Origin of the sequence: Pseudomonas kielensis (assembly GCF_030505375.1) — a bacterium.
Classification (GTDB): Bacteria; Pseudomonadota; Gammaproteobacteria; order Pseudomonadales; family Pseudomonadaceae; genus Aquipseudomonas; species Aquipseudomonas kielensis.
In genome coordinates this window covers 5802263-5857139 of sequence record NZ_CP130043.1, presented here as the reverse complement: position 1 = coordinate 5857139, position 54877 = coordinate 5802263, and the positions used below count along the sequence as shown (strand labels likewise).

The 54877-nt window shown below is 60.5% G+C and carries 50 protein-coding genes and 3 pseudogenes (1 of these 53 only partly in view); 36 read left to right on the top strand and 17 right to left on the bottom strand.

Translation table 11 applies throughout. From position 1 onward, the window contains the following. Nucleotides 1-22 precede the first annotated feature (22 nt). The 4 genes from Q1W70_RS27120 (at nucleotide 23) to Q1W70_RS27105 (ending at nucleotide 3694) form a co-directional block, all read left to right on the top strand. Complete coding sequence (locus Q1W70_RS27120; protein WP_166591847.1) at nucleotides 23-1096, top strand: NAD(P)-dependent alcohol dehydrogenase; 1074 nt, start codon at nucleotides 23-25, stop codon at nucleotides 1094-1096. Nucleotides 1097-1136: 40 nt separating this feature from the next. Then, on the top strand, nucleotides 1137-1382 hold the full coding sequence (locus Q1W70_RS27115) for a hypothetical protein (protein ID WP_166591846.1): 246 nt from the start codon (nucleotides 1137-1139) through the stop codon (nucleotides 1380-1382). Between the two features lie 45 nt (nucleotides 1383-1427). Then, nucleotides 1428-2666 carry an MgtC/SapB family protein gene (locus tag Q1W70_RS27110; RefSeq protein WP_166591845.1) on the top strand — a complete coding sequence of 413 codons (1239 nt, stop codon included), beginning with the start codon at nucleotides 1428-1430 and terminating at the stop codon, nucleotides 2664-2666. A 104-nt stretch (nucleotides 2667-2770) separates the two neighbouring features. Next, nucleotides 2771-3694, top strand: coding sequence for a universal stress protein (locus tag Q1W70_RS27105; RefSeq protein ID WP_166591844.1), 924 nt, complete (start codon nucleotides 2771-2773; stop codon nucleotides 3692-3694). Nucleotides 3695-3747: 53 nt separating this feature from the next. Here Q1W70_RS27105 and Q1W70_RS27100 read toward each other — a convergent pair whose 3' ends face one another. Further along, nucleotides 3748-4311: a GNAT family N-acetyltransferase gene (locus tag Q1W70_RS27100; RefSeq protein WP_166591843.1), complete on the bottom strand. Its 564-nt coding sequence runs from the start codon at nucleotides 4309-4311 to the stop codon at nucleotides 3748-3750. A gap of 225 nt (nucleotides 4312-4536) precedes the next feature. Between Q1W70_RS27100 and Q1W70_RS27095 the strand changes: the two are divergent. Then, nucleotides 4537-5443 (top strand): annotated as a pseudogene (locus tag Q1W70_RS27095) (universal stress protein). Nucleotides 5444-5496: 53 nt separating this feature from the next. Then, complete coding sequence (locus Q1W70_RS27090; RefSeq protein ID WP_166591841.1) at nucleotides 5497-6381, top strand: universal stress protein; 885 nt, start codon at nucleotides 5497-5499, stop codon at nucleotides 6379-6381. A gap of 52 nt (nucleotides 6382-6433) precedes the next feature. On the opposite strand, the gene Q1W70_RS27085 is transcribed toward Q1W70_RS27090, so the two are convergent. After that, nucleotides 6434-6859 (bottom strand): potassium channel family protein, encoded by a 426-nt coding sequence (locus Q1W70_RS27085; protein ID WP_166591840.1) that lies wholly within the window; start codon nucleotides 6857-6859, stop codon nucleotides 6434-6436. 245 nt (nucleotides 6860-7104) lie between these two features. Here Q1W70_RS27085 and Q1W70_RS27080 point away from each other — a divergent pair, with 245 nt between their 5' ends. The 4 genes from Q1W70_RS27080 to Q1W70_RS27065 all read left to right on the top strand — a co-directional run bounded on the left by Q1W70_RS27080 (nucleotide 7105) and on the right by Q1W70_RS27065 (nucleotide 11041). Then, on the top strand, nucleotides 7105-8025 hold the full coding sequence (locus Q1W70_RS27080; RefSeq protein WP_166591839.1) for a universal stress protein: 921 nt from the start codon (nucleotides 7105-7107) through the stop codon (nucleotides 8023-8025). Between the two features lie 98 nt (nucleotides 8026-8123). Continuing rightward, the gene (locus Q1W70_RS27075) at nucleotides 8124-9527 is read left to right on the top strand and encodes an MBL fold metallo-hydrolase RNA specificity domain-containing protein (RefSeq protein ID WP_166591838.1); all 1404 of its coding nucleotides are present in this window, start codon (nucleotides 8124-8126) and stop codon (nucleotides 9525-9527) included. Between the two features lie 29 nt (nucleotides 9528-9556). Beyond that, nucleotides 9557-10015 carry a hypothetical protein gene (locus Q1W70_RS27070; RefSeq protein ID WP_166591837.1) on the top strand — a complete coding sequence of 153 codons (459 nt, stop codon included), beginning with the start codon at nucleotides 9557-9559 and terminating at the stop codon, nucleotides 10013-10015. 96 nt (nucleotides 10016-10111) lie between these two features. Continuing rightward, entirely contained in the window at nucleotides 10112-11041 is a 930-nt protein-coding gene (locus tag Q1W70_RS27065; RefSeq protein WP_166591836.1) for a universal stress protein, read from the top strand. Here the strand turns inward: Q1W70_RS27065 and Q1W70_RS27060 are convergent. Continuing rightward, the gene (locus Q1W70_RS27060) at nucleotides 11019-11516 is read right to left on the bottom strand and encodes a BCAM0308 family protein (protein ID WP_166591835.1); all 498 of its coding nucleotides are present in this window, start codon (nucleotides 11514-11516) and stop codon (nucleotides 11019-11021) included. The genes Q1W70_RS27065 and Q1W70_RS27060 overlap by 23 nt on opposite strands. A 321-nt stretch (nucleotides 11517-11837) precedes the next feature. Between Q1W70_RS27060 and groL the strand changes: the two genes are divergently transcribed. Then, the gene (gene groL / locus Q1W70_RS27055) at nucleotides 11838-13454 is read left to right on the top strand and encodes a chaperonin GroEL (RefSeq protein ID WP_166591869.1); all 1617 of its coding nucleotides are present in this window, start codon (nucleotides 11838-11840) and stop codon (nucleotides 13452-13454) included. Nucleotides 13455-13475: 21 nt separating this feature from the next. Here the strand turns inward: groL and Q1W70_RS27050 are convergent, their stop codons facing one another. Next, complete coding sequence (locus Q1W70_RS27050; RefSeq protein ID WP_302098436.1) at nucleotides 13476-14528, bottom strand: phosphotransferase; 1053 nt, start codon at nucleotides 14526-14528, stop codon at nucleotides 13476-13478. Between the two features lie 257 nt (nucleotides 14529-14785). On the opposite strand from Q1W70_RS27050, the gene Q1W70_RS27045 reads away from it, so the two are divergent. From Q1W70_RS27045 to Q1W70_RS27020, 6 genes are read left to right on the top strand one after another with little or no spacing between them, the layout of a single operon-like run. Continuing rightward, complete coding sequence (locus Q1W70_RS27045) at nucleotides 14786-15673, top strand: universal stress protein (RefSeq protein WP_166591833.1); 888 nt, start codon at nucleotides 14786-14788, stop codon at nucleotides 15671-15673. Nucleotides 15674-15682: 9 nt separating this feature from the next. Next, nucleotides 15683-17542, top strand: coding sequence for an acetate--CoA ligase (gene acsA, locus Q1W70_RS27040; RefSeq protein WP_302098435.1), 1860 nt, complete (start codon nucleotides 15683-15685; stop codon nucleotides 17540-17542). Continuing rightward, nucleotides 17539-18522 (top strand): pyruvate dehydrogenase (acetyl-transferring) E1 component subunit alpha, encoded by a 984-nt coding sequence (gene pdhA / locus Q1W70_RS27035; RefSeq protein WP_185818355.1) that lies wholly within the window; start codon nucleotides 17539-17541, stop codon nucleotides 18520-18522. Before acsA ends, pdhA begins: the two co-directional genes overlap by 4 nt. Beyond that, complete coding sequence (locus tag Q1W70_RS27030) at nucleotides 18519-19505, top strand: alpha-ketoacid dehydrogenase subunit beta (RefSeq protein WP_166591831.1); 987 nt, start codon at nucleotides 18519-18521, stop codon at nucleotides 19503-19505. Before pdhA ends, Q1W70_RS27030 begins: the two co-directional genes overlap by 4 nt. A 46-nt stretch (nucleotides 19506-19551) precedes the next feature. Then, nucleotides 19552-20673 (top strand): dihydrolipoamide acetyltransferase family protein, encoded by a 1122-nt coding sequence (locus Q1W70_RS27025; RefSeq protein WP_302098434.1) that lies wholly within the window; start codon nucleotides 19552-19554, stop codon nucleotides 20671-20673. 11 nt (nucleotides 20674-20684) lie between these two features. After that, complete coding sequence (locus tag Q1W70_RS27020) at nucleotides 20685-20963, top strand: acyl carrier protein (protein WP_166591829.1); 279 nt, start codon at nucleotides 20685-20687, stop codon at nucleotides 20961-20963. Nucleotides 20964-20985: 22 nt separating this feature from the next. Here Q1W70_RS27020 and Q1W70_RS27015 read toward each other — a convergent pair whose 3' ends face one another. Beyond that, nucleotides 20986-21951, bottom strand: a complete 966-nt coding sequence (locus Q1W70_RS27015) for a ribose-phosphate diphosphokinase (protein ID WP_166591828.1) — start codon at nucleotides 21949-21951, stop codon at nucleotides 20986-20988. Nucleotides 21952-21982: 31 nt separating this feature from the next. Further along, the gene (locus tag Q1W70_RS27010) at nucleotides 21983-22549 is read right to left on the bottom strand and encodes a phosphoribosyltransferase family protein (RefSeq protein WP_166591827.1); all 567 of its coding nucleotides are present in this window, start codon (nucleotides 22547-22549) and stop codon (nucleotides 21983-21985) included. 296 nt (nucleotides 22550-22845) lie between these two features. Between Q1W70_RS27010 and Q1W70_RS27005 the strand changes: the two genes are divergently transcribed. The 3 genes from Q1W70_RS27005 to Q1W70_RS26995 are packed head-to-tail and all read left to right on the top strand — an operon-like array spanning nucleotide 22846 to nucleotide 25142. Then, entirely contained in the window at nucleotides 22846-23736 is an 891-nt protein-coding gene (locus Q1W70_RS27005) for a universal stress protein (RefSeq protein WP_166591826.1), read from the top strand. Nucleotides 23737-23791: 55 nt separating this feature from the next. Next, nucleotides 23792-24490, top strand: a complete 699-nt coding sequence (locus tag Q1W70_RS27000; protein WP_302098433.1) for a phosphoribosyltransferase — start codon at nucleotides 23792-23794, stop codon at nucleotides 24488-24490. Further along, the gene (locus tag Q1W70_RS26995; protein ID WP_182344247.1) at nucleotides 24483-25142 is read left to right on the top strand and encodes a dienelactone hydrolase family protein; all 660 of its coding nucleotides are present in this window, start codon (nucleotides 24483-24485) and stop codon (nucleotides 25140-25142) included. The genes Q1W70_RS27000 and Q1W70_RS26995 overlap by 8 nt, the downstream gene beginning before the upstream one ends. A gap of 22 nt (nucleotides 25143-25164) precedes the next feature. On the opposite strand, the gene Q1W70_RS26990 is transcribed toward Q1W70_RS26995, so the two are convergent. The 3 genes from Q1W70_RS26990 to Q1W70_RS26980 form a co-directional block, all read right to left on the bottom strand. Next, nucleotides 25165-26532: an erythromycin esterase family protein gene (locus Q1W70_RS26990; RefSeq protein WP_185818360.1), complete on the bottom strand. Its 1368-nt coding sequence runs from the start codon at nucleotides 26530-26532 to the stop codon at nucleotides 25165-25167. 306 nt (nucleotides 26533-26838) lie between these two features. Then, on the bottom strand, nucleotides 26839-27822 hold the full coding sequence (locus tag Q1W70_RS26985; protein ID WP_185818366.1) for a zinc-dependent alcohol dehydrogenase family protein: 984 nt from the start codon (nucleotides 27820-27822) through the stop codon (nucleotides 26839-26841). 22 nt (nucleotides 27823-27844) lie between these two features. Then, a complete protein-coding gene (locus Q1W70_RS26980) occupies nucleotides 27845-28591 on the bottom strand; it encodes a cyclic nucleotide-binding domain-containing protein (protein WP_166592889.1) in 747 nt (248 codons plus the stop codon). 225 nt (nucleotides 28592-28816) lie between these two features. On the opposite strand from Q1W70_RS26980, the gene Q1W70_RS26975 reads away from it, so the two are divergent. From Q1W70_RS26975 to Q1W70_RS26945, 7 genes are all read left to right on the top strand, one after another. Next, on the top strand, nucleotides 28817-31189 hold the full coding sequence (locus Q1W70_RS26975; protein WP_302098432.1) for a phosphoketolase family protein: 2373 nt from the start codon (nucleotides 28817-28819) through the stop codon (nucleotides 31187-31189). A gap of 211 nt (nucleotides 31190-31400) precedes the next feature. Then, complete coding sequence (kdpF, locus tag Q1W70_RS26970) at nucleotides 31401-31493, top strand: K(+)-transporting ATPase subunit F (RefSeq protein ID WP_166592885.1); 93 nt, start codon at nucleotides 31401-31403, stop codon at nucleotides 31491-31493. Beyond that, nucleotides 31490-33262: a potassium-transporting ATPase subunit KdpA gene (gene kdpA, locus Q1W70_RS26965; protein ID WP_166592884.1), complete on the top strand. Its 1773-nt coding sequence runs from the start codon at nucleotides 31490-31492 to the stop codon at nucleotides 33260-33262. The genes kdpF and kdpA overlap by 4 nt, the downstream gene beginning before the upstream one ends. 10 nt (nucleotides 33263-33272) lie before the next feature. Continuing rightward, nucleotides 33273-35351 carry a potassium-transporting ATPase subunit KdpB gene (kdpB, locus tag Q1W70_RS26960; RefSeq protein WP_166592883.1) on the top strand — a complete coding sequence of 693 codons (2079 nt, stop codon included), beginning with the start codon at nucleotides 33273-33275 and terminating at the stop codon, nucleotides 35349-35351. A gap of 12 nt (nucleotides 35352-35363) precedes the next feature. Next, entirely contained in the window at nucleotides 35364-35936 is a 573-nt protein-coding gene (gene kdpC, locus Q1W70_RS26955; RefSeq protein ID WP_166592882.1) for a potassium-transporting ATPase subunit KdpC, read from the top strand. A 25-nt stretch (nucleotides 35937-35961) separates the two neighbouring features. After that, a complete protein-coding gene (gene kdpD / locus Q1W70_RS26950; protein WP_166592881.1) occupies nucleotides 35962-38661 on the top strand; it encodes a two-component system sensor histidine kinase KdpD in 2700 nt (899 codons plus the stop codon). Further along, on the top strand, nucleotides 38658-39347 hold the full coding sequence (locus Q1W70_RS26945) for a response regulator (RefSeq protein WP_166592880.1): 690 nt from the start codon (nucleotides 38658-38660) through the stop codon (nucleotides 39345-39347). Before kdpD ends, Q1W70_RS26945 begins: the two co-directional genes overlap by 4 nt. A gap of 114 nt (nucleotides 39348-39461) precedes the next feature. On the opposite strand, the gene ftsH is transcribed toward Q1W70_RS26945, so the two are convergent. Next, entirely contained in the window at nucleotides 39462-41303 is a 1842-nt protein-coding gene (gene ftsH, locus Q1W70_RS26940) for an ATP-dependent zinc metalloprotease FtsH (protein ID WP_166592879.1), read from the bottom strand. A gap of 86 nt (nucleotides 41304-41389) precedes the next feature. Further along, the gene (locus tag Q1W70_RS26935; RefSeq protein ID WP_166592878.1) at nucleotides 41390-42037 is read right to left on the bottom strand and encodes a BON domain-containing protein; all 648 of its coding nucleotides are present in this window, start codon (nucleotides 42035-42037) and stop codon (nucleotides 41390-41392) included. A 217-nt stretch (nucleotides 42038-42254) separates the two neighbouring features. Here Q1W70_RS26935 and Q1W70_RS26930 point away from each other — a divergent pair, with 217 nt between their 5' ends. After that, nucleotides 42255-42491, top strand: coding sequence for an Lpp/OprI family alanine-zipper lipoprotein (locus Q1W70_RS26930; protein ID WP_166592877.1), 237 nt, complete (start codon nucleotides 42255-42257; stop codon nucleotides 42489-42491). A 192-nt stretch (nucleotides 42492-42683) separates the two neighbouring features. On the opposite strand, the gene Q1W70_RS26925 is transcribed toward Q1W70_RS26930, so the two are convergent. Beyond that, nucleotides 42684-43205, bottom strand: coding sequence for an Hsp20/alpha crystallin family protein (locus tag Q1W70_RS26925; RefSeq protein WP_302098430.1), 522 nt, complete (start codon nucleotides 43203-43205; stop codon nucleotides 42684-42686). Nucleotides 43206-43217: 12 nt separating this feature from the next. Beyond that, nucleotides 43218-43439, bottom strand: coding sequence for a hypothetical protein (locus Q1W70_RS26920; RefSeq protein ID WP_256669976.1), 222 nt, complete (start codon nucleotides 43437-43439; stop codon nucleotides 43218-43220). Here Q1W70_RS26920 and Q1W70_RS26915 point away from each other — a divergent pair. Further along, nucleotides 43362-44513: an ISL3 family transposase gene (locus Q1W70_RS26915; RefSeq protein WP_302098917.1), complete on the top strand. Its 1152-nt coding sequence runs from the start codon at nucleotides 43362-43364 to the stop codon at nucleotides 44511-44513. The genes Q1W70_RS26920 and Q1W70_RS26915 overlap by 78 nt on opposite strands. Before the next feature lie 453 nt (nucleotides 44514-44966). Then, on the top strand, nucleotides 44967-47249 hold the full coding sequence (locus Q1W70_RS26910) for a heavy metal translocating P-type ATPase (RefSeq protein WP_302098429.1): 2283 nt from the start codon (nucleotides 44967-44969) through the stop codon (nucleotides 47247-47249). 105 nt (nucleotides 47250-47354) lie between these two features. Here Q1W70_RS26910 and Q1W70_RS26905 read toward each other — a convergent pair whose 3' ends face one another. Further along, on the bottom strand, nucleotides 47355-48551 hold the full coding sequence (locus tag Q1W70_RS26905; protein WP_302098428.1) for an MFS transporter: 1197 nt from the start codon (nucleotides 48549-48551) through the stop codon (nucleotides 47355-47357). 155 nt (nucleotides 48552-48706) lie between these two features. Between Q1W70_RS26905 and Q1W70_RS26900 the strand changes: the two genes are divergently transcribed. The 5 genes from Q1W70_RS26900 (at nucleotide 48707) to Q1W70_RS26880 (ending at nucleotide 52826) form a co-directional block, all read left to right on the top strand. Then, nucleotides 48707-49636 carry a LysR family transcriptional regulator gene (locus tag Q1W70_RS26900; protein ID WP_166592873.1) on the top strand — a complete coding sequence of 310 codons (930 nt, stop codon included), beginning with the start codon at nucleotides 48707-48709 and terminating at the stop codon, nucleotides 49634-49636. Between the two features lie 515 nt (nucleotides 49637-50151). Further along, complete coding sequence (locus Q1W70_RS26895) at nucleotides 50152-51570, top strand: PAAR domain-containing protein (RefSeq protein ID WP_166593176.1); 1419 nt, start codon at nucleotides 50152-50154, stop codon at nucleotides 51568-51570. Continuing rightward, nucleotides 51567-51956, top strand: a complete 390-nt coding sequence (locus Q1W70_RS26890) for a hypothetical protein (protein ID WP_166593177.1) — start codon at nucleotides 51567-51569, stop codon at nucleotides 51954-51956. The genes Q1W70_RS26895 and Q1W70_RS26890 overlap by 4 nt, the downstream gene beginning before the upstream one ends. Before the next feature lie 4 nt (nucleotides 51957-51960). Beyond that, a complete protein-coding gene (locus Q1W70_RS26885) occupies nucleotides 51961-52440 on the top strand; it encodes a hypothetical protein (RefSeq protein WP_265537530.1) in 480 nt (159 codons plus the stop codon). Continuing rightward, a complete protein-coding gene (locus tag Q1W70_RS26880) occupies nucleotides 52437-52826 on the top strand; it encodes a hypothetical protein (RefSeq protein ID WP_265537531.1) in 390 nt (129 codons plus the stop codon). Before Q1W70_RS26885 ends, Q1W70_RS26880 begins: the two co-directional genes overlap by 4 nt. 233 nt (nucleotides 52827-53059) lie before the next feature. Here Q1W70_RS26880 and Q1W70_RS26870 read toward each other — a convergent pair. Next, nucleotides 53060-53305: pseudogene (locus tag Q1W70_RS26870) on the bottom strand (LysE family translocator); the annotation flags it as partial. A gap of 34 nt (nucleotides 53306-53339) precedes the next feature. Beyond that, entirely contained in the window at nucleotides 53340-53975 is a 636-nt protein-coding gene (locus Q1W70_RS26865) for a TetR/AcrR family transcriptional regulator (protein WP_265537532.1), read from the bottom strand. Nucleotides 53976-54059: 84 nt separating this feature from the next. Between Q1W70_RS26865 and Q1W70_RS26860 the strand changes: the two are divergent. Further along, nucleotides 54060-54708, top strand: a pseudogene (locus tag Q1W70_RS26860) (NAD(P)H-dependent oxidoreductase). On the opposite strand, the gene Q1W70_RS26855 reads toward Q1W70_RS26860, so the two are convergent. Next, a protein-coding gene (locus tag Q1W70_RS26855; RefSeq protein WP_265537533.1) for an amino acid ABC transporter substrate-binding protein crosses the window boundary here: on the bottom strand, nucleotides 54686-54877 show its 3' end. It continues 714 nt past the right edge of the window; only the last 192 of its 906 coding nucleotides appear in the window; the start codon falls outside the window, past its right edge; its stop codon occupies nucleotides 54686-54688. The pseudogene Q1W70_RS26860 and the gene Q1W70_RS26855 overlap by 23 nt on opposite strands.

The following is a 54877-nucleotide window of genomic DNA, read 5'->3' as shown; positions in this document are numbered from 1 at the left end:
CATACGTTAAGGAGGCATCCCCGTGGCAACCATGAGAGCGGCGGTTTTCGTTGAAAAGAACCGGATCGTGCTGGAAGACAAGCCCGTCCCTGAGGTCGGTCCGCTGGACGCATTGGTGCGTATCACCACCACGACCATTTGCGGCACCGATGTGCACATCCTGCGTGGCGAGTACCCGGTGGCCAAAGGGTTGACCGTGGGCCATGAACCGGTTGGCGTCATCGAGCGGCTGGGCTCACAGGTGCGCGGGTTTGTCGAAGGGCAACGGGTGATCGCCGGCGCCATCACGCCCAGCGGCCAAAGTTACGCCTGCCTGTGTGGCTGCGGTTCCCAGGACGGGCCGGACACCCGCCATGGCTTTCGGGCTATCGGCGGCTGGAAGTTCGGCAACACCATCGACGGCTGCCAGGCCGAGTACGTGCTGGTCCCGGACGCACTTGCCAATTTATGCCCCATTCCCGACGGGCTCAGTGACGAGCAGGTGCTGATGTGCCCGGACATCATGTCCACCGGATTTTCCGGGGCTGAGCGGGGTGAGGTGAACATTGGCGATACCGTTGCGGTGTTTGCCCTGGGCCCCATCGGACTGTGCGCGGTCGCCGGTGCACGGCTCAAAGGCGCGACGACGATCATCGGCGTAGATGCCGTGGCCGAGCGCATGAGCGTTGCACGACAATTGGGTGCGACCCATGTCGTCAATTTCAAGGACGGCAACGTGGTCGAGCAGATCATGGCCCTGACCGATGGCCGGGGTGTCGATGTTGCCATCGAGGCCCTGGGTACCCAGGGCACGTTCGAATCGGCGTTGCGGGTGCTGCGTCCGGGGGGACGGCTCTCGAGCCTGGGCGTCTACTCCAGCGATCTGCGTATTCCCTTGGACGCCTTTGCTGCCGGGTTGGGCGATTACAGCATTGTCACGACCCTGTGCCCGGGCGGGAAGGAGCGCATGCGCCGCTTGATGGCGGTGGTGCAGAGCGGTGGTGTGGACCTGTCGCCGCTGGTGACCCACCGCTTCAAACTCGATGATATTGAAGCGGCCTATGAATTGTTTGCTCACCAACGGGACGGTGTGATGAAGGTCGCGATTACGCCGTGAGGCTATGCGCGCTGATTCTCGACGTAATACGGAGGTCGCTATGATCATTGATATCGAGGAGCAACGGGCAAGCCATTGCTGGGTCGTGTGCATGGATGACTTTAAAGTGAACTTCAACAGCCGGGGGGAAGCACAGGCATTTGTTGGCCTGCTCAAGGCCCGCATCGCGGCGCCCCATGTCTGGCCAAGTAGCGCGGGCCTGGCACATGACACACCACGCAAGCCCGGCCGGCAAACGGCTTACGTCACCAAGGGCAAGCGCGTTTGTGCCGACCCCGTGGAGTAACGATGTGGTCCAGTGCCGGGCGCCGCTCAGCCAGATGACAACCCAATGAACGGGGCCGTTGGGCTGACCGGTGCAGCTGCTGCGCTGGGGATTGGCATGCTCATCGGTCTTGAACGCGAACGGCACAAGGGGCAGGGCGAGACCCGCGCCTGTGCGGGGTTGCGGACATTCGCCATTACGGCGTTGCTGGGGTATGGGGCGATGCAAGTCGGGGGCGGCTTGCTGGTAGGCATCGTGGCCATCACCCTGGGACTACTCGTCACAGTGGCTTACTGGCGAAGCCTGAGCGACGACCCCGGCGTGACCAGCGAAGTGGCGTTGTTGACGGTGCTGGTGCTGGGAGCGTTGTGCGGCAGGAGCCCGGAGCTGGCGATCGCTATCGGCGTGGTGCTGGCCGGACTGCTGACGTATCGAGAGAAGCTTCACCACTTTGCCCGCAGCCAATTGACGGATGCGGAGCTGGGCGACGGCCTCATCCTCCTGACGGCTGCATTGGTTGTGCTGCCGTTGGCGCCTGACCGTTTCATCGGTCCCTATGCTGCGATCAATCTGCGCACTATTTGCAGCCTGACTGTATTGCTCATGGCGGTGGGAGCGGTTGGGCACATCGCCGTTCGAACCCTGGGAACCCGTTATGGCTATGCAATCAGCGCCATTGCCTCCGGATTTGCCTCCAGCATCGTGACGATCGCCGCCATGGGCCATCTTGTCGCCCGGCAACCGGAAAACATGAAGGTTCTGAGCGCCGCCGCGATCCTGTCCAATATCGCCACCGTCACTCAGGTCGGCCTGATTCTGGGGGCGGTCGACCCCGGCCTGCTGCGCCATATGTGGGGTCCCCTGACCGGCGGTGCTGGCGCAACAGTCCTGTATGGCTTGTGCCTGATCTTCCCCAAGCCGGCGTCCGGTGCCAGCCAGCCGATCAAGGTCGGGGGGGCGTTCAATCTCAAACTGGCCCTGATTGTCACCTTGACCATGACCGGCATCGCCTTTGTGTCCTCCATGATGCTCAGCTATTTCGGCCAGGTAGGCGTGATGCTGACCGCCACCTTCAGCGGTTTTGCCGATGCGCATGCCTCCACGGCCTCGATCGCCACGCTGGCCAAGTCCGGCCAGTTATCCTTCGATGCCGTTGCCGTTCCCGTGCTGATTGCGATCAGCAGCAACTCCATCAGCAAATGCGTGGTGGCGTGGGTCAGCGGCGGGCGAGGCTTCGCCGCTCATGTGATACCGGGCCAAGTGTTGCTGACACTGGCGATGTGGGCAGGCTTGTGGATTTCCTGACGGACATCGCGCACGTCACTGACAAAAATCAAATGCCCAACGCTGGCAGCGATCAATCTGTAACTCTATTACTGGATTGAAATGGCCGCGTGCCGAGGTGCCCCATGTCGCAGACTCAACGTTTACTCTTGATCGCCCCTCCAGCCATGACGCGCACCCCGGCCTTCGACCGGGCCGCGGCGTTGGCGCTGGCGATGCAAATGCCCGTGCACATCGTGGCGTTCGACTATTCACAGGCCCTGGCGGTGTCGGGATTGTTCGCCCCAGAGCAATTCGCCCTGGCGCGGGATGGCTACCTGCAAACCCATCGCCAATGGCTCGCCGATCAGGCCGCATTAATGAGCAAGCATGGCGTGGAGGCGACCAGCGAGGTGGTGTGGGTTCAGCATCCCTACGAGGAAATCCTCAACTTCATCAATGAAATGCCGCTGGCACTGATCATCAAGGATGCCCAGGAAGAGTCGGCGTTCAAGCGGGTATTTTTCACACCGCTGGATTGGCAGTTGCTGCGTGACTGTCCTGTGCCGGTGCACCTGGTGACTACGCCATTGAATGCCCGGCCGCGCAACGTAGTGGCCATCATTGATGTGCTGCGCGACGAGGAGCAGGACACGGTGTTCAACGACCAGATTATCGATGCAGCCGCCAAACTGGCCGCCATCTGTGAAGCCAATCTCGAACTGCTGCATGTCTATGACTGGACGGCTGTGTACGCCCAGGACATGGGCTTTGGTGCATTGCCGTTGGCCACCGGGCTCTATGAAATGCTGGGAAAGGCCCAGCATGAAGCGTTTTCGGCCATTGCTGAACGCCACGGCGTGCCACCGCAGTGCAGGCACTTCGTAGAGGGAGCCCCCGTGCCGAGCATTTGTGCATTTGTCGGTGAGCACGACACCGATGTCATTGTCATGGGCACGGTGCAGCACAAGGGCTTGAGCAAACTACTGGGCACCACGGCCGAGCAACTTCTGCATCGGGCGCCGTGCAGTGTGCTCGCGATCAAACCGGGAAAAATGCTGCAATCCTGAGGGATGGATCACCCCGCGATGAACCGTTGGCCGGAACATCGCGGGGCGATTTTTTACAGGTAAAGCCGGTGAATGACCTGACGGCTGTCGTCAGGGTCATTGTGCGTCTCGAAACCCAGCGCCTTGGCCAGGTCGCGCATTGGCGCATTGCTGGAGGCGTCCACCGAGTACATCTGGTGAAAGCCATTCTTGCGGGCGGCCTTGATCAGATGCTCCATCAGTAAGGTGCCCAGCCCCAGGTGGGTCCATTCATCGGCAACCGTCACGGCGCATTCACACTCATGCTCGCGGGTGGTCGCGTAACGGCTGACGCCGATCTCGATCAGTTGCCCGTTTTCATGGACCAGGGCGATGTAGGCCATACGCTGCTTGTTGTCCGTGTCCATCAACTGATTGAGCATCGCAGCACCGGGCTCATTGACCTGCGCGAGAAAGCGCATGTGCCGGGATTCGGGGGACAGCCGCTTGATGAACGCGTATTCACGGTCGCGGTCCTTTGGCGCCAGTGGCCGGATCAGCACGTGGCGCCCATCCGTGAGCGCTTCAATCCAGTGTTGCCCAGTGACCGCGGTGTAAGCCGCCGCAGCCCGATCATTGTGCTCTTTGACGTTAAGCATGGGAGTACTCCTCCAGTGCGGTTGGCAAGTCGGGAGCGCGACACAACTGCCGCGTGTGATTGCTGTTCTACACCCTTGCCCACGCCTGGATCTGATCTGGATCAGACAACCGGGACGACGGCACGGGTTGGCCTGTGCTTGATGTAAATCAAACGGCGCCCGATGAAGGCGCGCAGTCTTGAACCCTGCCGACACTCGATGGCCGGCGATGACCGGAGGTGTGTGATGGGTAAATATCAACGTTTTCTCTTGATCGCTGATCAAACTCTGCACCAGTCGCCAGCACAGACTGCGCGCCGTCGCGTTGGCCATGGAGGCCGGCGCCGTACTGGAGGTGCGAGCCTTCGTCGAACCTGCGCCGGTGGTTCATTATTGGGAAGAACAAGTCGACGATGCCGCGCAGCAGCGTTACTTGCGTCGCCACCGTCGCTGGGAGGCCGAAGAACTGGACCGCCTCAGCGACCTGGGGCTGCAGGCAACCGTCAAAACCGTCTTCACGACCCATCCGCTGCTGGACATTCTGAAGACCGTCGAGGATCTCAAGCCCGATCTGTTGATCAAGGATGTCACCCTCGAACCCGTGCTCAAGCGGGTGTTCATTACCCCACTTGATTGTCACTTGTTGCGTGAGTGCCCGATCCCGGTGCACCTGGTCAACCAGGTCCGCTACAGCTTGCCTCACCGAATTGTCGCGGCAGTGGACCCGTTCGACCCCTCGACACACATCAGCGGACTGAACGACACCATCATTCAGACGGCGAACGCCCTGGCCCTGCAATGCGATGCGCCGTTACACCTGCTGTACGCCTATGACTTATCGCCCGCGTTCAACAGCGACGCACCACTGGCCGGGGGCGGTTGGGGCGTGGACGTGATCGATGAACTGCGCCAATCCTTGCACCAGGCGTTTATTACATTGGCGCAGCGTTATGGCGTGCCACCCGAGCGCCGGCATTTCGTCATGGGCCTGCCGGTGCCGGTGATCAGTGAGTTTGTCCAGCAGTACCTGGCCGATGTCGTGGTCATGGGCACGGTGCACCGCACGGGTGTCGAGCGGTTGATCGGTAGCAACACAGAGCGCGCGCTGTACTCGGTGCCCGGCAGCATTCTGGCGGTCCGGGCCAATCGCTGACGCCTGGCCATGAGCGGTTTGCGTCGAGTTTCCCCCTCACTTGGAGATTGATCGTGAGCCAGTATCAACGTCTGTTACTGATCATCAATCCGCTGCTGCGTCATTCCCCAGCCTTGAATCATGCAGCCTCACTGGCCAAGGCCAGCGGCGCGAGTTTACATATTGCGGCGCTGATCCCCTCGCTCAAAAGGTTATCGCTGCTTGAGAAGGGCGATCGAACACTGGCACGCGAGCAATACCTGCAGGACCATCGCAGCTGGCTTGAGGCTCAGGCGCAGAACTTGCGTGGCCGGGGAATTGAGGTGACCACGCAGGTGACGTGGGCGCAGGACATCAAGCAAGACATCATCGATGACGTCACGCAGATGCAGCCCGACTTGTTGATCAAGGAAATTGACCATGCCTCAGTGCTCAAGCGGGCCTTGTTCACCCCGTTGGACTGGCATTTGTTACGTCACTGTCCGGTACCGGTTTATCTGGTGGGCGGCAGTGGCTTGGGCTTACCCCGTAAGATTGTCGCGGCCGTCGAAGTATCGGATGTCGAGTCCGCCGACGACGAACTCAATGACCGAATCATCAAGCAGGCGTGCAGCCTTGCCATGCAGTGCAACGCCGAACTGCATTTGCTCTACGCCTGCGATATTTCGGCTGTTTTCCTGGCGGACATGGATGGCCTCACGCTCGCTGACCTGACGAAAGAACTTCGCAGGGACCTGGAAAAGTCCTTCCTTCGGTTGGCAGGGCAGTTCGGTGTGCCCTCGGATCGTCGACACTTCATCGACGGGCATCCGGTCAAGGTGTTGAGTGAATTTGCTGATGAACACAACGTGGATGTGATCGTGATGGGCAGAGTCCAGTCCCATGGTTTGGACAAGCTCCTGGGCAGCACCACCGAGCATATCCTGTATCAGGTGCCCTGCTGCGTTTTGGCGGTCTAGATCCCATAGGTACAACGGTTGATGGCAACGCCTGACTCGAACGCGATAGCGACTATTTGCGTTTCCAGTATTTCTGCATTTCCAGAAACAGAAAGGAGGCAGTCCAGGTGATGAGTACCAGCCCGGTCAGCGCTTGCAGCCCGGTCAGATACTTGATGTCGCCCACCGGTGAAATATCGCCAAAGCCGATCGTCGTGTACGTGGTGAAGGAAAAGTACACGCAGTCCATCAGTGAACCGTCGAAGTTGCCCGTCAAACGGCCCCATCGACCGGCGTGCACCATGAGGTAGTAGACCAACGCGAAGCACCAGACCTCTGTTGCGTGGGCCAGCAGAGCGCCGAAGACCCCGACGACAATTCTGAAGCGGCTCCAGAGTTTGAGTCGCGGCAGCCAATCGTTCAGTCGCAGCAGGCACTCGTAGTGGATCACGACGGCAATGATGACCACCAGCATATTGATCAGCGTGACTGCCAGCATGGCAAAGCTCCAGGAGGAGGGGCGGGTAGTCGGGGCGCGTTGCCGGGCGTATGAGCTCCAGCGGTCAATGTAGTTCTACACCTCAAGGCCGGAAAAAGGTTGAGCTGAATCAACCATGGATGGACTAAGCCAGAGCGATTCGTTTCATTGTCGGCAGAGCCTGATTCGTTGATAAAAATCAGGTCCCCCCCTCGGCATGACACCCAATAATCAACGGGCAGGCAGAAACCAGGGCGAGGTACGTGATGCACAAGCTCAAACGCATTCTATTGATAGCCCCCAGCGAAATGACCCTTACCCCGGCGTTTGAGCGTGCGCATGCCTTGGCGTGTGCAACCGGGGCGTTGTTGCACATTGTCGCGTTCGATTATGTTCAAGCGTTGGCGGTAGCCGGGCTGCTGGACCACGAGGCGATGGCCCAGGCACGGGAGGGTTACTTGCAGGTGCACCGTCATTGGCTGGAGCAGCAGGCCCGGTTTTACCGGTGCGCTGGCCTGCAGGTGAGCACCGAAGTGGTCTGGGCACGGTCGAGCCTGACCAACCTGCTGGAGTACGTGAACGACTTCCGTCCGGACCTGGTGATCAAGGACACCCATTACGTGGCGGCACTTGACCGGGCCTTTCACCGGCCTCTGGACTGGCGCCTGCTGCGCGAGTGTCCGACGCCCCTGCATCTGGTGACCAATGCCAGAAATCCCAAGCCCTTGAAAATCCTGGCGGCGATCGATTTGTCCCATCTGGAAGAGCTGACCCAGGGGTTGAATGACCGAATAGTCGATCTGGCCTCTACCCTGGCGACCAGCTGCGGGGCCGAGCTGCATTTGCTCAACGTCAGTCGGTGGTCAGAATTAGGCGATGTCCCGATGAGTGTGCCGACAAGCAGCCTTGATGACAGCTTGAGGGACGCGATTGAAGATACTCAGCAAGAGGCTTTCGATGTGCTTGCCGAGCGATATTGCGTCAAGGATGCCCATCGACATCTCCTGACGGGCATTCCCCACCAGGTCATTGGCGTGTTCGCGCAGCAGCATGCCTTCGACATGGTGGTGCTGGGCACGGTTTATCACCAGGCGCCGGAACGGTTCATGGGGGATACCGTCGAGAGCCTGTTGAACCAGGCCCCGTGCAGTTTGATGATCGTCAAACCAGTGCGCTCATTCGATTGAACGAGGTGCCATCGAGCCTGCAGTTGATAAAAATCAACTGCCCTTGGGCCAAAAGGAGCGATCAATAGCGCTCCTCTGAATGTTCAAGGGCAATGGCCATGCGAATCACGTTTCTAGGTGCCGCGGGTACGGTCACGGGTAGCAAGTACCTGCTGGAGCATGGCAACCAACATCTGCTGGTCGACTGCGGCCTGTTCCAGGGCTACAAGCAACTGCGACTGCACAATCGCGACCCGTTCCAGCTTCCGGTCGGCGACCTCGATGCCATTGTCCTGACCCATGCCCATCTTGATCACAGCGGCTATCTGCCCTTACTGGTGCGCAATGGCTACCGCGGCCCGGTCTACGCCACGCCCGCGACCTGTGAGCTGGTGAAAATCCTGCTGCTGGACAGTGGCCGCCTGCAGGAAGAGGAGGCCGAGTTCGCCAATCGCCATGGCTTCTCCAAGCACAGCCCGGCGTTGCCGCTCTACACCGAGCAGGATGCCCAGCAAGCCCTGAAACTGTTGCGGCCGGTGGACCTGCACCACTGCGTAAAAATCCTCCCGGACATGACCCTGCTGTTTCGTGGCGCCGGGCATATCCTGGGCGCCGCGACGGTGGAGGTGATTGCTGGCGGCCAGACCTTGGTGTTTTCAGGGGATCTGGGGCGCCCGGACGATCCGGTGATGTTCGCTCCAGAAACGGTCGAGCAGGCGGATTTTCTGCTGGTGGAGTCTACCTACGGTGATCGTCAACATCCGGTCGAGTCGCCACAGGCGCAATTGGCCGACGTCGTCACCCGCACGGCACTGCGCCGAGGAATTACCCTGGTGCCATCGTTCGCGGTGGGGCGCGCTCAACTGCTGATGTATCACCTGTATCAATTGAAGCGCAAACGGGCGATCCCGGATATTCCCATCTACCTCAACAGCCCGATGGCCACCGATGTCACGCTGTTGTACCAGCGTTTCCGGAACGAGCACCGGTTGTCCATGGAAGACTGCGAAGGCATGTGCCATGTGGCGAAATTCGTCCACACCGTCGACGAATCGAGAGCGCTTGATCAGCAGCGCACCCCGGCGGTGATTATTGCCGCCAGCGGCATGGCGACGGGAGGACGCGTGGTCCATCACCTCAAGGCGTTGGCGCCGAATCCGGTCAACACGCTGCTGATGCCAGGCTTCCAGGCCGGGGGCACCCGTGGTGCGCAGATTATTGCCGGTGCGCCGTCGGTGCGTATCCACGGCCAGGACGTGCCGATCCGCGCCGAGGTGGTATCGATGCAGACCCTGTCCGCGCACGCCGACGCCGATGAAATCATGCAGTGGCTGCGTGGGTTCAAGCGCCCGCCCAAACATACCTTCGTCGTCCACGGGGAACCCAATGCGTCGGATGTGCTGCGCCGGCGAATCAGTCAGGAGCTGGGGTGGTCGGTGTCGGTGCCGGAGTATCGCGATAGCGTCGAACTCTCCAGCATTGACCTCCCCGCAGATGCCTCACGCGAACCCAGAACGCCATAGTCCTGATAAGGATGGCGAGAGATCCAGCCATGGCAAACCACACGCTTTTGAGCCGGTATCACGCAGTTCGGGACTGGAGCAGGGAAGCTGTGCACCAATACCTGCACTGGATGGGGCCCCTGTCCTGGAAGGGTGAGGCAACCTTCTTGCTGTCGGTCTCGATGGCACTGATGGCGGGCTACCTCACGGTGTTCAGCTTTGCCTCTCACGCGGTGCAGGATCTGGTCGACGCGTGCACCGTGCGTTTAGAGGTCGAGTTTGAAAATGCCGAGATGTATGCCCTGCCCAAAACCCTGCCTCGGTCGTTGTGTGAATGCGTGACACATTCTCTGCTCGACAAAAACGGCATGGTGCGCCTGGCCATGCTCAACCAGCACATGCTGGACCCGATGGCCCTTGAACCCGTTACGCAACAGGAAGAAGAAGCCTGCATCAAAACCCTGTGGCTGCCCCATATCGAACTGGCCAAGGGGCAGGTGAGGCCCTAGCGCCTGCGCTCAAGCCTCGCTGCCTGCGGCAGATCGTCATGCACGCCGCAGCTTCCCAAACGTCCGCGCTTTTTTCGCCATGTGCCGAGGTGTGTAATGATCCGTCCATTGCGTTTGCTGTTTCTCGCCCCCTTTTCTCAAGTGACTCACTGCCCCGGGCTCGAATTTGCGGGTGATCTGGCACGTGCCTTGGGGGTGCCGTTGCACATAGCAGCCTTCACCGATCCCCATGGCGCGGAGTCGGCCGGCCCGGTAGGGGCCGAGTGCCCCGACATCGTTCGTCAGAGCCTATTGGCGCTGCGTCACAAGTGGCTGAAAGACGAAAGCGCGCGTTTGCAGGAAAGGGGCGTGGAGGCCCATCCTGAAGTCGTCTGCGCCAGCTCCTCCGCCGCGGAGTACGCCGCCTATGCCCATCGTTTCAAGGCGGACCTGATTCTCAAGGACATGCAGGCGCGGCCGGGGGTGGCGCATTGTGGATTGTCACCCCAGGATTGGGAGCTCTTGAGCATCAGCCCGGTCTCCGTTCTTTACGTCCAACCGGGCCCGACTCAAGTCCCCGGCCGGTTTCTGGTGGCCATCGACATGGAGTTCCAGGCGAAAGCGGGCGACAGCGACAATCATTCAATCATCGAGGCCGCCAAGCACCTGGCGAGCGCCTGTGGTGCTTCATTGCATGTGATCAGCGTTTACGACAGCGATGCTCCAGATCAGGGTGACCTGTCCCGGTACGACGCCCGCAAGCAGGCTTTCGATGATTTCGCCAGTGCGCATGGGATTGCCCGTGAACATCGGCATTTCATTCCCGGGGCCCCAGCGAATGCCATTTGTGCCTACCTGCAGCGCAGTCCCTACAACCTGCTGGTCATCGGCGCGGCCAATCACCATCTGCTGTCTTCGGGCATTGGGTTGACGGCTGAAGGGATTCTCGACAATGCCGGTTGCAGCGTCCTGGCAATCAAGCTCCCCGTTGAGGCCGCGCCCATTCAGGCAACCGAGCCCGGTGCTATTCGTCACGCGTCCAGTTGACGCTCAAGCCGTACGTATCGTCGCCATACTGGTAATCGGCCTTCCCTTTGAACGCGGCTTCCAGGGCATGGCCCAGGCGGTTGGCGAGGTGGATACCGGTGGTGGTCACGATCAGATCAGCCGCTGAGTCGCCGAGATGGATAATGCGTTCCAGGGCATGTTCGGCGTTTTCTTTCTTTTCGGTGTTTTCGATCAGGTGGATGATCTCGTTTCGATGCTTGAGCAAGAAGTTTCCCGACAGCGTCACCGTCGCCGCTGGCATCTGGTCTTCGATCCGTCGGCAGGCTGGGCACGTCACAGTGTGCGCATCATGAATGACCGTGCTTTCCGGATGTTTCCAGGTCCAGTTCCCGGCTTGGTAGACCGCGCTGCACTGCGGGCAGATGGCAGATCCTTCAACCCGCGGCAGCTTATAGGGGTCGTGGGTGGATGATTTGAACAGTTTGTCTTTTTGACTCTGCTGAAACTTGTCCATGGCTACTTTCCTTGCACGTGAAATGGGAAAGATCTGACCGGTTACCGTGACCGAAAAAGAGATCGCTTGCTCTTTCAGCCCGCTGGGAACACCTCGTTTTTCGCCTTTTCATTTGGACTCGGTTTGGTGCTCCACGAATTGATTTTTATCAATGCGTGGACATGAACTGACAGCCGGTCACGCCTGCGGTGCGTGCTTTTTTTTGGGTGGCCTGGGCGCGAGGGCGTTGTCGGTTTGTTGATAAAAGTCAACGTCCCTGGGGCCACTTCAGAGAAGCTGAAAAAACGCACCTGTTGTAAAACTGGCCGGGAGAGTTCCCTGATGGCTCACACTAAAATCGTGTTCCGAGCGGCCGCTCGCGAAAAAATCCTGAGTGGCGCCACACAGTTGGCGGATGCCATACGCGTAACGCTGGGGCCGAAATCCAAATCGGTACTGATCCAGAATAAATGGGGCAATCCGACCGTCTGCAATGATGGCGTCACGATCGCCAAACGCATTGACCTGCTCGACCCCGAGGAAAACCTGGGCGCGCAGATGCTGCGTCAGGCGGCCGAGCGCACAGGCGACGCGGTAGGGGACGGGACCAGCACATCGACTGTTCTGGCCCATGCCATCCTGGCCGATGGCATCCGCAACGTCGTCGCCGGTGCCAGTGCGATCGACCTCAAGCGCGGCCTGGATCGTGGCCTGTTGCTGGTCGTCCAATCCCTCGTAGCGCAGTCGCGCCCGGTCAGCACGCCCAAGGAAAAGGCCCAGGTCGCCACGCTGTCGGCGCATAACGATGCGGTGATCGGTCAACTGGTGGCAGACGCCCTGGAAAAGGTCGGCGTGGAAGGCGTCGTCAGTGTCGAGGAATCCAAGACCACCGAAACAGTGGTCGAGGTCATGGAAGGCATGCGGTTTGACCGGGGTTATGTCTCACCCTATTTCGTCACTGATGCCGAGAAGATGCAGGTCGAGCTCGATGACGCCTACTTGCTGCTCTGTGACCATAAGATCGGCGCACTCAAAGACTTGCTTCCCGTGCTTGAGCTCGTTGCCAAAAGCGGGCAACCCCTGGTGTTGATCGCAGATGACATCGAAGGTGAGGCGCTGACAACACTGGTTGTCAACCAGATACGGGGGGTACTGCGAGCGGTGGCGATCAAGGCGCCGGGCTTTGGGGATCGGCGCAAGGAAATGCTCCAGGACATGGCCGTTCTGACGGGGGCGACGGTGGTTTCCAACGAACTGGGCGTCCCCCTTGAACAGGTGCAACTGAGTCAGTTGGGACGGGCCCATCGAGTCGTGGTGCAAAAAGACAGCACGGCACTGATAGGGGGCGCCGGTACGCGCGAGGCCATCGAGGCGCGTTTGCAGCAGATCCGTGGGCAAGTAGACAGCACCACCAGCGATTACGACCGTGAAAAGCTTCAGGAACGGCTGGCCCGGCTCTCGGGCGGTGTCGCGGTGATCCGCGTCGGGGCGCCTTCCGAAGCGGAAATGAAGGCGCGCAAGGATGCACTCGATGACGCCATATCGGCGACCCGTGCGGCGATTGCCGAAGGCATTGTGCCGGGAGGCGGGCTTGCGCTGCTCAAGGCCGTCCCGCTTATCGCTGCCGAAGAGGCCCGTCATGAGGGGGATACCAGAACCGGCCTGCAGATTCTTCGCCGGGCGCTGGAGGCGCCGGCCAGACTCATCGCTGAAAATTCGGCCGTCGACGCCGGCGTCGTGGTGGCCCGCATGCTTGCCGAACCCGCGAACATTGGCTTCGATGCGTCTGCCAACAACTACGTCGACATGTTCGAAGCGGGCATCATTGATCCGACCAAGGTGGTGCGTATTGCCCTCGAAAATGCGGTGTCAGTCGCCAGTATCTTGCTGCTGACCGAGGCAACCATGACGGATATCCCCGAGAAAGAGTCAGCGGCCCAACCTCCTTTCCCGGAATGAAACGCCCATGTTGAGCAACGCTCAGGTATAGGAAGCCGCCTCGGTCATCGCCAGGTGATTGAGGATCGGGTTTTCGCCGTGCAAGTAACTCAGCGCCTGGTGCATCAATTGCAGGGCCTTTTCTTTTTTCTCGTATCGCTTGGCCGGATCGGCCTGACGTAGCGCGGCACCCGCGAGAGAAAAACAGCGCGTGGCCGCACGCAAGGACAGGAACAACGCCAAGGGTTTGCAATCTTGCGCTCCACCACTGTGGTTGATGTAACTGGACAACAGGCGTGCGCTCAACCTGTTCAGCCCATGGTGCTGAAGATCCATCAGTACAAAAGCCAGGTCGTAGAGCACATCGATGCAGGCAATCCGCTCACTGAATTCAATGCCATCAAAGAGTGTTGGTTGACCGTCGAGCAGGCAGATGTTGGCCAGGCGCATATCACCATGGCAGCGGCGAACGCGGCCCGCGCGACGGCGCTCTTCCAGGCAATCGGTCAACGACTTCAACAGGGTCCGGGAGGTGTGAGCAATGGCGGTGACGGCCGCGGCGTCGAGGACAGGGATATAACGCGACATTTCCCTTTGGTTCTTCTCGATTTCTTCATACAGGTCCGAGAGGCGACCGAAAGCAGGGGTGATTTGCGCATTGGCATGAAAGCGGGCGATCTCGGCCCCCAACTGTTCCATCATCGGTTTAGTCAGGCGCCCTTCAACGGCCATGCGGTCAAACAGCCGATCCTGAGCAAAACGGCGCATCACCACGAGCCAGTCAACCACGTGCCCGCAACCGTTGAGCGCCAACCGGCCCTCGGCCTGGCGAGTGATCGGCAGCAGGTGCAAGTACAGCGTCGGCGCTGTTCGCCGATTGAGTAACAACTCGGCCTGACAGGCCATTTTTCGGTTTTTCAGGCTGAGGAAGTCCAGCTCGGCAAACGCCACGGCGCGTTTGAGTTTGTAGGCGCGGTCGGCCTGCAGAAAAATCACCGAACCATGGGTCTCGATCCGTTGCACTGGCTCATTTGAAGTGCCGTAGCTGGACGGCCTGGAGAGAAAGGCAATCACCTCGTCTTGCAGGTTGTTCATTCTCGTCTCCACGCCCGCAGCGGACTTTTCGGCAGTCTGAAGGAGGGCTAAGCGCGGTGATTGATATTGATCAAGTGCGCTGGAATGAAACGCTGCCCGTTTGCGGGCCTCACACCGGTTTTTGATATTTATCAACGTCGGGCATCGTCCAGCGGAGCAGCCTGAATCAACGCTGGTGCTGGGCCGGCGTGGACGCAACGGCCGAGCCCTAAGAGGGTTGGCGGCAAGCGTTGAAGCCCTCTGCCTGGAGCCAGAACATGAGCCAGTATCAACGGCTGTTACTCATCACCCACCTGGCCCTGCGCCATTCTCCGGCAATCGACCAGGCGGCAGCCCTGGCCCAGGCCAGCGGTGCACGTTTGCACATTGCGGTGTTGATTCCGACGTTGAAATTGTTGTCGTTGCTCGAAACCGGCGACCGGGACAAGGCGCGGGAGCGTTACCTGCAGGACCATCGCGACTGGCTGGCGGACCAGGCCAGCACACTGCGCAGCAGAGGGCTCGAGGTGAGCACCGAGGTGGCGTGGGCTGATGACATGGAGCAGGACATCCTGGATCACGTCAACGCGTTGCAGCCCGACCTGTTGATCAAGGAAATCCAGCATGAGTCAGTGTTCAAACGCACATTTTTCACGCCGCTGGACTGGCACTTGCTGCGCCATTGTCCGATACCGGTTTATCTGGTGGGCGGGACTCACCATACCCTGCCGCGCAAGATCGTGGCGGCGGTCGACGCCTCGGCGGGGCAGCCGGAAAACAGCGAGCTGAATGAGCGCATCATCCGCCAGGCCTGCAGTCTCGCCATCCAGTGTGATGCCGACTTGCACCTGCTGTATGCCTACGACATTTCGCAGGACTACCTGGAGGAATTGGGCGATGGCTTGAAACTGTCAGCGCTGAACAAGGGACTGCGCAAAGCGCTGGAAAAATCATTTGTGGAACTCTCCGGTCGGTACGGCGTGCCCGCTAACCGCCGGCATTTCATTCTGGGGCAGCCGGTCTCGGCACTGTGCGAGTTCGCCGACAAGCACCAGGTGGATGTCATCGTGATGGGCAGAGTCCAGTACCAGGGGATGGAGAAACTGCTGGGCAGCACCACCGAACATATTCTCTATCAGGTGCCCTGCAGCGTACTGGCGGTCTAGGGACGGCCGATGACGACTACCGACAACGACGGGCCAGCGCGGCGCCAGCCATTGCCAGGCCGGGTCGCGGGCTCTGCTCAACAGTTCGCTACTCCAGGGGGCATCATGCATCGGGCGATCCTCAAGAAAAATCTGGCCGACTTGCCGTTAACGCCGAACTGGCTTGATAGCGTGCAGGCTCGGGAGGCCTTTTCCTGGCAGGTGCAAGCCCATGCCCTGGCGGGTTTGCCGGGCGGTGGTTTGAACCTCGCGTATGAGGCCGTGGATCGGCATGCGCAGGGGGCGCATCGACGGCATACGGCATTGCGCATTCTTGATCGCAATGGAGGTGGTTGCGACATCAGTTACGGCGAACTGAGCACCTTGAGCAACCGATTTGCCAGTGTCTTGAAGACGCTGGGCGTGAGGCCCGGCGAACGGGTATTCGTACTCTGTGGCCGGGGGCTGGAACTCTATCTTGGCGTGCTCGGCGGCCTGAAACTCGGTTGCGTGGTGTCGCCATTGTTCTGTGCGTTCGGCCCGCAACCCATTGAAACGCGTATGCGTCTGGGCGAAGGCAGTGTGTTGCTGACCAGCGCAGCCCTCTACCGGCGCAAGGTTGCGGCCATTCGCGAGCGTTTGCCGGCACTCAAGCATGTGTTGCTGTTTGACGATCAGGGTGGGGACACGGCACAGATCGAGGGGACGCTGAACCTGCATCAGTTGCTGGCGCAGGCAGACGAGGCGTTCACCGTTGCCGGTACGACAGCCGACAGCCCCGCACTTTTACACTTCACCAGCGGTACGACGGGCACCCCAAAAGGCGTACTGCATGTCCATGGCGCGGTGCTGACCCACTACGTCACCGGAAAATACGCCTTGGACCTGCACCCCGATGATGTCTTTTGGTGCAGTGCGGATCCGGGGTGGGTGACCGGCACGTCCTATGGGATCTTTGCCCCGCTGTTGCTGGGCGTCACCAGTGTGGTGGAGGGCAATGAATTCGATGCCGAGCGTTGGTACCGGATACTTGAGCAGCAACAGGTAACCGTCTGGTACACGGCGCCGACGGCCATTCGACTCCTGATGAAAGCCGGTGCAGCGTTGGCGCGCAGTCATCATTTTCCGAGCCTGCGGTTTATTGCCAGTGTCGGCGAGCCGCTGAATCCCGAGGCGGTCTGGTGGGGCAAAGAGGTGCTTGGGCTGCCGATCCACGACAATTGGTGGCAGACCGAAACCGGCGGCATCATGATTGCCAACACGGTGGCCATGCCCATCAAGCCCGGTTCCATGGGGAAGCCGCTGCCGGGGGTCGAGGCGGCGGTTGTCACCAGAGCACAAGGCCAAGCGCTGGTGTTTCTGGGTGACAACGAGGTCGGTGACCTTGCCTTGAAACAGCCCTGGCCTGCCATGTTCCGCGCCTACCTGGGGCAGGAGGAGCGTTATCGTCACTGCTTTGTCGGTGAGTGGTACCTGAGCGGCGATCTTGTGCGCCGCGATGCCGATGGTTACTACTGGTTCATTGGACGCAGCGACGATGTCATCAAGTCGGCCGGGCACCTGATCGGTCCGTTTGAAGTGGAAAGCTCCCTCATGGAACATCCGGCCGTGGCCGAAGCCGCGGTGATTGGCAAACCCGATCCATTGCTGGGCGAAACCGTGAAGGCCTTTGTTTCACTCAAGCATGGCTTCGCTGCCAGCCAGGCCCTGCACGACGAATTGCTCGGCCATGGTCGCAAGCGCCTTGGGGCCGTCGTTGCGCCCAAGGAACTGGAATTTGTCGAAGCGCTTCCACGCACCCGTAGCGGAAAACTGATGCGCCGTCTGCTCAAGGCCCGGGAACTGGGTTTGCCTGAAGGCGATACGTCCAGCCTGGAGCGCCCGTCATGAGCCTGCCGGCACGGTCCCAGGGCATTGCACTCGACTTGCTACGGGACATGGTGCGTATCCGTCGTCTTGAAGAACGGGCTGGCGAATTGTACGGGGAGGGCAAGATTCGCGGCTTTGTGCACTTGTACATTGGTGAAGAAGCGGTTGCCGTCGGCGTTCTCCATGCCCTGGCAGCCGACGATGCGGTGGTCGCTACCTACCGCGAACATGGCCACGCCCTGATCAAGGGCGTCTGCATGAATGCAATCATGGCCGAGATGTATGGACGCCAGGAAGGATGCTCGCGCGGGCGTGGCGGCTCGATGCACCTGTTTGATGCCGCGGCACGATTCTTCGGCGGCAATGCCATCGTGGCGGGTGGCTTGCCCCTGACGGTCGGCCTGGCGCTGGCTGAACGTCTGCAACGTGGGTCGCGTCTCTGTGCCTGTTTTTTTGGTGAGGGCGCGATGGCGGAAGGGGCGTTTCATGAGTCCATCAACCTGGCCGCCTTGTGGCAACTGCCGATGCTGTTCTGCTGCGAAAACAACCTCTATGCCATGGGAACAGCCCTGGACCGTTCGCAGTCGCAAACGGACCTGTGTGCGAAAGCCTCGGCATACAACGTCGCTGCCCGGTCCGTCGATGGCATGGACGTGATCGCGGTGCATGAAGCCACGTGTGAGGCGGTTGAACACATCCGCGCAGGGCATGGGCCGTTTTTTCTGGAGTGTCGCACCTATCGGTTTCGCGCCCACTCGATGTTCGACCCACAGTTGTACCGTGACCAGGACGAGGTGGAGCGATGGAAGACCCATGGGCCGATCCATACCTACAGTGCCCGGCTCAAGGCCGAAGGTCTTTTGGACGAACCCGGGTTTCTGGCGATCCTGGCCCAGGTGGACGCTGAAGTGGAAGCTGCGGTGACGTATGCCGAAAACGGTAGCCTGGAGCCGCTCGAGGCGTTGTCTCGCGATGTCTACACCCCAAGGGCGGCGCCATGAGCATTCGGCTGACCTATCGTGAAGCGCTGCGCGAGGCCATGCGTGAGGCGCTCCAGCGCGACCCGCGGGTATTTCTGATGGGCGAAGACGTCGGTCGCTACGGTGGCAGTTATGCCGTCTCACTGGGGTTGCTTGAGGCGTTCGGCCCCGAGCGCATTCGAGATGCGCCATTGTCTGAATTGGGTTTTGTGGGCGCCGGTATCGGGGCAGCATTGGGGGGCATGCGGCCGATTGTCGAAATCATGACCGTGAACTTCAGCCTGCTCGCCCTCGATCCGTTGATCAATACGGCTGCAGCCTTGAGGCACATGTCCGGTGGACAGTTCTCTGTGCCCTTGGTGGTGCGCATGGCGACAGGCGCCGGCCGCCAACTCGCCGCGCAACACTCCCACAGCCTGGAGGGCTGGTATGCCCATATCCCGGGGCTCAGAATCCTCGCTCCGGCGACCGTCGAAGACGCGCGCGGCATGCTCTGGCCAGCGCTGCTGGATCCGGATCCGGTACTGATATTCGAACACGCCCAGCTGTACAACCTGGAGGGTGACACCGGTGAGTGGGAGACGCTGGACATCTGTTGCGCCAAGGTCCGCCGGCCCGGCAAGGACCTGACCCTGATCACTTACGGCGGCACACTCGGCAAATGCCTGGCGGCTGCGCAGGAACTGGCCGGGCAGGGCATTGATTGCGAAGTCATCGACCTGCGAGTCCTGCGGCCTCTGGATGACAAGACGCTGATGGCTTCCGTCTGCAAGACCCGTCGCGCCCTGGTGGTCGACGAGGGGTGGCGCAGCGGCAGCCTGTCCGCCGAGATCATTACGCGGATCATGGAGCAAGTTTTTTACGAGCTGGATGCTCCGCCGGCGCGGGTGTGCAGCGCCGAGGTGCCGATACCTTATCCCCGGCATCTGGAAGAGGCCGCCCTGCCACAGGTGTCGACGATCGTCGCGGCCGCTCATCGACTCTGCGAGGGGGCATCAGGATGAACGCAATGACACGGCGCATTCGAGTATCGGACCAGGAGGCTCGACGATGATCGAATTCAAGTTGCCCTCCCTGGGGGCTGATATGGATGAAGGCACGTTGCTGGAATGGAAAGTCCATCCCGGTGATGGGGTCAAGCCCGGTCAGGTGATTGCCGTCGTCGATACCGCCAAGGCCGCCATCGACGTCGAGTGCTGGCATGAGGGTACGGTGGCGCAACTGCTGATCGATGTCGGCGCCAAAGTGCCTGTTGGGACAGTCATCGCCCGGTTGCTGGAACCAGGCGAGAATCCGCAACATGCGCGACGAACAACACCAACGACGCAGCCGTTGCTGATCGAAGCGCAAGCCCCGGCCGGCCGACGCCTGCGGATTTCTCCAGCGGCGCGCAAGCGTGCCGCCGAGTTAGGGCTCAGTACCGATGATTTGCAAGACCATGGCCCACAGGGTGCCATTACCCTGGAGGACATCGAAACCGCCGCCCGTGTGACGCACCCTCAGGACCCCGACCAATCCATGCGCCAGACCATCGCGGCGGCCATGAGTCGGTCAAAACGCGAGATTCCCCATTACTACCTCAGCGAAACCATCGCCCTGGATACCGCGATGGCCTGGCTGCAGGCACACAACGCGCAAAGCACACTTCAGGAGCGCCTGCTGCCCAATGTCCTGCTGCTCAAGGCGGTGGCTCTTGCCTTGCGCGACTATCCGCAGCTCAATGGCTTCTGGCGGGATAACGCCTTCACGCCCGCACTCGATACCGACCTCGGGGTAGCGATCACCTTGCGCCACGGTGGCCTGGTTGCGCCGGTTCTGCACCATGTGGCGGACACCTCGCTGACTCATTTAATGAGTGAACTGGCCAGCCTGGTCGAGCGCGCCCGTGGCGGGTCCCTGCGCAGCTCCGAGCTGGGAGGCGCCGGGATCACGGTCACACAACTGGGTGACCAGGGCGTAGACAGCGTATTGGGGGTGATCTACCCACCCCAGGTTGCCTTGGTCGGTTTCGGTCGTATCAGTGAACGGCCCTGGGTGAAAGATGGCCAGCTGTGTGTCATGCCGACGGTCATTTGCAGTTTGTCGGCCGATCATCGTGTCAGTGACGGTCATTACGGTGCACGCTTTCTCGGCGAAGTCCGTCGCTTATTGCAGACGCCAGAGGCACTTTGAGGAGAGGACAGATGGACCGGCAAATGATCCGCCATGAGGTATTGCGCGCCTTGAAAGGCATTGCCCCGGAACTTGAAATCGAGCAACTGCGCGCTGATCGCTCATTGCGCGAAGAGGTTGATCTGGATTCGATGGATTGGCTGCGTTTGCTCGAGGCCCTGAATCGGAGTCTGGGCATTGCAATTGCTGAAAGCGACTACCAACACGTGGACACCCTGGACAAGCTCATCACCTATCTGGCGCAACAGGTGAGTGCCAGCCCACACGAACCTTCGGACCGTCAGGGATGAAGCGCGGCGTCCCTCAACCCGCTCAGGCGTGATCAAAAGCGCCATTTTCTGCCAGAAAGGTGGCAACCAGGGCCGTGCTGTCCAGTACCCGCAACTGACGGGTGACGGCGTCAGGGGGCAGGCGAAACGGCGGCACGGTGTCGGTGATCGCGATGTGTTCGAAGATTGGCGAGTCGAACAGTTGGCCACCCGCCGTAAACAACCCATGGGTGGCGGCGGCGAACAAGCGTCCGGCGCCGGCCTTCTGGCAGGCATGGCCGGCATGCTTGAGCGTGTCCCCCGTGCTGATCAGGTCATCGAAAACAATGGCCGTCTTGCCGGCGACATCGCCAACCAGGAGGCTGCCGGTCAGCGTGGTATGGGCCCGGTGTTTTTCCATCAAGGCGCTGCCGACCGGGCGGCCCAGTTGCTGCTCCAGGGCCTGACGAAACTGCTCGGCGCGCTTGATGCCCCCCGAGTCCGGGGAAACCGCAACCACGTCGGCGTCGCCGACCACCTTGGCGAAATGCTCGGCGAACAGTTGCGCGCACGGCAGGTTCCACGCCGGCAGGCGAAACGCGTTGTCGAACGCCGCCGGATTGTGCACCTCCAGGGTGATCAGGCGATCCACGCCACTGACTTCAAAAAAGTTCGCCACGTAACGCGTAATGGTCGGATCCTGAGGCTGACTGCGGCGATCCTTGCGCCCGTAGCAGAGGTAGGGTGTCACCACTTGAATGTGGCGAGCGCCCGCGTCCTTGAGTGCGCCGCAGAAAAACAGCAGACGACACAGCTTATCGTTGGCGCTCTGTCCGCCATCCCCATACAAGGCGTGGAACACCACGACCTCGCGGCCGTTGACCGGATCCAGCGGGCGGCATTTATGCTCACCGTCTTCATAGTCACGCTCCTCATGGCGCGCCAATGGGCAGCCAAGCCGTTGCGCCACACGCAGGGCGTAGGACTCGCTGCCTTGCAGGGCAAAAAGAAGCGGGGGCAGGGTGAGCATGCAGGACTCCTTGGTCGCCGACCTTCGTTCGTTAGCGGGCGGCGCCATGGCGCACAACTTCAATGCAAAACGCCTGTTCGAAGGGCGGCACGTTACATTCGACGATGTCGGCGGCAGCGACTTGCAGGTGCACGCCGACAATGTCGGCGCGGATCGGTTGCTGGCAGGTATGCCGGTCGACCAATACGGCAGTGTAGACCCGCCGCGCGCCCAGTTGCGCCAGATACGCGCACGTACGCAGCAGCGAATGGCCTTCGAACAGCACGTCATCGACCACCAGCAGCGTGGTATTGGCCAGGTCCACCCGGTCCAGCGCCGGGTTTTCGGTCAGTTGCGTGTAATCATGCAGCACCTGCAAGTCGTCGGCGTAGCGCTTGACCTTCAGCGGGTAAAGCGGCAGTTCCGGCTGGCCGGTCTGATGCGCCATGTACTGGCGCAACCGTTGAGCCAGCGGTTCGCCCCGGCGCTGGATGCCAATCAGTGCCGCGTGACCTGGGGGCAGCAGGGTACTGGCCTTGCGCGCCATCACCTGCAGCACGTCATCGAGCTCTTTGCTGTCATACAGGCGCACCCGCTGACTGGCCAATAGGATCGTCATTGCCTTCTCCTGTCACCGCGCCTTGCGCGTGCGCTTTCGCTCAATGTAGACCGCCAGGCTGGGGCGCGATTGACATTGATCAAAGATCAAATCAAACGTCGATGGCTTGAGGCCTGCGTATGCCCGACCACTGCCGGTGGGCATGGGCATGTCTTGCGCACGCATTTGACATAAATCAACGCCAGGGCCACCTCGACAGAGGATTCTGAATGGGCAACGAAGGTGCCTGATCCCGCGGCGAACACGACAGTGGCCCACGGGCGGCGGCAAGCGTGCAAGCCCCCTGGAGTCCGATCATGAGCCAGTACCGACGGTTATTGCTGATCATCAACCCGACCCTGCGCCAATCCCAAGCCATGAACCATGCGGGCGCCCTGGCCAAGACCTGCGGTGCAAGCTTGCACATCGCCGCCTTGATCCCTCCCTGGAAACTGTTGTCGCTGCTCGAAGAGGGTGATCGGGAAGAGGCTCGCGAAGGTTTCCTGCAAGACCATCGCGACTGGTTGAAGTATCAGGTGAGCCAACTGCGCGACAGCGGCATCGAGGTGACTTCAGAGGTCACCTGGGCCGACGACATTCAGCAAGACATCCTCGATCGCGTGGCAGACCTGCAGCCCGACCTGCTGATCAAGCAAGTGCAGCGCGAGTCGGCACTGCGGCGCGCCTTCTTCACCCCCCTGGACTGGCGCTTGCTGCGTCACTGCCCGACGCCGGTCTATCTGCTTGGCGAAGGTCATCTTGCCTTGCCGCGCAAGGTCGTGGCGGCAGTTGATGTTTCCAATACCCTGGCGCCGAACAGCGAGATCAATGAGCGGATCATCCAGCAGGCGTCCAGCTTCGCCCTACAGTGTGAGGCCGAGTTGCACTTGCTGTACGCCTGTGACATTTCCTCCCTGTACCTGGGCGATATGGGCGGCGCGGGCTTGGCGCTTCCAGACCTCGGCAGGCAATTGCTCAACGCACATGAACACTCATTCCTCATGCTCGCCGAGCGTTATGGCGTGCCCGCTGACCGACGGCATTTCATTGAGGGGCACCCTGTCTCGGTGCTCGATACGTTTGCCGATGAGCAGCACATGGATGTGATTGTGATGGGCAGAGTCCAATCGCACGGCCTGGACAAGCTGCTGGGCAGCACGACCGAACATATCCTGTACCAGGTGCCGTGCAGCGTGTTGGCGGTCTAGAGCGGTCGGGCCACCTGATACGAAACGCCAGGCGTGATCGCCTGGGGAGGTCTCCATGATTCAGAGTCCCTCAATGCAAACCACCTTGGCGGACCGCGCCGAGGCCGGTCGGCGCTTGGTCGAGCCCTTGCTCAAATACGCCCATCGGCCTGAAGTCATCATTCTGGCCTTGCCCCGTGGCGGTGTGCCGGTGGCTTATGAAGTCGCCACGGCCCTGCAGGTGCGCCTGGACCTGATGCTGGTGCGCAAGCTCGGCGTCCCCTCCAACCCGGAATTCGCCATGGGCGCCATCGCCAGCGGGGGCATACAGATCCTCAATGAGGATGCCCTGCGGGCGCACCCGCTCGATCGCGCCAGTTTCGAGGCCGTGGTTGCCCGGGAAACCCAAGAGTTGTCGCGACGTGAGTTGGCTTATCGCGGCGAGCGCCCACCCCTGCGCCTCAAGGACCAGGTCGTGATCCTGATCGACGACGGTCTGGCGACAGGGTCGTCCATGATGGCGGCGGTCCATGCGGTCCGTGCGCAAGCGCCGTCACGCATCGTCATCGCCGTGCCGGTAGCGCCACGGGAAACGCTTGAAGCGATGTACTTCGAAGTGGATGAAGTGATCTGCCCACTCGTTCCCGAATGGATGATGTCGATCGGCTACTGGTACATGGATTTTCCCCAGACCTCGGATGAAGAAGTCATCGACCTCCTGCAGCGAGCCTGGCAGCGCGAATCCGCCGCCGCTGCGCAGACTGGCCATGATTGAGCCTCAATCGCGAGACATGAACCTGCCGGACGCCGAGTTATCCGCCGAGGTGCGGTTGCCGACGAACACCCGCGCCCTGGTGATCTTTGTGCACGGCAGTGGCAGTGGTCGTTCAAGCCCGCGTAATCAATACGTGGCCGATGCCTTGGCGCAGCGGGGACTGGGTTCGCTGTTGTTCGACCTGCTCACGGAGTCGGAGCAGCGTCTGGACAACTGGACCCGGGAACTGCGATTCGACATCCCCCTGTTGGCCAGACGACTGGTTGATGTGATCGATTGGATCGGCCGGGACCCTGAGTTGAGCACCCTGCGTATCGGTTTGTTCGGCGCCAGTACCGGTGCGGCGGCGGCGCTGGTGGCGGCCGCCGAGCGTGCGGATGTGGTCGCGGCGGTAGTCAGTCGGGGAGGGCGAACCGACCTCGCGGGGCCGGCATTGGCCAGGGTGAAGGCGCCGACCCTACAGATTGTCGGGGCACAGGACTCGGTGGTGTTCGGCTTGAATTGCCAGAGCACCCGGGCCTTGCGGTGCGAGCAACGACTGGAATTGGTGGCAGGTGCCACGCATCTTTTCGAAGAGCCCGGAACACTCGAGGAAGTGGCCAGGCTTGCCGGCGACTGGTTTGAGCGCTACCTGCAGCCCCCCGCCCCCTGAGGACAGGGGGCGGTACGCTGGCCTAGACGCCAAACGGATAGGTTTCGTCTTCCGGCTCCACCTGCTGGCTTTTCGGCAGGGGCAGCGCGGTGACCGGGGTGGTTTGCTCGATCCAGATCATGGCGTCGAATTGTTCGGCCAGCATTGACTCGAAGTAGTGGCTGAACCGCTCGGTCTGGGGCCGGTAAATCACCCCGATGGCCCGCTCCAGCAAGGGCGCGGACAACACGCTGCGCAGTTCTTTGCGCTGCGGGTCGCGCCAGTCGGTCAGGGACGCGGCCACTCCGGCCTTGAGGAACTGATGCTCCCAACTGTCCGGCCGGGAAGGGCGCACGTCCTTGATCAACATCTCGCCGTCCCAGTCATCGGCGGCCGCCACCTGGCCGCGGTCGGTGGCCATGCCGATCAGCACCACATCGCGGCCAAAGGCGCTGCGGCACAGCTGACCGATATTGAACTGGCCCTTCCAGCCCATTTCCGTGGCGCCGGCATTGCCGATATGGGAGTTGTGCGCCCAGACCACGGCCTTGGCGTGCGGGCCGCGGTGTTCGAGCAGCGCCCGCAGGGTGTCGAACATGTGCCGGTCCCGCAGGTTCCAGGACGCCGTCGACCCCCGATAGATCGCCCGGTAGTACTGTTCCGCCGCCATCACCACCCGGGCGTTCTGCGTTGCATTGAAGAAGGCTTCATCGTCGCGGATGAGTCCGACCAGTTGTTCCGCCAACATGGCATTGAGCTGCTCGACCACCGGCTGTTCACAGGGCATCACACCACCGCGTTCGACGAAATGGCCGTACAGCGCCGGATCATCCTGCCACGGCGTCAAACAGCCATAACGTCGCCGGGCTTCATGGGCCAGGTGCGGGTCGACCCGGTCCAGATAGGCCAGCACTTCATGAATGGAGTTGCGCAGGCTGTAGACGTCCAGGCCGCGAAACTCGACGCGCTGATCGGGGGCTTTTGGGTGATTGTATTGATGCAGCCAGTGGGTGAATGCCTTCACCTCGCTGTTGCGCCACATCCAGGTCGGGAAGCGGCTGAAAATGTGCCGCTTCCAGGCGGAATGCGCCAACCCCCGGACGTACTGATCGACATGGCCGGCGTCCGGCCAGTCGGCTTCCACGGCCACAATATTGAACCCGTGCCGCTCGATGAGCCCCTGGGTGATGGCCGCCCGGGTTTGATAAAAATCGTGGGTTCCATGGCTCGCTTCGCCGATCATCACCACCCGTGCATCGGCGTAGCGATCGAACAGGTTGGCAAAGGCAGGGGTGTCCAGCGCTGGCAGGGGTTGCGCGTACTGGCGCAACACCGGGGCGATGTGCGCGGTGTCAACGTGATGTTGCTGGCTGTAGGGCTTGTGTTGCCCATTGTGCGAAGGTGAGTTCATGGGCTCATCCCCCAAGGGATAGGTTGCTGGCAGCGGCAGCGCGCTTGGGGTGTATCCGATACCCGTCGCTTTTCCGCTCGAGATCATTGCGCAGGAGCCCGGCACAGGGCGTTCACGCCTCGGGCCTTATGTGTGCTTCTGCCTGATTACTCCTACACCACGGCCAGGCCCATTGGTTGAGGTTTATCAATAAACAGCGCAATCCCCCAAGCGAAGGTACTCATCAGCCAATGCCGGGGGATCCACGATGAGCCGCACACGCGCTCGCCGTGACCCGCAGCCCGCATTGGCGGGGCCGGTCGTGTGTCACGGAACGAGCACGATCGCGCCGTTGAACTGACCACTGCGCAACAGCGCCAGTGCCTGATTGGCCTCGTCGAGGGAAAACTGGGTGGTGTCGCAGTGTACGGGGGTGTGTTGCAGCTCTTGAAAAAACGCGGTGCCGTCGTCGCGGGTCAGATTGGCCACGGATCGTACGCTACGTTCGCCCCACAGCAGCCGATAGGGAAAGGCCGGGATGTCGCTCATGTGAATGCCGGCGCAAATCACGCAGCCGCCCTTGACGGTGGCGGCCAGCGCCAGCGGCACCAGGGCGCCGACAGGGGCAAAAATCAGGCTGGCATCGAGCGGGTGCGCAGGTGGCTGATCCGAGGGGCCGGCCCATTTGGCCCCCAGGGACCGGGCGTATGCCTGACCTTCAGTGTCGCCCGGTCGAGTGAAGGCATACACCTGCTGGCCTCGGCCCCGGGCAACTTGAATGGCCAGGTGCGCTGCGGCGCCAAAACCATACAAGCCAAGATGATGTGCACTGCGTGCCATTTGCAAGGCGCGAAAGCCGATCAGCCCGGCACACAGCAACGGTGCGGCCTCCGTATCGGAAAGGGCCTGGGGGATAGGAAAACAGAAGCGTTGGTCGGCCACGGTGTATTCGGCGTATCCACCGTCCAGGTGGCAACCGGTGAACAGGGCCTGATCGCAGAGGTTTTCCCGTCCGCTCTGACAGTATGCGCACTGCCCACACGTCCAGCCGAGCCAGGGAACGCCGACCCGTTGGCCGATGCGCTCGGGGTCTGCATGGAGGCCGACGGCCATGACCTCACCGACGATTTCATGCCCCGGCACCCGGGGCAGCACCGCTTGAGGCAATTCACCGTCCACCAGGTGCAAATCAGTGCGGCAGACACCGCAGGCCAGGACTTTGATCAACAGTTGATTGGCCCCGGGTGTCGGAATGGGTCGATATTCCCGTTGCAGCGGCTGACCGGGGGTGTGAACAACCATGGCGCGCATCATGATGTCCGCTCGACCGGCATCAACAGGCAGGAGGGCGATGGCAGCCGGAAATCAACTGCTTGAGGCCTTCTAGATTGAGGATTTTGACGTTGCGGCCTGAGATTTTCACGAGCTCCTGGTCCCGCAGATGCGCGATGCCCCGGCAAATGGTTTCCAGGCGCAGCCCCAGGTAGGAGCCGACTTCCTCGCGGCGCATTTTCAACACGAAGTCCGTCGATGAATACCCACGGGTTTTCAAACGTTGCGACAGGTTGAGCAAGAAGGCCGCCAGGCGCTCGTCCGAGTTCATGTTGCCCATCATCATCAACATGTCGTGATCGCGCACGATTTCCCGGCTGAGAATTTTGTTCAGGTTGTGCTGCAGGGAAGGCAGATCATGGGCGAGTTTTTCCAGCTGAGCAAAGTGAATGGGGCAGACTTCGCTGTCTTCCAGGGCCACCGCATTGCAGGCATGCAGGTCCGTGCTGATAGCGTCCAGGCCCAGCATTTCGCCGGGGATCTGGAACCCCGTGACTTGCTCGCGACCATCGATGGTCAGAATGCTGGTCTTGAACGAGCCGATGCGCACCGCATACAGCGAGCGCAGCTCATCGCCAGCCCGGTAAAGGGCCGCGCCTTTTTTGACCTTCAAGCGTTGCACGATCAACGTGTCCAGCCGCTCGACTTCCGGCCCGGTCATGCCGAGGGGCAGGCACAGCTCCATCACACTGCAGCTTGAGCACGCAGCCTTCAGGTGATGGGGATGCAGAGCGCGGATTTCAGGCATGAGCAGTGAGGTCATTTAGGGAAGTCTCACTAAGGATAGGCGGCGTGGGGTCTGACACGCCGCTCATTCTCGGGAATGCCGGTGTAATCGACGAGCGGAACATCCTTAGGGCATTTTTACCCGGATCCCGACTTAGGCATTTGATGTAAATCAAGTCTTGCGCGCTCCGGACTCCCAGAATGGCTCAAAGCCGATCTATAGCCCGGTCCTTTGGCGGAGAAGTTCATGAGCGATTTCTTGAATGCTGAGCAACTGGAGGGCCTGGATGCTTATTGGCGCGCCTCCAACTACCTGGCCGTCGGACAGATTTACCTGCGAAGCAACCCGCTGCTCAAACAGCCCCTGACCCTGGCACACGTCAAGCCGCGCCTGCTGGGCCATTGGGGGACGACACCCGGGCTGAACCTGATCTACACCCATCTCAATCGTGTGATCAACCAATACGACCTGAACATGCTGTTCATCGCCGGCCCCGGCCACGGTGGACCGGCGGTGGTCGCCCAGACCTACCTCGAGGGCACCTACACCGAGTTTTGCCCCGCGGTGGAATGTAATGAAAACGGCCTGCTGCGCCTGTTTCGCCAGTTCTCCTGGCCCTACGGCATCGGCAGCCATGTCTCGGCCCAGATACCGGGCTCCATTCATGAGGGTGGTGAGCTGGGTTATAGCCTGGCCCATGCCTACGGTGCCGCGTTTGACAACCCGGACCTGATCGTCGTCTGCGTCATCGGTGACGGCGAGGCTGAGACCGGGACACTGGCCGCCAGTTGGCACTCCAACAAGTTTCTCAATCCGGCGCGGGACGGGGCGGTCTTGCCCATCCTGCACCTCAATGGCTACAAGATCGCCAATCCCACCGTACTGTCCAGAATCAGTGAGGATGAACTCTCAGCCCTGCTGTATGGCTACGGCTACGATCCGTACTTCGTGGAAGGCGATGAACCGGTGCGGGTGCATCAGGCGCTGGCCCAGACACTGGACACAATCGTGTTGAAAATCCGCGACATTCAGCTTGAGGCGCGTCGCTCAGGACACGCCACGCCGCCGCAACGGCCGCTGTGGCCAATGTTGGTCCTGCGTACTCCCAAAGGCTGGACCGGTCCGAAATTCGTCGATGGCCATCGCGTCGAAGGCACATGCCGCGCGCATCAAGTGCCATTGGCCGATTTCCAGCAACCGTTGCACCTGCGCCAGTTGGAGGAATGGCTCAACAGCTACCGCCCGGATGAACTGTTTGATGAAAGCGGTGCGCTATTGCCCCAGATCACGGCACTGGCACCGACCGGGCACCGGCGGATGAGCGCCAACCCCCATGCCAACGGTGGTGCGGTGTTGCGCCCCCTGGATTTACCGCGATTCAGCGAGTATGCGGTGGCATTTGATGCTCCTGGCAGCCTGCGCGCGGAGGCCACACGGGTGATGGGGAGGTACTTGCGCGATGTGATGAAAAACAACCTGACCTCCAGCAATTTTCGCCTGTTCGGCCCGGATGAAACCGCCTCGAACCGCCTTGATGCGGTCTATGAGGTCAGCGCCAAGACCTGGATGGAGCCGCTGGAACCGGACGACGTCAATCTGGCCGCCGAGGGTCGCGTGATGGAGATTCTCAGCGAACAGGTCTGCGAGGGCTGGCTTGAGGGTTATCTGCTGACGGGGCGCCATGGTCTGTTGTCCTGTTACGAAGCGTTCATTCATATCGTCGACTCGATGGTCAACCAGCATGCCAAATGGCTGAAGACCGCCGCCCAAGTGCCCTGGCGTCAACCCATTGCTTCGCTGAATTTTTTGCTGACCTCCCACGTCTGGCGTCAGGACCACAACGGGTTTTCCCACCAGGACCCGGGGTTCATCGATCTGGTGGCCAATAAAAAGTCGGACGTGGTGCGGATCTACTTGCCCCCCGATGCCAATTGCCTGTTGTCGGTGACGGACCACTGCCTCAGGAGCCGCGACTACATCAATGTCATCGTCGCCGGCAAACAGCTGGAATGGCAGTGGCTGGACATCGATGCCGCCACCCGGCATTGCCAGAATGGTCTCGGTCGATGGGACTGGGCGTGTCGCAATGATGAAGACCCCGACGTGGTCATGGCCTGCGCCGGTGATGTGCCGACCCTGGAAACGCTCGCCGCCGTCACCTTGTTGCGTGAGTACGTGCCGGATTTGCGGGTGAGGGTGGTCAATGTCGTGGACCTGATGGTGCTGCAGCCGTCGTACCAGCATCCCCATGGCATACCGGACAGCGCGTTCGATGATTTATTTACCCAGGACAAACCGGTGATCTTTGCTTTCCACGGCTACCCCGCGCTGATTCACCGTTTGATCTACAAACGCACCAACCATGAGAACTTCCATGTGCGAGGCTTCAGGGAGGAGGGCGCCACGACCACCCCCTTCGACATGGCAGTGATCAACAACCTGGACCGCTATCAGCTGGCGCTGGACGTCATCGAGCGCGTCCCTCGCCTGGGTGATCAGGTCCCGGCCGCCAAGGCGCGATACTGGTCGACGATGGAACGCCACAAGCTGTATCTGATCGAGCACGGGCAGGACATGCCCGAGGTCCTGAATTGGCAATGGACGCACGTGGATCGTTGAGTGGTGCCAAGTCGGCAATTGAATGAGGTCTTTATACGATCCTTATTCTTTTACCCCCAATCCTTTTAACAACTTACTCGAGGGCAAATTAGGCTTCCCTCATCGTTGGAGGGAATGCCATGGACTTCGTCTTTTTTGTGCTCGGTGCCCTGTTTTTTCTCATCGTTGTCGGCCTTGCGAGTGGCTGTGCCGCGCTGAAAAGGAGACGCTCATGACCGGTTTCTATCTCATCGGCGCCCTGATCGCGGCGGGGTTGCTGATTTACCTGGTTTGCGCACTGCTGTTTCCGGAGGACTTCCTGTGACGACTCAAGCCTGGGGCCTGCTCGGGGCCTTTCTGCTGGTGCTGGGTATTCTGGCCTGGCCTCTTGGGCGTTGGTTGACCACGGTGATGGAGGGCCGATTTGCCTTCGGGGCGCGCATCGAGTCGCCGCTCTATCGCCTTGCCGGCATCAAGCCCGACGCACAGATGGGGTGGCTCCAGTATGCCCTGGCCCTGCTCCTGTTCAACGCTCTGGGATTGCTGGCCGTTTATGCCCTGCAACGGCTGCAAGGCGTTCTGCCCTTTAACCCCCAAGGGTTGGGTGCCGTTACGCCAGACTCCTCGTTCAATACCGCTGCCAGTTTCGTCACCAACACCAACTGGCAAGGCTACAGCGGCGAAACAACGATGAGCTACCTGACCCAGATGCTCGCACTGACGGTCCAGAACTTCCTGTCCGCGGCGACCGGTATCGTCGTCGCGGTGGCTTTGATCCGGGGGTTCGCGCGCCACAGTGCAGACAGCATCGGCAACGCCTGGACCGACCTTACGCGCATCACGTTGTGGGTGTTGCTGCCGCTGTCGCTGATTTTTGCGCTGTTTCTGGTTAGCCAGGGCGCAATCCAGAATCTTGACCCGTACAAGCAAGTCACGACGCTGGAGGTCACGCAGTACCAGGTCCCGGTACTCAACGAGGCCGGCCAGCCAACCGTCGACGCCCAGGGCAATGCGGTCACCAGGGTTGTCAGCACCGATCAACAGACGATTGCCATGGGGCCAGTCGCATCACAGGAAGCCATCAAAATGCTGGGCACCAATGGTGGCGGTTTCTTCAATGCCAACTCGGCCCATCCTTATGAAAACCCCACCGCCGTGACGAACTTCTTTCAAATGCTCGCCATCTTCCTGATCCCGACCGCACTGTGTTTCGTCTTCGGTCACATTGTTGGCGACATACGCCAAGGCTGGGCGCTGCTGGCGACCATGACGATCATCTTCGTGATCGCGGTAGTGGCCGTCACCCATTACGAGCAGCTCGGCAATCCGCAGTTTTCGGCGCTGGGTATCGACACGGCGGCGGGCAACATGGAAGGCAAGGAACTTCGCTTCGGCATCACTGCCTCCAGTCTGTTTGCCGCGGTGACCACGGCGGCGTCGTGCGGCGCCGTTATCTCAATGCATGATTCATTCACGCCGCTGGGCGGTGCGGTGCCGCTGATACTCATGCAGCTGGGTGAAGTGGTGTTCGGCGGCACCGGTTCAGGCCTGTATGGCATGTTGGTGTTCGCCATCCTCGCGGTGTTTATCGCCGGCCTGATGATCGGCCGCACGCCGGAGTACCTGGGCAAGAAAATCGACGCCTACGAGATGAAGATGGTGGCCATCGCGATTCTGGTAACGCCTTTGCTGGTGTTGTTCGGGACGGCGATCGCGGTCATGGCCGAGGCTGGGCGACTGGGAGTCGCAAACCCCGGTGCCCATGGTTTCTCGGAAATTCTCTACGCCTTCACCTCGGCGGCCAATAACAACGGCAGTGCATTCGCCGGCCTGTCGGCCAACACCCCGTTCTACAACACGATGCTGGCCATCATGACCTGGTTTGGTCGGTTCGGCGTCATCGTGCCAGTGCTTGCCATCGCCGGCAGCCTGGCTGCGAAAAAACGATTGGCCGTCACCGCAGGCACGATGCCCACACACGGCATGCTGTTCGTGGTGCTGCTGATCGGTACGGTGTTGCTGGTCGGCTTGTTGAACTACGTACCGGCGCTCGCGCTGGGGCCTGTCGTTGAACACTTCATGATGATCAAGTGAGATCACGAACATGACACGCAAAGCGTTCTCCTTGTTCGACCCGAAACTGATAGCACCCGCCATGATCGAGTCAGTGCGCAAACTCAGCCCCCGGATCCAGTGGCGCAACCCGGTGATGTTTGTCGTCTACATCGGCGCGATCATCACCACCGCCCTGATGGTCCAGGCACTGACCGGCAAGGGGGAGGCCGCTACCGGGTTCATCCTGGCGATCATGGTTTGGCTTTGGTTCACTGTACTGTTCGCTAACTTCGCCGAAGCCCTGGCCGAAGGCCGCAGCAAAGCCCAGGCCGCTTCCCTGCGCAATCTGAAAAAGGAAACCTGGGCCAAGAAACTGCGCGAGCCGCGGTACGGCGCAGAGTGGCAGTTGGCCAAATCGAACGACCTGTGCAAGGGCGATGTGGTCGTGGTTGAAGCCGGTGACCTGGCCGACTCGGTGATTCCGGCCGACGGCGAGGTCATTGAAGGCGCAGCCTCGGTGGACGAGTCGGCCATCACGGGGGAATCGGCTCCGGTGATCCGGGAATGTGGCGGCGACTTCTCGGCCGTGACTGGTGGAACGCGGGTGCTGTCGGACTGGATCGTCGTTCGTGTGACCACTGACCCGGGCGAAACCTTCGTCGACCGCATGATCGCGATGGTCGAGAACGCCAAGCGGCAAAAAACCCCGAATGAAATTGCCTTGTCGATTTTATTGGTCGCACTGACGATCGTGTTCCTTGGCGTGACGGTGACACTCCTGCCGTTCTCGCTGTTCGGCGTTGCGGTGGCCGAATCCGGGGCCCCGGTCTCGATCACCGTCCTCATCGCGTTGCTGGTGTGCCTGATTCCCACGACCATCGCCGGCCTGCTGTCCGCCGTCGGTGTGGCGGGCATGAGCCGCATGATGGAGGCCAACGTGATCGCCACGTCCGGGCGAGCCGTCGAAGCCGCCGGTGACGTGGACGTTCTGCTGCTCGATAAAACCGGGACCATTACCCTGGGCAACCGTCATGCATCGGCCTTTTTACCGGCTCCAGGTATCAAGGAGGCCGAGCTGGCGGATGTGGCGCAACTGGCCTCCCTGGCCGATGAAACCCCCGAGGGGCGCAGCATCGTCGTCTTGGCCAAGCAGCGTTTCAATCTGCGGGAACGGGAAATCGGCACACTCGACGCCCACTTCGTACACTTTTCGGCGCAAACGCGAATGAGCGGTGTGAACATGGGCGACCGGCAAATACGCAAGGGCGCTGGCGAGGCCATTCTCAAGCATGTCCAGAGCCTGGGTGGCAGCTTTCCCGAAACCGTGCAAAACAGCATTGAGGAGGTGGCGCGTCGGGGCAGTACCCCACTGGTGGTCGCCGACGGGGTCAAGGTGCTGGGCGTGATCGAACTCAAGGACATCGTCAAGGGCGGAATCAAGGAGCGTTTCCTCGAACTGCGGCGCATGGGCATCAAGACCGTGATGGTGACCGGCGATAACCGGGTCACCGCCGCCGCCATTGCTGCCGAGGCTGGCGTCGATGACTTTCTGGCGGAGGCGACGCCTGAGCAGAAGTTGCAGTTGATCCGCGACTACCAGGCAGAAGGCCGGCTGGTGGCCATGACCGGCGACGGCACCAACGATGCTCCGGCACTGGCTCAAGCCGATGTTGCCGTGGCGATGAACTCGGGGACCCAGGCCGCCAAGGAGGCCGGGAACATGGTGGACCTGGACAGCAACCCGACCAAGTTGATCGAGGTAGTGGAAACCGGCAAACAGATGCTGATGACCCGCGGTTCGCTGACCACCTTCTCGATAGCCAACGACATCGCCAAGTATTTCGCGATCGTACCGGCAGCCTTTGTCACCACGTATCCGCAGCTCGCGGCGCTTAACATCATGGGCCTGACGAGCCCGAACTCGGCGGTGCTGTCAGCGGTGATCTTCAACGCGCTGATCATCATTTTCCTGATTCCCCTGGCACTCAAAGGCGTGAAATATCGCCCGGTAGGCGCGGCCCTGCTGTTGCGCCGCAACCTGATGATCTATGGACTGGGTGGCATGATCGTTCCATTTATCGGCATAAAAATGATCGACATGGTGCTGTTTGCCGTCGGTCTGACTTGAAGGAGCACTGTCATGGCTTCTCTACTGCGCCCGGCGTTGACCCTGTTCATTGCCCTGTCGTTGATCACCGGCCTGGCCTATCCACTGCTCACGACCGGCATTGCCAGGTGGGTGTTCCCTTCTCAGGCACAGGGCAGTCTGATTGAACGGGATGGCAAAACCGTGGGTTCCTCGTTGATCGGTCAGCGCTTCAGCGATCCCGGGCACTTCTGGAGTCGCCCGTCGGCGACCGGCCCCACCCCCTACAACGCGGCGGCCTCGTCCGGGTCGAACCTGGGGCCACTGAACCCGGCACTGGCGGACGCGATCAGGGGCCGCATCGATGCCTTGCATGCCGCCGACCCCGGTAATACCGCGACCATTCCCGCCGACTTGATCTACAGTTCTGCCAGCGGCCTCGATCCACATATCAGCACCGCGGCAGCCCAGTATCAGGCGGGCCGAATTGCGCGGGTGCGCAATGTGCCCATAGAGCGCGTTCGCCAACTGATTGCCGAACACTCCGAAGACAGGCTGTTCGGGTTCCTTGGCGAGCCTCGGGTCAACGTTCTGGAACTGAACCTGGCACTCGACGCCGTACGTTGAGCGCCACTCTGACACGGTGGGTTTGATGGCCGAACAACGTCCTGACCCAGACCAGCTACTGGCGCAGATTCGCGCAGATGAAGCCCAGGCCAAGCGCGGACAGCTGAAGATTTTTTTCGGTGCCAGCGCTGGTGTCGGCAAGACCTACGCGATGCTGACGGCCGCCCAAACGGCGAAACAACAGCACATCGATGTACTGATCGGCGTAATCGAAACCCATGGCCGTGCTGAAACCCAGGCGTTGACCCAGGGCCTGGACGTTTTGCCCCTCAAACAGGTCGTTGACAAGAACCGCACACTGACCGAGTTCGATCTGGACGCCGCGCTGTCACGCAAACCGCAGTTGATCCTGATCGACGAGCTGGCCCACTCCAACATCGTTGGTTCACGCCATCCAAAACGTTGGCAGGACGTGGAAGAACTGCTCAGCGCCGGTATCGATGTCTGGTCCACCATGAATGTTCAGCACCTGGAGAGCCTGAACGACGTTGTCGGTGGCATTACCGGTATTCGCGTCTGGGAAACCGTGCCCGACCGTGTGTTCGACACGGCTGATGAAGTGGTCATCGTCGACTTGCCGCCTGATGACCTGCTGCAACGACTTAAGGAAGGCAAAGTGTATCTGGCCCATCAGGCTGAACGGGCGGTGCAGAATTTCTTTCGCAAAGGCAACCTGATCGCGTTGCGTGAATTGGCGTTGCGCCGCACCGCCGACCGTGTGGACAGCGAGATGCTGCAGTACCGCATCAGCCGCGCAGTAAAACCCGTCTGGGGCACTCGCGACTCACTGCTCGCCTGCGTCGGCCCGCATGAGCAGGGAGAAAAGACGGTACGGTCAACGGCTCGCCTGGCCGCACAGCTCAACGTGCCGTGGCATGCGGTTTATGTCGAGACACCTGCCTTGCAGCGCCTGCCCGAGACCAAGCGGCGTCGCATTCTGGCGACCCTGAAGCTGGCCCAGGACATGGGTGCCCAGATCTCGACCCTGGCCGGTCAGGACATTGCCGAGACGCTGGTCAAGTACGCCCGGCAGCACAATCTGTCCAAAGTCGTACTGGGCCGCGATGACCAGCCTCGTCGTCATTTCTGGAGCCGGTTGCTCGCAGATCGAATGGGTGCGCTGGGCGCTGATCTGGACGTGATTCAAGTCTCCCTTGCGACCAACCCGCGCAAACAAACCGAGCCCCATTGCGCGAAGACGCAAAGCCCGGTCAGGGGGTGGTCCTATGTCTGGAGCGTGGCGCTCTGCGCGGTAACGACCCTTGCGGCCATACCTTTGGCTCAGGTGCTGGAGCAGGCCAATATCGTCATGCTGTTTCTGCTGGTCGTCGTCGCCGTCGCCGTTCGTTTTGGTCGCGGTCCGGCTGTTCTGGCGGCCTTTGTATCAGTGGCCGCATTCGACTTCTTTTTTGTGGCGCCGCGCTTTTCGTTCGCCTTCGCTGATATCCAGTACCTGGTGACCTTCAGCGTGATGCTCGTGGTCGCGCTGGTGATCGGCCAGATGACCGCAGGCCTGACGTACCAGGCACGGGTGGCGCAGCGGCGCGAAGATCGCATGCGGGCGCTGTACGACATGTCGCGGCTGTTGTCGGCGGCGCTGATGACCGAGCAGGTCGCTGAAATCGGTTCACGTTTCCTCAGTGCCGAATTTGGTGCAAGGTCGGCACTGCTGGTCGCTGACGACAACAATAAACTGCAAGCGCCGCTGATCACCGGGGATGCACCGCACGTGGACGTTGCCATTGCCCGGTGGTCCTTCGACAAAGCCGAACCGGCCGGCTATGGCACCGATACGCTGCCCTCCAGCCCAACGCTTTATCTGCCTCTGTCGGCACCCATGCGGGTGCGCGGGGTATTGGCCGTGCAACCGCATGACACGAGCCGTCTGGCGGTGCCGGAACAACGACGTCTGCTCGACACCTGTGCGTCATTGCTGGCTATCTCGCTGGAACGGATTCACTACATCCACATTGCCCAGGACACGACCGTTCAAATGGAGTCCGAGCGCTTGCGCAACTCGTTGCTCTCGGCCATCTCCCATGACTTGCGAACCCCGCTGTCGGTCATGGTCGGGCTTGCCGAAGCACTGAAGCTGACCAAGCCCCCCCTGACTGGCGAAGCCGCCGAAATCGCCACCGCGGTAGGCGAGTCGGCGCTGCGCATGAACACGCTGGTCAACAACCTGTTGGACATGGCGCGCCTCGAATCCGGCAAAGTGGTCTTGAATCGGCAGTGGCAACCCATCGAGGACGTAGTGGGCAGCGCCCTGCGAGCCATTCAGCCGATTCTGGGCGGGCATTCGGTGCAGGTCGTTCTGGACGATAATGTACCTCCTGTACGCATCGACGCAGTGTTGATCGAACGCGTCCTGATCAACCTGATCGAGAACGCCGTCAAGTACACCCCTCAAGGCACCACCATTCGTCTGGGGGCCCGGGCCTCGCCGGACAACATCGAATTGTGGGTCGCCGACGAAGGTCCGGGACTACCCCACGGTCACGAAGAGGCGGTCTTCAGCAAGTTCATGCGTGGCAAGAAGGAAAGCTCGATACCAGGTGTCGGGCTGGGCCTGGCTATTTGCCGGGCCATCGCCCTGGCTCATGGCGGGACGATGCTGGGGGTCAACCGGCCAGAGGGCGGGGCTTGCTTCACGTTACGCCTGCCCCGTGAAGCCCCTCCGAACATCGAACCCTTTGAGCCGCAGACCGACAAGGACTCACCATGAGCGAATCAGTGCCTCATGTCCTGATCATCGAAGACGAGAAGGAAATACGTCGCTTCGTGCGCATGGCCTTGCAAGCTGAAGGCCTGGAAGTTCACGAAGCCGATACCTTTCACCGGGGGCTCATTGACGCGGGCACGCGCCGGCCCGACCTGATTGTGCTCGACCTCGGACTGCCCGACGGTGACGGTATCGACCTTATCAGGGACGTGCGCAGTTGGTCAGAGGTGCCGATCATTGTGTTGTCTGCCCGTGGTGCGGAATCGGACAAAATCCTGGCCCTGGACACGGGGGCAGATGACTATCTGGTGAAGCCGTTTGGCACCGGAGAGCTGCTGGCGCGTGTGCGCGCCATGCTGCGCAGACACGTAAAAGAATCCGAGAATCACGCAGCCCTGGCTTTTGGCGACGTGCGGATTGATATGGAACGGCGTGTCGTGGAGCGCTGCGGCGCGCCATTGCATTTGACACCACTGGAGTATCGCCTGCTGGTCCATCTTTGCTCACATCCGAACCGGGTTCTGACGCACCAACAACTGCTCAACGCGGTATGGGGGCCAGGGCACACTACCGATACGCCGTACCTTCGGGTCTTCATGGGCGGGCTACGGAAGAAAGTCGAGGTCGACCCCTCACAGCCCAAACACCTGGTGACTGAAACGGGCGTTGGCTACCGTTTTATCCCCTGATGCCAGTGGTCGTTATTGGGGGCATTCTCTTTGATGTGAAAGCATCTGCGGGTCATGGCCATGCACATACCTGGCAGGCGGCAGCGTAACTGCGGGGATGCTCTAAACAAGCCCTCAGGGCTGGGGCACGATCAACCGGGCGACTGCGGTGGCGGCCTTGACCGGCCTGATCGGTGGAAACTCTTCAGGCGTGAGCGTTTCTTTCTCCAGTAGCAGAAGTGCCCCGGCGTCCAGATCGGCCCGACGACCTTCGAGCAAGGCGGTTGCCCGACGGTAGCCTTCGTCGAGCAGGGCGCGAATTTCCAGATCGACCTCCCTGGCCGTTTGCTCCGAATAATCTTTGTCCATGGCGCTCGGCATACGTTCGCCAAGAAAGGACGAGCTTTGCCGCTCCAGCACGGACTGGCCGAGCGAGGCGCTCATGCCAAACCGGGTGATCAGCTGTCGGGCGATATCCGTGGCCCGCGCCAGGTCATCGGCCGCCCCGGTCGAAATCTGCTCAAACACAAGGCGTTCGGCGGCGCGTCCGGCCATGAGAACGACGATCCGGTCCTTGAGCATTTGGCAACTGATCAGGAAGCGGTCTTCGGTCGGTCGCTGCAGCGTATAGCCCAGTGAACCAATCGCGCGGGGCACGATTGAGACTTTATGGACCGGATCCATGGCCGGCAGGCTGCTCGCCGCCAGGGCATGCCCCATCTCATGAAACGCCACCACTCGGCGTTCATCGGGGCGCAGCACGCTGCTTTTGCGTTCAACCCCGGCGACGATGCGTTCTACGGCAGCCGTGAAGTCGTCCAGGCTGACGGCATCAGCCCCGCGACGTGTCGCCACGATGGCGGCTTCATTGACCAGGTTGGCCAAGTCCGCGCCGGTAAACCCCGTGGTGATGTCGGCAATGCGCTCGTTATCGAGGTCTGGCGTGACCGTTATTTTTTGCAGATGGACCTTGAGTATTGCCTGGCGACCTTTTCGGTCTGGGCGATCGATCAGCACCTGGCGGTCGATTCGTCCAGCGCGCAGCAATGCAGGGTCCAGAATCTCCGGTCGATTGGTCGCGGCCAGCAATACAACGCCCTCACGAGGGTCGAATCCATCCAGTTCGGACAGTAACTGATTGAGGGTCTGTTCTTTTTCATCGTTGCCACCAAAGGCGCCGATGCCCCGCATCTTTCCCAGCGCATCCAGCTCATCGATGAAGATGATGCAGGGGGCGGCCTGGCGTGCCTGTTCGAACAGGTCGTGGACGCGTGCCGCCCCCACCCCGACGAACATTTCGACAAACTCGGATCCGGAGATCGAAAAAAACGGTACGCCCGCTTCACCGGCGATCGCTTTGGCCACCAGGGTTTTGCCGGTTCCTGGCGGGCCGACCAGCAGCGTGCCCTTGGGAATGTGCGCCCCCAGGCGTGCGTATTTGGTTTTGTCCTTGAGGAACGAAACGATTTCCACCAACTCAGCCTTGGCCTCATCGATGCCTGCCACATCGGCAAATGTCACGCCGGTATCGCGCTGGACGAATACCTTGGCCCTGGACTTGCCGATGCTCATCAGTCCACCAAAGCCCTGTTTTTGCGCCAGGCTGCGGAACAGGAAATGCCAGACCACCATAATCAAGACGAAAGGCAGCAGCCAGCCGAGCAGTCCGCCCAGGCGGGTGTTTTCCTGCACACCGGTAAACCCGACCCCCGAACGCGCGAGATCCGCCGCGAGGGCGGGGTCGACCCGCACGGTTGAGAACAGGGTATGGCCATCAATGGGCACCTGCAGTTTGCCGGTGATTTTGTCCTGTTCCACTCGCAAATCACTGACTTTCTGCTCGCTCAGCAGTTGTAAAAACTCGCTGTACGGTAGGGGCTGAACGATGTTTCGTTCGAGAAACAGAAACTGCACAAGCGCGACCACAAAGAAGGCGATCACGAAGTAAGACAGGTTCCATTGTTGATTCTTCTTCATGGCCTTGGCCCGTGCAGGAGGCGATGTGGAGGGGGGGCAACCGCTCAACGCGCCCGGAGGTAACGAACCGTCTCCGGGCTGTTGCTTCAGGCGAGCAGCAAATGATCTTCCACCTTGTTGACGCCCGGTACTGACCAGGCGGCCCGTTCCGCGATCTTGCGTTCACGCCACAGATGCACCCGGCCTTCGAGTTTGACCACACTGCCTTCAACCTTGATGTGAATCCCTTTGGCATCGACTTCGGCATTGCGCTTGAGCGCTTCTTCGATGCGCTGCTGGATATCGAGCACATCAACCTGGGGACGCAGCGTGAGTCGGTTGTCCACGCCGACCACCCCGGACAGCTTGCGCACGGCCCGTTCTACGGTTTCCTTCTGGTACTGCCAGTCCACCTGGCCTTCCAGGCTGACCCAGCCGTTCTCCACAATGACCTTGGCTGCGCCCTGGGGAATATCGGCGCTCCAGTCAATGATGTTGAGGGCGCGATTGGCGATGGTGTCGTCCGCCGTGCCGGCCCCCTTGTTCAGTCGCACCTGGATTTCTTCCGCCAGTGCGCGTACGCCTTTGACCGCCTTGACGGCACGTTCGACACGTACTTTCTGTGCATAGTTGGTGACGTGGCCGGTCAGGGTGACAACCCCCTTGTCGACGGCAACCCCAATGTTGGCGGCATCGATGTCGGGCAGGAATTCGAGCTCTTCGAGTATGGATTTACGCAGGCTCAAGTCGTTCATGACGATGTCCTCGGTTGAAGGGCGATAGTTGCCCGTTCCACTTTTTTACGCCTGAGCAACTTCGCGGCATTGAGTTAAATCAAGTCGGCGTCAGTGGTCGTCTCCGTTGATCGCCAGGTGTTGGTTGATTGATAAAAATCAGAGAGGCCCGGCAATGCCCATTGATACTTGAATCGTCAATTGCAGTGATTCAGGCGCGAAACTTGAGGATAAAAAAATGAGCAGGTACTTCACCGTTGCACTGTTGGGCATACTTTTGGCGACGACGGCCGGGTGCAGCAATAGGCATGCCCAGGAAATTGACGCTCGCCTGGAGTCCGCGGAAAACAATGCGACGTGGGCACGTGTCAGGGCTGACGAGGCATTTTTGAAGGCACAACTGGCAGCGGAAGTGGCGCTTCGAGCACAACACACAGCCGATGAAGCCAATGTGCGTATCAGTCGGATGAAGTAAGGCGCTTGGCAAGTACGCAGTCCCTGTATGAAACCCCGTACGGGATGAGGGAAATCTGATCTCGCGCGTAAAGGAATAGGGTGTGACCGTCCCTGACTTATTCGTATCGAACAGCCTCGATGTCGATTCGGATAATGCGGACAACAAAAATCCCCCGGCCGGTTTCCCTGCCAGGGGCAAGTTGCCTGGGATTCAATCGGCTTTGATCGGCACGAGTTTATCCGCTTTCATGGCCTCAGGCTTTTTCGGCAGCGAGAGGCTCAGCACGCCTTTGCTGAAACTCGCCTCGATCTTATCGGCATCGACGCCTTTGGGAAGGTTGAATACCCGCTCGAAGGAACCATAGTGACGCTCGCTAAGGTAGTAGCCTTTACGTTTTTCTTCCTTGTCGTCTTTCTTTTCCCCTTTGATGATCAGGCTGCCATTGGACAGTTTGACCTCAATGTTTTTCTCATCCATGCCGGGCAGTTCGGCAGTGATTTCGAAACTCTTGTCTTTTTCGGTGATATCCACGGCAGGCAGGCTGTGGCCGATGAGTTCTCGCCGCCACAGCGGATCGACATCAAACAGGCCACGGCTGAAGGGTGACAGGTTTGAGCGGTGGTTGAAGTCTTCGAACAGGTGATCGACCTGTTGCCGGAGTTTTTCCAGGGGGCGCCACAGATCAGTGCCCACTGAACGCTCACTGACTTTGTCCTCGTTAGTCACGGGCATTTTTTTGGTTCTTCACGGAATCCCGGGAAACACAGAAACAAGAACGCCGATTTGATTGATGATGTTCGTGCGAGCAAACACATCTAACAAACCGGCGTTCTTATGCGCGATATTAATACTTTCCTTCCTTTTTGGGAGGGCTTTTCTGTCGTCACGATCAAGCCTGATGGTGACGCCCTCCAGATCGATCTGACACCCCACGCCACCCGATTCCCTTCCTGTGGCGGGTGCCAAAAACCCTGTTCAACCACGCATGAGTATTGCGAGCGAGTCATTCGTGATTTGCCCATTCTCGGTCGTGCGGTGCGCCTGAGCGTTTTGCTCCGACGCGTTGGTTGCCGCGACTGTGGTAAACGCATGGAGGCCGTCAGTTGGCTGGATCGCTATGCCCGCATGACGCGGCGTCTGGCAGAGGCGGTCATTCAAGCCTGTGAGCGCCTTCCCACGCTGCACGTGGCGCAGATGTTTGGGCTGCATTGGGACACCGTTCGGTTGCTGGAGCGTCGTGCCTTGCAAGCGGCATTGAGCGATCTGCCGAAGGCGCAACCACGGCGTCTGGTGATGGACGAGTTCGCCCTGTTCAAGGGCCATCGTTACGCCAGTGTGGTGCTGGATGCGGATACACGACGAGTGCTGTGGATCGGCGAAGGCCGCAGCCGGGCGGCGGTCAGGCCGTTTTTCGAAGAGCTGGGGCCAGAGGGATGCGCCCGAATCGAAGCGGTGGCAATGGACATGAACACCGCTTTTGACCTGGAGGTTCGTCAGCACTGTCCCAACGCGCGAGTGGTCTACGACCTCTTCCATGTGGTGGCCAAGTATGGCCGAGAGGTGATTGATCGGGTTCGTGTCGACGAAGCCAATCGACTGCGTCATGACAAGCCGGCCCGACAGGTCATCAAGCAGGCGCGTTGGCTGCTCCTGCGCAACCCGCAGAACCTGAAAACACCGGAGCAACAGGTCCGCTTGGAGGATCTGCTGGCGGCCAACCACGCGTTGATGAAGGTCTATTTGATGAAGACTGAACTCAAAACGCTTTGGACGCCGAGCACCGCTTGGGGTTGGCGATCGGCCTGGAAGCAATGGCTGCGCCATGCGCATGAAAGCGAAATACCGGCACTGATCCAGTTCGCCAAACGGCTAAAGACTTACTGGCGGGGCATCGTCAGCCGGGTTCGCTGGCCGATGCACACCGGTCAGTTGGAAGGAATAAATAATCGAATAAAGGTCATCAAGCGAATGGCGTACGGTTACCGGGATAGCGAGTTCTTTTTCATGAAGATCAAGAGCGTCTTTCCCGGTAATCCGTGAAGAACCTTTTTTTTCACGGTATTACTCATTTTCACACTCCTCTTGGATGACGGTGGCTGCCGACATCTCATCTGTCGGCCCAACCTGAAACAACAGAGCGAGGGCCATGGCGTCTGCACCTTGCAAGTGAGTGGTCATGGGCGTCTGCATGAAACACGAGGTCTGCATGCATCGAATCTGATGATGCAACGACGGTCTCTAATTTCTGCTGAACGTCCCGCGCCTGTTTGATTTAGATCAGAAAGAGGGCACACACCGGCTTTTTCCAGAAACGGCCTTCATTAGGCCTGTGCTCGGCTTCAATGAAGGCGCCACATCGGACACGTTGAGCATTCCGGACCTAAGCTCTACAGGTGCGTCGCTGACACTAGTCGTTGGAGGCACCCTCACGATCAAGCCTTCAGCGTCATGTTCCGCGTGGGGAATGCCAATCGTTTAGAGGGACTCGCGTCGATGCTCAGTAAATGGCTGGACCCCGCGCTGCTGTTACTCACCGCCTTCACGCTGTTGGCGGGGGGCGTTGCGTACCTTGCACAAGAGGCTGGCTGGGCATCGGTATGCTGGGCTGCCGGCAGTCTGGTGATGGCCTTGATCCTGCTCGTTGAGATCGCCAAGCGCCTGGCTCGCCGGGAGGCGGGGGTCGACTTGATTGCGTTGCTGTCGATTACCGCCGCCCTGGTTTTCGAGCAAGCCCTGGTGGCTGCGGTGATTGCGTTGATGCTGGCATCCGGGCGCACCCTGGAGTTCTTCACCAGGCAACGCGCCGAGCGCGAACTGCGAGCCCTCGTTGACCGCGCCCCATGTACGGCCTGGTTGCAGGAGGAGGGCGGCCTGCGCAAGGTCCCCGTGGAGCAAATCCAGGCGCATCAAACCGTGTTGGTACGGTTGGGAGAAGTCGTGCCAGTCGACGGCTGCCTGCTCAGTACGGCCGCCATTCTCGACGAGTCGGCGCTCAGCGGTGAGTCGTTGCCTGTCACCCATCGTCAGGGAGAGCAACTGCCCAGTGGGGTTTCCAATGTGGGGGCGCCTTTCCTGCTCTCGGCCACAAGAACGTCAGCGCAAAGCACCTATGCAGGTATCGTTCGGCTGGCCGAGGCCGCGCGCCGCTCGCGGGCGCCTTTTGTACGACTGGCTGACCGCTATGCGTTGTATTTCATACCGCTGACGTTGCTGATTGCCGCCGTGGCCTGGCACGTGAGTGGTGATCCCTTGCGAGCATTGGCGGTGCTGGTGGTGGCGACGCCTTGCCCGTTGATTCTGGCGGTACCCATTTCCATCATGTCGGGTATTTCGAGGGCGGCACGGCGCGGGATCCTGGTCAAGGATGGCGCGACGCTGGAGGCATTGGCCGGGGTAAAGCAGGTGTTTCTCGACAAGACCGGCACGCTGACCAGCGGCCATGCCCGTCTGCAGTCGATAGAGGTCAACGGGATGACCGACCCGCAACGCCTGCTGGGCCTGGCCGCGTCGCTGGCGCAGGCTTCGACCCACCCCATCTCCCAGGCCATTGTCGACGCGGCGCATCAGCGCCAACTGCCCCTCAGCGTGCCGCAGGACGTGGAAGAAAGCCCAGGCTCAGGGCTGTGTGGGCGGGTCGATGGCGTGCGGGTGCGTTTTGGTACGTTGTCTTTTGCTCATGAACAAAGCCCTGCGACCGAGTGGGCCTCAGCCATGCTGCGCCACATGGATTACCTGGCGTGCAGTGGCAGCTTCATCGACGTCGACGGGGTGCTCGCTGGCCTGCTGGTGTTCTCCGACAACGTTCGGCGCGAGACCCCGCAGACCCTGCGGCGACTGCGCAACAGAGGCATCGAAAGGATCGTCATGCTCACCGGGGATCGCCTGGAAACCGCACAGATGATTGCGCTGTCTGCCGGGATTGACGAACTGCGTGCCGGGTTGACCCCCGAGGAAAAAGTGCGCGCTGTGCAGCAAGGTTGCCTGCGCACCAGCACCCTGATGGTCGGCGATGGCATCAACGACGCCCCCGCACTGGCGGCGGCCAACGTCGGTGTGGCCATGGGGGCCGGAGGTGCCACGGCTTCGGCACAAGCCGCGGGTGTCGTCCTGCTGGTGGATCGCCTCGATCGTCTGGTCGAGGCGTTGGACATTGCCCGACGCACTTGCCACATCGCCCGCCAGGGTGTGCGGGTCGGGATGGGCATGTCGTTGCTGGCCATGGTGGTGGCGGCCTTCGGTTACCTGCCGCCCTTGATCGGCGCCGTGGTGCAGGAGGGCATCGACGTGGTGATCATCCTTAACGCCTTGCGGGCACTGGGGCCGTCGTGGGGGCGCAGGAAACGAAAGCTGACCGCCGCGCACATCGATCACCTGCAAGACGAACACCAGCAACTCGCCACTGTGCTGAGTGATCTGCACCAGTTGGCCAGCGACTTTGCCAAGCGTCCGCTTGCGCAAGCACAGACCGACCTGCAGGCGCTGGTCGACACGCTGCAGACTTCATTGGCGCCACATGAACACGAAGATGAAAGCGCACTGTACCCACTGCTGACGCGAAGCATGCCGGGCGAGGACCCGATGGCAGCCATGAGCCACGCTCACCGGGAGATTTTTCGCCTTATCCACCTGCTGGCGCGCATGAGCCATGACTTTCGTTCCGACCCGGCGACGACGCCGGCTGATGAAGTGCAACACCAGTTGATTCGGCTCGACACCCTCGTGCAATTGCACTTTGAGCAGGAGGAAGAGCTGTTTCGTTATCTGGATGGGCGCTAGTGAATCGCTCCGGATTCTCGAGACACCTGCAAGCTCATCTGAAAAGGTCGCGGTGCCCGTCAAAACGCCGCATAACGTGATGCTGCTTGGACGGCCGGTTGCAGGTCAGGTTTTTCTACCGGTCACCAGACCTGAAGCGCCAACAAAGTAAAACACCCCACCGGCAACCACAAATACCCCAAGCATGTAAAAGATAAAGTGCGCAGGCTGGCTCGCCAGGACGATACCGCACAGCACCGGGCCCAGCGCCGCGCCGAGGTTGCTGAGGTTTTGTGCGCCGTAGTACAGGCCCCGCAGAGGGGCTGGGGCAATGTGGTCGATGAACATGTATTCGGCGGGGAATACGATGATTTCGCCGACGGTGAAAATGGCCATGGACAGCACCCAGAGCATGACGCTGGTCGACAGGGCAAACCCGCCCAGCCCCAGCAGGAACAAGCTCAAGCCCGCCGCCAGCCAGAGGTTCAACTGGCGCTGGGAGATCTTCCGGCCGATGAGGTATTGCAGGCTGATGACCATGATGGCATTGGTCGTGACCAGGGCGCTGATGACCTGATAAGCGAACTCGGGCGTGGTGGTGACCACCAGGTACTGCGAGAGGTAGGCGGTGAACTGACCAAAGACCACGGCGCTGAGCAGCCCGCCCAGGGTGAAGCAGACCAGGCGCCGGTCCTTGAGCAGCAGTCTGCCCATCGCCAGGAATGCGCCGGGCGGGCGGGACGTATCAAGCACCTGCAGCGTTCTGTCGCCCCAGCGCCAATAGACTCCGCAGAACCCTGCGCCGAGTCCCGCGGACAGCAGGAAAGGCCAACTGATATCCAGCCGGGCCATCCCGGCGCCCAGCAATGGGCCGACGGCGTAGCCGATATTGCTCAGGGTGTATTTGATCGAAAACACGCTGCTGCGCTCGGCGGGCGCCAGCAAGCGGCCGAACCCGGATTTGGCCGCGATATCAATCACCGCGTATGCCAGGTTGATCACCACCAGGCAGAAGTAGAACAGCCACAGGTCGCGGGCCAGGAACGTGCCGAGAAAGCCCAGCGCAAACACCGCGCTGCAAGCCAGGATCAGTCGGTAGCTGGACACTCTGTCCACCAGGAAGCCGCCGTAAAGGCTCAACAACGACCCGACGATCAGGCTGCTGCCAATGACCAGCCCGACATCCGCCACGCTCAAGCCGAAGTGGCTGCTCAGGTAGATCACCAGATAGGGCAGGGTGACGGCCCGCGCCAGGGTCAAGACCAGGGAGGCACTGAGCAGCAGTTTTACCGTGCCGGGATAATTTTTCAGGGTGGCCAGCATCCGTGCCTCATGGTTCAGCGGGGTGGGTTCAAGAGCGTTGTCAGGCGCAAGGCATTGATTGATGCGCTGGAATCCAGCTTACTGGGGAATGCCGTTCAGATTGCGGATGGTTTTTCCACCGTTGGCGGAATCTGGTTCATGAATGTGGGGCTTGTATGTTTTCTTCAGAACGCTTGAAGGGCATTGATGTGTTTGTCTGTGTCGCGGACGCTGGCAGCTTTCGGATTGCGGCCGAGCGGATGCACCTGACGGCCTCGGCCATCAGCAAAAGCATTGCCCGCCTGGAGGCGCGGTTGGGGGCTCGGCTGTTCCAGCGCACGACGCGGCGCCTGGCATTGACCGACGCGGGGATGACGTTCTATCGCACTTGCACCGGGGTGCTGGCCGAGCTGGAAGAGGCAGAGCTGTCGCTGCACAGCGAAAACAGCGAGCTTCAGGGGCGGGTTCGGCTGGACCTTCCCGGTGCCTACGGCCGGGCCCAGGCACTGCCGCTCATTTTGCGGTTTGCCCAGGCGCATCCCCGGCTGCTGCCGCATGTTTCCTTCTCGGACCGTTACAGCGACCCGATCGCCGAAGGTGTCGACATCGTGGTGCGCATTGGGGGCGCGGACATCTGGCCCGATACCCTGGGCCATCGCTACCTGGGCAGCGAGTGGCATGTCTTCTGTGCGTCACCCGCGTACTTGAGCCAGCACGGCACGCCCCTGACCGAGGACGACCTGCAGCATCATCAATGCATCGCCTACGGCTGGGTGGATGGCAACGTCAGCCCGTGGAGCTTTTCCGGCCACCGCGCCGCCGGCGAAACCGAGCGCCGGCAGGTGCCTGCCACACTGGTGGTGGGGGATGGCGAGGGGTTGTTGGTTTCGGTACTGACGGGGTGCGGCATCGCGCAACTACCGACCTGGTTGATCCAGCAGCACCTGGAGGCGGGGACCCTGGTCGAGGTACTCCCTCGGCTGGCAACCGACGGCCAGGCGATCAACCTGGTCTGGCAAAAAAGCCGGCAGTCGCTTCCCCGGATCAGTGCCTTGCTGGAAGTGCTCGCCGCAGGCCTGAAACCGTCCAGTGGCAACGGCGTGTGAGGCGGCCAGGCTGGGAACACCCCGTGGCAGCTGCCAAAGGCTGCGTTGGGTTGCGCAGCGCCCCCTGGTGGCATTGCCAATTTTGCAAAAGGGGGGCGGGGGACTGTCCCCTTTTTGGTCAGGACCGCATCTGACCCGGCGCAACCATCACGTCTATGACGTTCCAATCCTACGCGGATGACTAACTCAATACGTTTCCCACGAGCATCACGGAAACGTCCTATTTACTCCCGATATCCACATCTTCAGGGTGCTGCCTGTCAATCACATCCTCTTACTCATGGTCATCGGCCGGTTGGTTTCGCGCCCATCGTTCTCACTGGCGTGACAAGAGTAAGGCAGCCAAAAAACACCCAAGGATCTGGATCATAAACATGAAAGCCGCACTGCCCCTGTTGTACACGGACGATGTCTCCCTAGAGCTTCTCCAAACGCTGGAAAAAACCACCCGTTATCGAGCAGCCGCTTGCCGCTTTCAACAAGCCAGCCAGCTACCTTCGAGCGGGGGCTGAATCATGATCCGAGCCAGCGTCAACGGTATAAGACAAGGTCTGCACGGTGATCTGACCACCACCGGCGCGGTGTGTATCAGCAGCCTGCCCAATGCGACACAAGGCGGCCGGGGCGTCCTGCGGCTCGGGGATAAAACCACACCTTGTCCGCTGTGCGGAGAAATCGGCGTAATCGTTGAAAGCCAGCCTGCAATGAAGTGGATGGGGATTGCGACGGCGCTGGACGGCGCAGGGATCCACTGCGGCTGTCCCAAGGGCCGCAACCGAGTGATCGCGTCTGAGCAATCAAGCGCTGCACCGCAAACGACAAGAACAGCCGATCAACCCGCTTCTTCAGCAGTCACCAGCCCCTCGCAAGCGCCGCGGCAATCCGCCTTCTCCCCGTCGAGCCAGCCAGCTGCGTCAGTGTTCAACCGTCTGGAACCTCAGGAGCCAGGCTTCTATGTGGTACCCAAAAGCATGACCCGTGAAGCACTGGAGGCCACGCTTTTCCCGGTGCGTGATTGGGCTGTGATGAGCAAGTTTCAGGCGCTCAACCCGGGTATGGGGGAGGTCAAAGCGGGTTCGATGATCGTGCTCAGCGATCCGAACAACACTTCCTGTACCTACCAGGAGGCGCAACTGATGCAGGCCGCTCGACAGGTCAAGGCGACCCTTGATCCCCTGACACCGCAAGAGGCCGATTTTCGCTTTCGCCACGCTGCTGAAATCGCCAGCTTTACCGGTCACACCTCAACCTGGCTTGGCGTCAGTGCTCTGGTCATGGAAAACCACGTGAGCAGGCTGCGTGACACGCTCCAGGCCATGGAGCGCTTGCATCAGGAAAGCTATCGCCAGCATGGTCACCTCAAATCGCCGCAGTTCTTCGCCGATCGCAGGCACCTGATCAGCCAGTTGGATGCCCATTTGCTGAACTCGACGCGGCTGCGCGGCCAGACCACCCTGGGCGATCACCCCAAGTTGAAAACAGCCCTCGGCATTTCCAGTCGAAGCCTGGTCCATCATTGGGACAAGGCCGGGGCGCCGGGACAGATACCGGGGTATGCCACGCATGTCAGCGCTACCAGTCGTGCTGCGCAATATATGCAGTCCGGTGGTTACCTCGGGATTGGTATTGGCGGGGTGTCTTCGTTGTTGGCGATCCAGGAGGTATGTATTGGCGATTCGGGGGCGGCTTGCGAGAAGGTCAGGTTTACCGAGGGAGGGAAGTTTGGCTTGTCCACCTTTGGTGGCGCTGTTGGGGGGGAAATAGGCAAATTAGCTGGCATGCCGATCTGCCTGGCTCTTGGTGTCTCTACAGCTATCGGGGGTGTTGTCTGCGTCGCGGCCTTAGTAGGGACTGGCGCATGGGCGGGTACGACTGTCGGCGGTATAGCTGGCGAGCTCTTGGGTGAGAGAATTTACGAAGCTACAAAACCATGACCAGTATCGACACGTGGTCTCCCTGGATTGCGATCATTGTTACTGGTGGCTGGAGCCTGCTTGCAGCTGCGGGCCTCGCATTCAGTTTGTACCTAAGTCGCTGTCATCTGGACGCCATTAAAGAGGCCTTGAAGAACAGTCGTTACATTTATGTTTGGGGCCCAAGCCTGGGGAAGCGGGGTTTGATTTGGTCCGTGCTGGAGATAGCAAAAATTTCCGGGATGATAATGATGCCAAAGGCATCAATCCGCATCGGTGAGTTGGATCCTGTCGACCTTGAAAACTTTCCCCCTCATCTTAAACGGCTACTGAAGATCAAGTCATTGATGCTAGTGACTACTGCTGTTTGGCTTTTAATTACAGGCGTACTGATAAAATTTAAGTAGCTTGATGGACGACTACTCCAAGTTAAAAACAGCCCTCGGTATTTCCAGCCGAAGCCTGGTACATCATTGGGATAAGGCCGGGGCGCCGGGACAGATACCGGGGTATGCCACGCATGTCAGCGCTACCAGTCGTGCTGCCCAATATATGCAGTCGGGCGGTTACATCGGGATTGGTATTGGCGGGGTGTCTTCGTTGTTGGCTATTCAGGAGGTGTGTATTGGCGATTCGGGGGCGGCTTGCGAGAAGGTCAGGTTTACCGAGGGAGGGAAGTTTGCTGGGGCCACAGGTGCGGGGGCTTTGGTGGGCGCGGCAGCCAAATATGCCAGCGGTTCAATCTGCCTGGCGCTTGGCGTATCCACAGGTATCGGAGGTGTTGTCTGTGTCGCGGCCATAGTGGGGACAGGTGCCTGGGTGGGTACGGAGTACGGTGGTATGGCTGGTGAAGATTTAGGTGAAATATTGTACGAAAAAACCTTGCCATGACAGCGGAAGAGTTTTGGAAGTCATGGCTCGCTTTCGGGCTTTTGGCCGGCCCAGGCCTGCTTGGTTTTTTGAGTATTGCCTATAGCCAGTACCTGCGCCGTCGTCATCTGCAAGCAATGAAAGAGGCAATGAAGAACAGCCGCTATATTTGTATTTGGGGAACAAATCTCGGGAAGCGCGGTTGGATCTGGTCCCTCTTGGAGATGGCAAAAATCTCCCAGATGATCACGATGCCAAGAAGCTCGCTTCAGGTCGGTGAGCTGGATCCAGACGATCTTGAAAACTTCCCTACCCACCTTAAACGTCTACTGAAAATCAATTCAGTGATATTGGTTGGTGGCGCTACTTGGTTCGTGATTGTAGTTGTGCTGCTGAAGTTTAAATAACGTGATCGAAGATACTCCGAACTGAAAACAACCCTCGGCATTTCCAGTCGAAGCCTGGTCCATCATTGGGATAAGGCCGGGGCGCCGGGACAGATACCGGGGTATGCCACGCATGTCAGCGCTACCAGTCGTGCTGCCCAATATATGCAGTCGGGTGGCTACATCGGGATTGGTATTGGCGGGGTGTCTTCGTTGTTGGCGATTCAGGGGGTGTGTAGCGGCGATTTGGGGGCGGCAGCACCGCAATACTTGAGCAGGCTGAAGGCCAGCTCCGACAGCGCGATCAATGCCCCCTGGCCAAAGGCGACTGCAGCGCCCCACAGCAAGCAGCCGGCATTGATGCCCAAGGCCGCACGCATCGCCTGACGTCTACCCTCTACCGTCGCGGTTCGCAGCACCAATGCGGTGTCGAGGCCCGGTGTCAGGGTCAGTAGGGGGGCCGCGAGGGTGAAGGCCTGGAAGTTGTCAGTAATGGACATGGGCGAAGGCCTGTGCAGTCAGCCAGCGGGCAAATTAGCACAGGCCCGCCGAGCTGCCACTGCGTTCGACCATCGCGACAATGGTTGCAAACAGTTCGTCTTGCGCCTCGGTAGCGGTGATTTCACCTGTCGTGGCGGCGTGGGAGAGCGCCTCGGCGGCGCCCAGCATCGCGCGCAGGCCGGCGGCTCCAATCTGCGCACCCTTGGCGAAAGGGGCGAGGGCGCTGCGGCATTTCTCCATGACGATGGCCTGGTACTCAGCCTTGATTTTTTCCAGCTCCGGCGAGCTCGCCAGCGCTGCGATCACCCCAGGTATCTCGTTGCCCTGCAGCAAGACGCACTCGACATAGGAGCTGGCGATTACGCTTGCCCGACTGGCCAGGGTCGGTTCGCTCGCCGCGAGCGCCGCGTCCATCAGTGCCGTCTGGCGTCCGTCGAAATCCTGATAGAGCGCCGCCAGCAGCCCCGGCCGGGTGACGAAATGGTCATAGACCACGGGTTTGGTCACCCCGGCTGCTTCGGCGAGGCGTCCCAGGGTCAAGGCCTCGGTGCCTTCCTCCCGGACCAGTTGCCAGGCGACCTCCAGTAACTGACGCAGGCGGTCTTCGCGAGACAGGCGACGACGCGCTGGGGCAGTGGGATCTGGCTGGGGCGGTTGGCGACTTGACATGGTTATATACCAAAAGTAACTTAGTGGCGTTAACTTACTAAAAGTATATAGCTCTCGTCCTCACCCGTCAGCAGGAGTTTTGCCATGCACGCACTCATCGTGGTCGCTCATCATGATCCCCACTCGCTGAGCCAGAGTATCGCGGCGCAGGTCGCCCAGGGCCTGGCCGATAACGGCAACACATTTGAAGTCGCACGACCTGTGGGCGGAAGGCTTCGACCCCAGGTTTGGCGCCGCCGATTTTTCCGTGCATCACCGCCAAGCTCCAGTGCCTGCCGACGTGGTGGCCGAGCAAGCCCGAATCGACCGCGCCAATGCCCTGGTGCTGGTGTATCCGGTGTTCTGGTGGTCGATGCCGGCGCTGCTCAAGGGCTGGATCGATCGGGTGTTCGCCAATGGCTGGGCATTCGATTTCACCGCAGACGCCCCACTGCTGAAAAAACTCCAGCACCTGCAGGTGCACCTGATTGGGGTGGGTGGCGCGGACCGCGGCACCTACGAACGGCACGGCTATGGGCCGGCGATGAAGACTCAGATTGATCACGGGATCTTCGATTACTGCGGGGCCCAGGTCATGACGTCTGAGTTATTGCTGGAGTCGGAAACCCAAGACCCGCAGGTGCATCTGGAACTGGCGCGGCAGTTGGGTCGCAGTCTGTTCAGTGCAACGCTGGCCGATCGTGCGGTACGGGCTCAAGGCCCGACCGCGCTCAAGGAATCGCATAGACCTTGAACAGTTTTTTCGCCATCTCGCCGACACCGCCCAGGTGCCTGGCGTAGGCCTGCTCGATCTCGCCTGAGCGATACATCTCACTGAGGGCCGTGTCGACCAGCAGGCGGAAATCTTCATCATCGCGTGCCAGCGCCATGGCCGTCGGCGAGTACTCGAACACTCGATCCAG

Coding starts and splice junctions, on each gene's coding strand:
- Q1W70_RS27115 (WP_166591846.1), top strand. CDS start 1,137: ATGATCATTGATATCGAGGAGCAACGGGCAAGCCATTGCTGGGTCGTG.
- Q1W70_RS27110 (WP_166591845.1), top strand. CDS start 1,428: ATGAACGGGGCCGTTGGGCTGACCGGTGCAGCTGCTGCGCTGGGGATT.
- Q1W70_RS27105 (WP_166591844.1), top strand. CDS start 2,771: ATGTCGCAGACTCAACGTTTACTCTTGATCGCCCCTCCAGCCATGACG.
- Q1W70_RS27100 (WP_166591843.1), bottom strand. CDS start 4,311: ATGCTTAACGTCAAAGAGCACAATGATCGGGCTGCGGCGGCTTACACC.
- Q1W70_RS27085 (WP_166591840.1), bottom strand. CDS start 6,859: ATGCTGGCAGTCACGCTGATCAATATGCTGGTGGTCATCATTGCCGTC.
- Q1W70_RS27080 (WP_166591839.1), top strand. CDS start 7,105: ATGCACAAGCTCAAACGCATTCTATTGATAGCCCCCAGCGAAATGACC.
- Q1W70_RS27075 (WP_166591838.1), top strand. CDS start 8,124: ATGCGAATCACGTTTCTAGGTGCCGCGGGTACGGTCACGGGTAGCAAG.
- Q1W70_RS27070 (WP_166591837.1), top strand. CDS start 9,557: ATGGCAAACCACACGCTTTTGAGCCGGTATCACGCAGTTCGGGACTGG.
- Q1W70_RS27065 (WP_166591836.1), top strand. CDS start 10,112: ATGATCCGTCCATTGCGTTTGCTGTTTCTCGCCCCCTTTTCTCAAGTG.
- Q1W70_RS27060 (WP_166591835.1), bottom strand. CDS start 11,516: ATGGACAAGTTTCAGCAGAGTCAAAAAGACAAACTGTTCAAATCATCC.
- groL (WP_166591869.1), top strand. CDS start 11,838: ATGGCTCACACTAAAATCGTGTTCCGAGCGGCCGCTCGCGAAAAAATC.
- Q1W70_RS27050 (WP_302098436.1), bottom strand. CDS start 14,528: ATGAACAACCTGCAAGACGAGGTGATTGCCTTTCTCTCCAGGCCGTCC.
- Q1W70_RS27045 (WP_166591833.1), top strand. CDS start 14,786: ATGAGCCAGTATCAACGGCTGTTACTCATCACCCACCTGGCCCTGCGC.
- acsA (WP_302098435.1), top strand. CDS start 15,683: ATGACGACTACCGACAACGACGGGCCAGCGCGGCGCCAGCCATTGCCA.
- pdhA (WP_185818355.1), top strand. CDS start 17,539: ATGAGCCTGCCGGCACGGTCCCAGGGCATTGCACTCGACTTGCTACGG.
- Q1W70_RS27030 (WP_166591831.1), top strand. CDS start 18,519: ATGAGCATTCGGCTGACCTATCGTGAAGCGCTGCGCGAGGCCATGCGT.
- Q1W70_RS27025 (WP_302098434.1), top strand. CDS start 19,552: ATGATCGAATTCAAGTTGCCCTCCCTGGGGGCTGATATGGATGAAGGC.
- Q1W70_RS27020 (WP_166591829.1), top strand. CDS start 20,685: ATGGACCGGCAAATGATCCGCCATGAGGTATTGCGCGCCTTGAAAGGC.
- Q1W70_RS27015 (WP_166591828.1), bottom strand. CDS start 21,951: ATGCTCACCCTGCCCCCGCTTCTTTTTGCCCTGCAAGGCAGCGAGTCC.
- Q1W70_RS27010 (WP_166591827.1), bottom strand. CDS start 22,549: ATGACGATCCTATTGGCCAGTCAGCGGGTGCGCCTGTATGACAGCAAA.
- Q1W70_RS27005 (WP_166591826.1), top strand. CDS start 22,846: ATGAGCCAGTACCGACGGTTATTGCTGATCATCAACCCGACCCTGCGC.
- Q1W70_RS27000 (WP_302098433.1), top strand. CDS start 23,792: ATGATTCAGAGTCCCTCAATGCAAACCACCTTGGCGGACCGCGCCGAG.
- Q1W70_RS26995 (WP_182344247.1), top strand. CDS start 24,483: ATGATTGAGCCTCAATCGCGAGACATGAACCTGCCGGACGCCGAGTTA.
- Q1W70_RS26990 (WP_185818360.1), bottom strand. CDS start 26,532: ATGAACTCACCTTCGCACAATGGGCAACACAAGCCCTACAGCCAGCAA.
- Q1W70_RS26985 (WP_185818366.1), bottom strand. CDS start 27,822: ATGCGCGCCATGGTTGTTCACACCCCCGGTCAGCCGCTGCAACGGGAA.
- Q1W70_RS26980 (WP_166592889.1), bottom strand. CDS start 28,591: ATGCCTGAAATCCGCGCTCTGCATCCCCATCACCTGAAGGCTGCGTGC.
- Q1W70_RS26975 (WP_302098432.1), top strand. CDS start 28,817: ATGAGCGATTTCTTGAATGCTGAGCAACTGGAGGGCCTGGATGCTTAT.
- kdpF (WP_166592885.1), top strand. CDS start 31,401: ATGACCGGTTTCTATCTCATCGGCGCCCTGATCGCGGCGGGGTTGCTG.
- kdpB (WP_166592883.1), top strand. CDS start 33,273: ATGACACGCAAAGCGTTCTCCTTGTTCGACCCGAAACTGATAGCACCC.
- kdpC (WP_166592882.1), top strand. CDS start 35,364: ATGGCTTCTCTACTGCGCCCGGCGTTGACCCTGTTCATTGCCCTGTCG.
- kdpD (WP_166592881.1), top strand. CDS start 35,962: ATGGCCGAACAACGTCCTGACCCAGACCAGCTACTGGCGCAGATTCGC.
- Q1W70_RS26945 (WP_166592880.1), top strand. CDS start 38,658: ATGAGCGAATCAGTGCCTCATGTCCTGATCATCGAAGACGAGAAGGAA.
- ftsH (WP_166592879.1), bottom strand. CDS start 41,303: ATGAAGAAGAATCAACAATGGAACCTGTCTTACTTCGTGATCGCCTTC.
- Q1W70_RS26935 (WP_166592878.1), bottom strand. CDS start 42,037: ATGAACGACTTGAGCCTGCGTAAATCCATACTCGAAGAGCTCGAATTC.
- Q1W70_RS26930 (WP_166592877.1), top strand. CDS start 42,255: ATGAGCAGGTACTTCACCGTTGCACTGTTGGGCATACTTTTGGCGACG.
- Q1W70_RS26925 (WP_302098430.1), bottom strand. CDS start 43,205: ATGCCCGTGACTAACGAGGACAAAGTCAGTGAGCGTTCAGTGGGCACT.
- Q1W70_RS26910 (WP_302098429.1), top strand. CDS start 44,967: ATGCTCAGTAAATGGCTGGACCCCGCGCTGCTGTTACTCACCGCCTTC.
- Q1W70_RS26905 (WP_302098428.1), bottom strand. CDS start 48,551: ATGCTGGCCACCCTGAAAAATTATCCCGGCACGGTAAAACTGCTGCTC.
- Q1W70_RS26900 (WP_166592873.1), top strand. CDS start 48,707: ATGTTTTCTTCAGAACGCTTGAAGGGCATTGATGTGTTTGTCTGTGTC.
- Q1W70_RS26895 (WP_166593176.1), top strand. CDS start 50,152: ATGATCCGAGCCAGCGTCAACGGTATAAGACAAGGTCTGCACGGTGAT.
- Q1W70_RS26890 (WP_166593177.1), top strand. CDS start 51,567: ATGACCAGTATCGACACGTGGTCTCCCTGGATTGCGATCATTGTTACT.
- Q1W70_RS26885 (WP_265537530.1), top strand. CDS start 51,961: ATGGACGACTACTCCAAGTTAAAAACAGCCCTCGGTATTTCCAGCCGA.
- Q1W70_RS26880 (WP_265537531.1), top strand. CDS start 52,437: ATGACAGCGGAAGAGTTTTGGAAGTCATGGCTCGCTTTCGGGCTTTTG.
- Q1W70_RS26865 (WP_265537532.1), bottom strand. CDS start 53,975: ATGTCAAGTCGCCAACCGCCCCAGCCAGATCCCACTGCCCCAGCGCGT.